58 protein-coding genes and 1 rRNA gene (1 of these 59 running past the window's edge) are annotated in these 54,765 nt (G+C 71.5%); 29 read left to right on the top strand and 30 right to left on the bottom strand.

The features are described from left to right. Positions 1 to 78 precede the first annotated feature (78 nt). Positions 79 to 195: ribosomal RNA gene (gene rrf, locus AFM16_RS18775) — 5S ribosomal RNA — on the top strand. A gap of 75 nt (positions 196 to 270) precedes the next feature. Continuing rightward, positions 271 to 816, top strand: coding sequence for a GNAT family N-acetyltransferase (locus AFM16_RS18770; RefSeq protein WP_107419115.1), 546 nt, complete (start codon positions 271 to 273; stop codon positions 814 to 816). Here AFM16_RS18770 and AFM16_RS18765 read toward each other — a convergent pair. The 6 genes from AFM16_RS18765 to AFM16_RS18740 all read right to left on the bottom strand — a co-directional run bounded on the left by AFM16_RS18765 (position 805) and on the right by AFM16_RS18740 (position 7,889). Continuing rightward, positions 805 to 2,259, bottom strand: coding sequence for a type IV secretory system conjugative DNA transfer family protein (locus AFM16_RS18765; RefSeq protein ID WP_078634012.1), 1,455 nt, complete (start codon positions 2,257 to 2,259; stop codon positions 805 to 807). The genes AFM16_RS18770 and AFM16_RS18765 overlap by 12 nt on opposite strands. A gap of 30 nt (positions 2,260 to 2,289) precedes the next feature. After that, positions 2,290 to 3,705: an ATP-binding protein gene (locus tag AFM16_RS18760; protein ID WP_030795379.1), complete on the bottom strand. Its 1,416-nt coding sequence runs from the start codon at positions 3,703 to 3,705 to the stop codon at positions 2,290 to 2,292. Between the two features lie 8 nt (positions 3,706 to 3,713). After that, positions 3,714 to 5,255, bottom strand: coding sequence for an SCO6880 family protein (locus tag AFM16_RS18755; RefSeq protein WP_107419114.1), 1,542 nt, complete (start codon positions 5,253 to 5,255; stop codon positions 3,714 to 3,716). Between the two features lie 14 nt (positions 5,256 to 5,269). Further along, complete coding sequence (locus AFM16_RS18750; RefSeq protein ID WP_030795373.1) at positions 5,270 to 6,610, bottom strand: membrane protein; 1,341 nt, start codon at positions 6,608 to 6,610, stop codon at positions 5,270 to 5,272. Beyond that, positions 6,600 to 7,418, bottom strand: a complete 819-nt coding sequence (locus AFM16_RS18745; RefSeq protein ID WP_078634011.1) for a DUF8175 domain-containg protein — start codon at positions 7,416 to 7,418, stop codon at positions 6,600 to 6,602. The genes AFM16_RS18750 and AFM16_RS18745 overlap by 11 nt, the downstream gene beginning before the upstream one ends. 162 nt (positions 7,419 to 7,580) lie before the next feature. After that, the gene (locus AFM16_RS18740; protein ID WP_030795368.1) at positions 7,581 to 7,889 is read right to left on the bottom strand and encodes a DUF8827 family protein; all 309 of its coding nucleotides are present in this window, start codon (positions 7,887 to 7,889) and stop codon (positions 7,581 to 7,583) included. Positions 7,890 to 8,221: 332 nt separating this feature from the next. On the opposite strand from AFM16_RS18740, the gene AFM16_RS18735 reads away from it, so the two are divergent. Further along, positions 8,222 to 9,031: a GNAT family N-acetyltransferase gene (locus AFM16_RS18735; RefSeq protein WP_245177732.1), complete on the top strand. Its 810-nt coding sequence runs from the start codon at positions 8,222 to 8,224 to the stop codon at positions 9,029 to 9,031. A gap of 7 nt (positions 9,032 to 9,038) precedes the next feature. Here AFM16_RS18735 and AFM16_RS18730 read toward each other — a convergent pair whose 3' ends face one another. After that, positions 9,039 to 9,281 carry a hypothetical protein gene (locus AFM16_RS18730; protein ID WP_030795363.1) on the bottom strand — a complete coding sequence of 81 codons (243 nt, stop codon included), beginning with the start codon at positions 9,279 to 9,281 and terminating at the stop codon, positions 9,039 to 9,041. A 104-nt stretch (positions 9,282 to 9,385) separates the two neighbouring features. On the opposite strand from AFM16_RS18730, the gene AFM16_RS18725 reads away from it, so the two are divergent. Together AFM16_RS18725 and AFM16_RS18720 are read left to right on the top strand one after the other, a co-directional pair. Continuing rightward, complete coding sequence (locus AFM16_RS18725) at positions 9,386 to 10,393, top strand: C40 family peptidase (protein ID WP_030795362.1); 1,008 nt, start codon at positions 9,386 to 9,388, stop codon at positions 10,391 to 10,393. Between the two features lie 167 nt (positions 10,394 to 10,560). Beyond that, entirely contained in the window at positions 10,561 to 11,268 is a 708-nt protein-coding gene (locus AFM16_RS18720) for a phosphatase PAP2 family protein (RefSeq protein ID WP_078634009.1), read from the top strand. A 24-nt stretch (positions 11,269 to 11,292) separates the two neighbouring features. Here the strand turns inward: AFM16_RS18720 and AFM16_RS18715 are convergent, their stop codons facing one another. Together AFM16_RS18715 and AFM16_RS18710 are read right to left on the bottom strand one after the other, a co-directional pair. Beyond that, positions 11,293 to 12,864, bottom strand: coding sequence for an FAD-binding oxidoreductase (locus tag AFM16_RS18715; RefSeq protein ID WP_078634008.1), 1,572 nt, complete (start codon positions 12,862 to 12,864; stop codon positions 11,293 to 11,295). Between the two features lie 183 nt (positions 12,865 to 13,047). Beyond that, positions 13,048 to 13,230 (bottom strand): hypothetical protein, encoded by a 183-nt coding sequence (locus AFM16_RS18710; protein ID WP_078634007.1) that lies wholly within the window; start codon positions 13,228 to 13,230, stop codon positions 13,048 to 13,050. Positions 13,231 to 13,346: 116 nt separating this feature from the next. Here AFM16_RS18710 and AFM16_RS18705 point away from each other — a divergent pair, with 116 nt between their 5' ends. Beyond that, positions 13,347 to 14,222, top strand: a complete 876-nt coding sequence (locus AFM16_RS18705) for an SCO4651 family lipoprotein (RefSeq protein WP_030795356.1) — start codon at positions 13,347 to 13,349, stop codon at positions 14,220 to 14,222. Between the two features lie 71 nt (positions 14,223 to 14,293). After that, complete coding sequence (locus AFM16_RS18700; protein WP_030795352.1) at positions 14,294 to 14,488, top strand: hypothetical protein; 195 nt, start codon at positions 14,294 to 14,296, stop codon at positions 14,486 to 14,488. Here the strand turns inward: AFM16_RS18700 and AFM16_RS18695 are convergent. Next, positions 14,474 to 14,806 carry a metal-sensitive transcriptional regulator gene (locus AFM16_RS18695; RefSeq protein ID WP_030795348.1) on the bottom strand — a complete coding sequence of 111 codons (333 nt, stop codon included), beginning with the start codon at positions 14,804 to 14,806 and terminating at the stop codon, positions 14,474 to 14,476. The two genes, AFM16_RS18700 and AFM16_RS18695, sit on opposite strands and share 15 nt — an antisense overlap. 215 nt (positions 14,807 to 15,021) lie before the next feature. Here AFM16_RS18695 and AFM16_RS18690 point away from each other — a divergent pair, with 215 nt between their 5' ends. Both AFM16_RS18690 and AFM16_RS18685 read left to right on the top strand, forming a co-directional pair. Further along, positions 15,022 to 15,642 carry a DUF47 domain-containing protein gene (locus AFM16_RS18690; protein ID WP_030795345.1) on the top strand — a complete coding sequence of 207 codons (621 nt, stop codon included), beginning with the start codon at positions 15,022 to 15,024 and terminating at the stop codon, positions 15,640 to 15,642. A 7-nt stretch (positions 15,643 to 15,649) separates the two neighbouring features. Beyond that, positions 15,650 to 16,648, top strand: a complete 999-nt coding sequence (locus tag AFM16_RS18685; protein ID WP_030795343.1) for an inorganic phosphate transporter — start codon at positions 15,650 to 15,652, stop codon at positions 16,646 to 16,648. Positions 16,649 to 16,886: 238 nt separating this feature from the next. On the opposite strand, the gene pstB is transcribed toward AFM16_RS18685, so the two are convergent. The 11 genes from pstB to AFM16_RS18630 form a co-directional block, all read right to left on the bottom strand. Then, entirely contained in the window at positions 16,887 to 17,663 is a 777-nt protein-coding gene (pstB, locus tag AFM16_RS18680; RefSeq protein ID WP_030795341.1) for a phosphate ABC transporter ATP-binding protein PstB, read from the bottom strand. A gap of 42 nt (positions 17,664 to 17,705) precedes the next feature. Further along, the gene (pstA, locus tag AFM16_RS18675) at positions 17,706 to 18,770 is read right to left on the bottom strand and encodes a phosphate ABC transporter permease PstA (protein WP_030795337.1); all 1,065 of its coding nucleotides are present in this window, start codon (positions 18,768 to 18,770) and stop codon (positions 17,706 to 17,708) included. After that, positions 18,767 to 19,786 carry a phosphate ABC transporter permease subunit PstC gene (gene pstC / locus AFM16_RS18670; protein ID WP_030795334.1) on the bottom strand — a complete coding sequence of 340 codons (1,020 nt, stop codon included), beginning with the start codon at positions 19,784 to 19,786 and terminating at the stop codon, positions 18,767 to 18,769. Before pstC ends, pstA begins: the two co-directional genes overlap by 4 nt. Positions 19,787 to 19,926: 140 nt before the next feature. Next, positions 19,927 to 21,060, bottom strand: a complete 1,134-nt coding sequence (pstS, locus tag AFM16_RS18665; protein WP_030795332.1) for a phosphate ABC transporter substrate-binding protein PstS — start codon at positions 21,058 to 21,060, stop codon at positions 19,927 to 19,929. A 370-nt stretch (positions 21,061 to 21,430) separates the two neighbouring features. After that, positions 21,431 to 21,889: an NUDIX hydrolase gene (locus AFM16_RS18660; protein WP_245177731.1), complete on the bottom strand. Its 459-nt coding sequence runs from the start codon at positions 21,887 to 21,889 to the stop codon at positions 21,431 to 21,433. A 20-nt stretch (positions 21,890 to 21,909) separates the two neighbouring features. Further along, positions 21,910 to 23,088, bottom strand: coding sequence for a CHAD domain-containing protein (locus AFM16_RS18655; protein WP_370628046.1), 1,179 nt, complete (start codon positions 23,086 to 23,088; stop codon positions 21,910 to 21,912). Continuing rightward, positions 23,069 to 25,297 carry an RNA degradosome polyphosphate kinase gene (locus tag AFM16_RS18650; RefSeq protein ID WP_078634004.1) on the bottom strand — a complete coding sequence of 743 codons (2,229 nt, stop codon included), beginning with the start codon at positions 25,295 to 25,297 and terminating at the stop codon, positions 23,069 to 23,071. The genes AFM16_RS18655 and AFM16_RS18650 overlap by 20 nt, the downstream gene beginning before the upstream one ends. Positions 25,298 to 25,547: 250 nt before the next feature. Further along, on the bottom strand, positions 25,548 to 26,561 hold the full coding sequence (locus AFM16_RS18645) for an ABC-2 membrane transporter-related protein (protein WP_245177730.1): 1,014 nt from the start codon (positions 26,559 to 26,561) through the stop codon (positions 25,548 to 25,550). Next, the gene (locus tag AFM16_RS18640; protein ID WP_078634003.1) at positions 26,558 to 27,631 is read right to left on the bottom strand and encodes an ABC-2 membrane transporter-related protein; all 1,074 of its coding nucleotides are present in this window, start codon (positions 27,629 to 27,631) and stop codon (positions 26,558 to 26,560) included. The genes AFM16_RS18645 and AFM16_RS18640 overlap by 4 nt, the downstream gene beginning before the upstream one ends. Positions 27,632 to 27,677: 46 nt before the next feature. After that, positions 27,678 to 28,607 (bottom strand): ABC transporter ATP-binding protein, encoded by a 930-nt coding sequence (locus AFM16_RS18635; RefSeq protein WP_037876555.1) that lies wholly within the window; start codon positions 28,605 to 28,607, stop codon positions 27,678 to 27,680. 2 nt (positions 28,608 to 28,609) lie between these two features. After that, positions 28,610 to 29,038 carry a GntR family transcriptional regulator gene (locus tag AFM16_RS18630; RefSeq protein ID WP_078634002.1) on the bottom strand — a complete coding sequence of 143 codons (429 nt, stop codon included), beginning with the start codon at positions 29,036 to 29,038 and terminating at the stop codon, positions 28,610 to 28,612. A gap of 197 nt (positions 29,039 to 29,235) precedes the next feature. On the opposite strand from AFM16_RS18630, the gene AFM16_RS18625 reads away from it, so the two are divergent. From AFM16_RS18625 to AFM16_RS18605, 5 genes are all read left to right on the top strand, one after another. Continuing rightward, positions 29,236 to 29,778: an RNA polymerase sigma factor gene (locus AFM16_RS18625; RefSeq protein ID WP_030795309.1), complete on the top strand. Its 543-nt coding sequence runs from the start codon at positions 29,236 to 29,238 to the stop codon at positions 29,776 to 29,778. A gap of 115 nt (positions 29,779 to 29,893) precedes the next feature. After that, positions 29,894 to 30,733: a cupin domain-containing protein gene (locus tag AFM16_RS18620; RefSeq protein WP_078634001.1), complete on the top strand. Its 840-nt coding sequence runs from the start codon at positions 29,894 to 29,896 to the stop codon at positions 30,731 to 30,733. 77 nt (positions 30,734 to 30,810) lie between these two features. Continuing rightward, positions 30,811 to 31,692, top strand: a complete 882-nt coding sequence (locus tag AFM16_RS18615; RefSeq protein ID WP_078634000.1) for an ABC transporter ATP-binding protein — start codon at positions 30,811 to 30,813, stop codon at positions 31,690 to 31,692. After that, complete coding sequence (locus tag AFM16_RS18610; RefSeq protein ID WP_078633999.1) at positions 31,689 to 33,245, top strand: ABC transporter permease; 1,557 nt, start codon at positions 31,689 to 31,691, stop codon at positions 33,243 to 33,245. The genes AFM16_RS18615 and AFM16_RS18610 overlap by 4 nt, the downstream gene beginning before the upstream one ends. An 11-nt stretch (positions 33,246 to 33,256) precedes the next feature. Further along, positions 33,257 to 33,907 carry an ABC transporter gene (locus AFM16_RS18605; RefSeq protein WP_107419113.1) on the top strand — a complete coding sequence of 217 codons (651 nt, stop codon included), beginning with the start codon at positions 33,257 to 33,259 and terminating at the stop codon, positions 33,905 to 33,907. Between the two features lie 7 nt (positions 33,908 to 33,914). Here AFM16_RS18605 and mshD read toward each other — a convergent pair whose 3' ends face one another. Next, a complete protein-coding gene (gene mshD, locus AFM16_RS18600) occupies positions 33,915 to 34,841 on the bottom strand; it encodes a mycothiol synthase (protein WP_078633997.1) in 927 nt (308 codons plus the stop codon). 285 nt (positions 34,842 to 35,126) lie between these two features. On the opposite strand from mshD, the gene AFM16_RS18595 reads away from it, so the two are divergent. Continuing rightward, a complete protein-coding gene (locus AFM16_RS18595) occupies positions 35,127 to 36,947 on the top strand; it encodes a bifunctional metallophosphatase/5'-nucleotidase (RefSeq protein WP_078633996.1) in 1,821 nt (606 codons plus the stop codon). Between the two features lie 63 nt (positions 36,948 to 37,010). Here the strand turns inward: AFM16_RS18595 and AFM16_RS18590 are convergent, their stop codons facing one another. The 6 genes from AFM16_RS18590 to AFM16_RS18565 form a co-directional block, all read right to left on the bottom strand. Next, positions 37,011 to 38,447 carry a HAMP domain-containing sensor histidine kinase gene (locus AFM16_RS18590; protein WP_078633995.1) on the bottom strand — a complete coding sequence of 479 codons (1,437 nt, stop codon included), beginning with the start codon at positions 38,445 to 38,447 and terminating at the stop codon, positions 37,011 to 37,013. Beyond that, on the bottom strand, positions 38,444 to 39,181 hold the full coding sequence (locus AFM16_RS18585; protein WP_078633994.1) for a response regulator transcription factor: 738 nt from the start codon (positions 39,179 to 39,181) through the stop codon (positions 38,444 to 38,446). The genes AFM16_RS18590 and AFM16_RS18585 overlap by 4 nt, the downstream gene beginning before the upstream one ends. 115 nt (positions 39,182 to 39,296) lie before the next feature. Beyond that, a complete protein-coding gene (locus AFM16_RS18580) occupies positions 39,297 to 39,527 on the bottom strand; it encodes a hypothetical protein (protein WP_078633993.1) in 231 nt (76 codons plus the stop codon). 56 nt (positions 39,528 to 39,583) lie between these two features. Next, a complete protein-coding gene (locus tag AFM16_RS18575; RefSeq protein WP_078633992.1) occupies positions 39,584 to 40,702 on the bottom strand; it encodes a S1C family serine protease in 1,119 nt (372 codons plus the stop codon). Between the two features lie 133 nt (positions 40,703 to 40,835). Further along, positions 40,836 to 41,858, bottom strand: coding sequence for a LacI family DNA-binding transcriptional regulator (locus AFM16_RS18570; protein WP_030795281.1), 1,023 nt, complete (start codon positions 41,856 to 41,858; stop codon positions 40,836 to 40,838). Between the two features lie 116 nt (positions 41,859 to 41,974). After that, complete coding sequence (locus tag AFM16_RS18565; protein WP_078633991.1) at positions 41,975 to 42,754, bottom strand: winged helix-turn-helix transcriptional regulator; 780 nt, start codon at positions 42,752 to 42,754, stop codon at positions 41,975 to 41,977. A gap of 183 nt (positions 42,755 to 42,937) precedes the next feature. Between AFM16_RS18565 and AFM16_RS18560 the strand changes: the two genes are divergently transcribed. The 8 genes from AFM16_RS18560 to AFM16_RS18525 all read left to right on the top strand — a co-directional run bounded on the left by AFM16_RS18560 (position 42,938) and on the right by AFM16_RS18525 (position 48,571). Then, positions 42,938 to 43,789: an alpha/beta hydrolase gene (locus AFM16_RS18560; protein WP_078633990.1), complete on the top strand. Its 852-nt coding sequence runs from the start codon at positions 42,938 to 42,940 to the stop codon at positions 43,787 to 43,789. A gap of 41 nt (positions 43,790 to 43,830) precedes the next feature. Continuing rightward, a complete protein-coding gene (locus AFM16_RS18555) occupies positions 43,831 to 44,085 on the top strand; it encodes a MoaD/ThiS family protein (protein WP_030795274.1) in 255 nt (84 codons plus the stop codon). A gap of 2 nt (positions 44,086 to 44,087) precedes the next feature. Continuing rightward, a complete protein-coding gene (locus tag AFM16_RS18550) occupies positions 44,088 to 45,257 on the top strand; it encodes a hypothetical protein (protein ID WP_078633989.1) in 1,170 nt (389 codons plus the stop codon). A gap of 129 nt (positions 45,258 to 45,386) precedes the next feature. Next, a complete protein-coding gene (locus tag AFM16_RS18545; protein ID WP_078633988.1) occupies positions 45,387 to 46,124 on the top strand; it encodes an LmeA family phospholipid-binding protein in 738 nt (245 codons plus the stop codon). A 418-nt stretch (positions 46,125 to 46,542) separates the two neighbouring features. Further along, the gene (locus AFM16_RS18540) at positions 46,543 to 47,388 is read left to right on the top strand and encodes a sulfurtransferase (protein WP_078633987.1); all 846 of its coding nucleotides are present in this window, start codon (positions 46,543 to 46,545) and stop codon (positions 47,386 to 47,388) included. A gap of 45 nt (positions 47,389 to 47,433) precedes the next feature. Next, positions 47,434 to 47,721, top strand: a complete 288-nt coding sequence (locus AFM16_RS18535; RefSeq protein ID WP_030795263.1) for a DUF1416 domain-containing protein — start codon at positions 47,434 to 47,436, stop codon at positions 47,719 to 47,721. 175 nt (positions 47,722 to 47,896) lie between these two features. Beyond that, positions 47,897 to 48,157: a DUF3099 domain-containing protein gene (locus tag AFM16_RS18530; protein ID WP_030795260.1), complete on the top strand. Its 261-nt coding sequence runs from the start codon at positions 47,897 to 47,899 to the stop codon at positions 48,155 to 48,157. Positions 48,158 to 48,166: 9 nt separating this feature from the next. Beyond that, entirely contained in the window at positions 48,167 to 48,571 is a 405-nt protein-coding gene (locus AFM16_RS18525; RefSeq protein WP_078633986.1) for a VOC family protein, read from the top strand. A 7-nt stretch (positions 48,572 to 48,578) separates the two neighbouring features. On the opposite strand, the gene AFM16_RS18520 is transcribed toward AFM16_RS18525, so the two are convergent. Next, positions 48,579 to 48,941 (bottom strand): DsrE family protein, encoded by a 363-nt coding sequence (locus AFM16_RS18520; protein ID WP_030795255.1) that lies wholly within the window; start codon positions 48,939 to 48,941, stop codon positions 48,579 to 48,581. A 212-nt stretch (positions 48,942 to 49,153) separates the two neighbouring features. On the opposite strand from AFM16_RS18520, the gene AFM16_RS18515 reads away from it, so the two are divergent. The 6 genes from AFM16_RS18515 (at position 49,154) to ygfZ (ending at position 54,403) form a co-directional block, all read left to right on the top strand. After that, a complete protein-coding gene (locus tag AFM16_RS18515; protein ID WP_078633985.1) occupies positions 49,154 to 49,834 on the top strand; it encodes a hypothetical protein in 681 nt (226 codons plus the stop codon). Continuing rightward, complete coding sequence (locus tag AFM16_RS18510) at positions 49,831 to 50,628, top strand: hypothetical protein (protein WP_245177729.1); 798 nt, start codon at positions 49,831 to 49,833, stop codon at positions 50,626 to 50,628. The genes AFM16_RS18515 and AFM16_RS18510 overlap by 4 nt, the downstream gene beginning before the upstream one ends. A 713-nt stretch (positions 50,629 to 51,341) precedes the next feature. Further along, positions 51,342 to 52,136: a hypothetical protein gene (locus tag AFM16_RS18500; protein WP_107419112.1), complete on the top strand. Its 795-nt coding sequence runs from the start codon at positions 51,342 to 51,344 to the stop codon at positions 52,134 to 52,136. Between the two features lie 214 nt (positions 52,137 to 52,350). Beyond that, complete coding sequence (locus AFM16_RS18495; protein ID WP_078633982.1) at positions 52,351 to 52,926, top strand: heme-binding beta-barrel domain-containing protein; 576 nt, start codon at positions 52,351 to 52,353, stop codon at positions 52,924 to 52,926. A gap of 16 nt (positions 52,927 to 52,942) precedes the next feature. After that, positions 52,943 to 53,386 carry a Fur family transcriptional regulator gene (locus AFM16_RS18490; RefSeq protein WP_078633981.1) on the top strand — a complete coding sequence of 148 codons (444 nt, stop codon included), beginning with the start codon at positions 52,943 to 52,945 and terminating at the stop codon, positions 53,384 to 53,386. Positions 53,387 to 53,437: 51 nt separating this feature from the next. Beyond that, a complete protein-coding gene (gene ygfZ, locus AFM16_RS18485) occupies positions 53,438 to 54,403 on the top strand; it encodes a CAF17-like 4Fe-4S cluster assembly/insertion protein YgfZ (protein WP_078633980.1) in 966 nt (321 codons plus the stop codon). Between the two features lie 28 nt (positions 54,404 to 54,431). Here ygfZ and dtd read toward each other — a convergent pair whose 3' ends face one another. After that, on the bottom strand, positions 54,432 to 54,765 hold the 3' portion of the coding sequence (dtd, locus tag AFM16_RS18480; RefSeq protein ID WP_078633979.1) for a D-aminoacyl-tRNA deacylase. The gene runs 92 nt beyond the window's last position; the window shows 334 of its 426 coding nt (coding positions 93-426); its start codon lies beyond the right edge, outside the window — the gene reads right to left on this strand; its stop codon occupies positions 54,432 to 54,434.

Here is a 54,765-nt window from a genome sequence, read left to right as displayed (position 1 = left end):
CCACTGTGTTGGTTCTGAAACCACGAACAGCCCCACGCCCGTGTCAGGGCGTGGTGCGGCTGGACAGTTTCATAGTGTTTCGGTGGTCATAGCGTGAGGGAAACGCCCGGTTACATTCCGAACCCGGAAGCTAAGCCTCACAGCGCCGATGGTACTGCAGGGGGGACCCTGTGGGAGAGTAGGACACCGCCGAACAATCATTGTGGGAAACCCCGCACCGTTTATGGTGCGGGGTTTTCTGCGTTTACCGGGGTTATTACTGTGAACCCCATGAGTGACTTCATTGTGCGGGGCATACAGGCCGGCGAGTGGGAGTCCGTGAAGGCGCTGCGGTTGCTGGCGCTCAAGGATCCGGCGGCGCCGCTCGCCTTTCTGGAGACGTACGAGGACGCCGTCGAGCGGCCGGACACCTTCTGGCAGGAGCGGGCCGTCGGGGCCGGTGAAGAGGCCCTCGGGGCGCGGCAGTTCATCGCCGTGGCCGGGGACGGCACCTGGGTGGGCACGGTCACTGTGCTCGTGGAGGAGGCCGGGACGGTCGACTGGGCCGGGTTCGACGTCGAGCGTCGGCAAGGGCATGTCGTCGGGGTGTATGTGCGGCCCGAGTGGCGTGGGGGCGCGGTGAGCCGGGGGTTGTTCGATGCCGCGTTGGAGTGGGCCTGGGGGCTGGGGCTCGAGCGGGTGCGGCTCATCGTGCATGAGGACAATGCGCCGGCGTTGGCGGCGTACCGGCGGATGGGGTTCGTGGCCAGTGGGGTGACCGTGGCGCTCGAGGAAGGGGCCGGGGAGTCCGAGTTGGAGTTGGTGCTAGAGCGGTAGGTCGTGGTGGGGCCAGCGGGACTTGGCCTGTTCGCGGGAGCGGAGGAGGGCGAGGGTGGGCAGGCCCTGGTCGGCTCCGGAGGCGAGGAGGTCCGGGAGCTGGGGGAGCGGGGCCACGGCCGCGATGTCGTCCAGGACCAGGGTCAGTGGTGGGTCGAGGCGACCGGAGGATGACCGTTCGGCCATGCGCCGGCCGCGCTCGACCACGCTGGAGACGAGGGCCGTGAGGAGCGGCATCGCGCCGGGATGCGTCCTGGGGTCCTCGATGGATTCGCCGACCACGTAAAGACTGCCCCCTTCGTCCACGAAGGAATCCAAGGCGAGGGCATCAGTTCGGTTTGGAGTACATGCCTCGCGGAGGTTGACGACGGAGAGGGCGGAGAGCGCCCGGGTCGTCAGTTCGTGGGCGATGTCCCGGCGTTCGGGGTGTGCGGTCAGCGCGGCTTCGAGTTCGCCGGCGGAGCCGGGGGCCGCCTTGGGGTGGGTGCGCAGGGTGCGGACCGCCTCCTGGACGCCGGTCCCCTGGCACCAGCGGTGGACGTGGCGGATGGTGCGGCCGTCGAGGGCGGCGGCGTGCAGGTAGCTGCGCAGCAGGGTTTCGGCGGTGTCGTTGACCGCCTGGTCGAGGCGTGCCGTCGGCTTCACGGGGGTCAGGAGTGCGGTGGCCCGGGCTGCCGCCGTCGGCTTGTCCTCGCAGCCCGTGGTCGGGGACCAGTGGAGGCGGGACGGGGTGTCGCAGAGGTGGGCGGGGTCGTAAAGGTGGACCGGGCCCAGTTTGGCGCGGGCGTCCTTGGTGTCCTGCCAGAGGGTGGGGTCGGAGGTGACGACCAGGGTGGCGCCCTCGGCGTCCTGGATGGCCTGGACGGCGGGGGATCTGCGGTCGGCGGGCGGGGCGAAGTGGACGGCGCCGGTGGGTCGTTCGACGGTGAGCGGAGCGGTGGGGGGTGCGGCGGTGAGCGGAGCGATGGGGGGTGCGGCGGGGGCCGGGATCGACGGGGTCGGCGCGGCGGGGAGGTATTCCGTCGCCGTAGGGGCGGGCTCCGGTGGCGGCGGGGTGTCGTAGGCGCCGGCTCTCTTGCGTGCGCGGACCGCCTTCCAGCGGGCCAGGGTGCCCATCGTGAAGATGGCCAGGACCAGGAGGATCATCAACTGGCCGATGAGCAGGCCCCAGAAGAGGCCGTAGCCGGACAGGGCCTGCGGTGCCGTGTCCGGCCAGGCGGCCGGGAGGTCGCGGGGCGCCGAGACGAGATGGCGCATGGCCAGCGGGGTGCGGGTGAAGCTGAGCCCCTCGGGCCAGGCGCCGTGCGCCAGGAGGGCGGCGAGGCCCGCCGCGGTCCAGGTCAGCAGGGTGATGCCGAGCAGGAACGCGATGATGCCGATCAGCAGGCCGTCGGGGACGCCGCCGCCCTGGCCGCCGTCGTGCCGGTTCTCACCCGGTCTCATCGCACCGCACTCCCTGTCTGCCCGCGCCGACTACGCCACCGTGGATTCCGAGTCGCCCAGGTGCTGTTCCATGAAGGCCGCCGCCCGCTCCTCCTGTTCGAGTTCCGCGGCGCGCAGGGCGTCGTCGGAGGCCAGGCGGTCGGCGGAGGACTCCGTCATCGCGCGGTCCGTGAAGACCAGGGGGCGTTCGGTCTCCGTGACCAGGTGTTTGACGACCTGGACATTGCCGTTGACGTCCCAGACGGCGATGCCGGGGGTCAGCGTGGGGATGATCTCCACCGCCCAGCGGGGCAGGCCGAGGACGCGGCCGGTGGCCCGTGCCTCGTCGGCCTTCTGGGCGTAGATCGTCCTGGTGGAGGCCATCTTCAGGATCGCCGCCGCCTCCTTCGCGGCCGCTCCGTCCACGACGTCCGAGAGATGGTGGACCACCGCGACGAAGGACAGGCCGAGGCGCCGGCCGAACTTCAGCAGGCGCTGGAAGAGCTGGGCGACGAAGGGGCTGTTGATGATGTGCCATGCCTCCTCGACCAGGAAGATGCGCTTCTTCCGGTCGGGGCGGATCCAGGTGTGCTCCAGCCAGACGCCGACGATCGCCATCAGGATGGGCATGGCGATGGAGTTGCGGTCGATGTGCGAGAGGTCGAAGACGATCAGGGGCGCGTCGAGGTCGATGCCGACCGTGGTCGGGCCGTCGAACATGCCGCGCAGGTCGCCGTCGACCAGGCGGTCCAGGACCAGGGCGACGTCCAGGCCCCAGGCGCGTACGTCGTCTATGGCGACGTTCATCGCCTCGGCCGACTCGGGCTCGGGGTGACGGAGCTGCTCGACGATGTCCATGAGGACCGGCTGGCGTTCGACGATCGTCTCGTTGACGTAGGCGTGCGCGACCTTGAGGGCGAAGCCGGAGCGTTCGTCCAGGCCGTGGCCCATCGCCACCTCGATGATCGTGCGCAGCAGCGCGAGCTGGCCCGTGGTGGTGATGGACGGGTCCAGGGGGTTGAGGCGGATGCCGTGGTTCAGGGCGGCCATCGGGTCCAGGCGGATGGGAGTTATTCCCAGCGCCTGCGCGATGAGGTTCCATTCGCCGACGCCGTCCTCGCCCTGGGCGTCCAGGACGACGACCTGGCGGTCGCGGAAGCGGAGCTGGCGCAGGACGTACGTCTTCTCCAGCGCCGACTTGCCGTTGCCGGACTCGCCGAGGACCAGCCAGTGCGGGGCCGGGAGCTGCTGGCCGTAGAGCTGGAAGGGGTCGTAGATGTAGCCCTTGCCGGAGTACACCTCGCGGCCGATGATGACGCCGGAGTCGCCGAGGCCGGGGGCGGCCGTGGGCAGGTAGACCGCCTGGGCCTGGCCGGTGGAGGTGCGGACGGGCAGCCGGGTCGTCTCGACCTTGCCGAAGAGGAAGGCCGTGAAGGCGTCGGTGAGGACGGACAGCGGGTCCCGCATGTGAAGCCCTACCTTCGGATGCCGGTGGCGAACGGGAGCGTGTTCACGAACGCGCGGTGGTGCTCACGGTCGCACCACTCCAGCTTCAGGTACGACTTGCCCGCGGACGCCCTTATCGTGCGCTTGTCGCGGGCGAGGGCCTCGGGGGTCCGGGAGGAGACGGTGATGTAGCCGACCAGGTTGACGCCGGCGGCGCCGGAGGCCAGGTCCTCGCCCCGCTGGTCGAGGCGGGAGTGGGCGGCGACGTCGCGGGGGTCGACGGTGCGGTTCATCTTGGCGGCGCGGCTGGCCTCGGCCTCGTCGTTGGTCTTCTCGGTGAGCATGCGTTCGATGGCGACCTCGGTGGGTTCGAGGTCCATCGTGACGGCGACGGTGCGGATGACGTCCGGGGTGTGGACGAGGAGCGGGGCCAGGAAGTTCACGCCGACGGGGGTCATGGGCCACTCCTTGACCCAGGCCGTGGCGTGGCACCAGGGGGCGCGGGTGGCCGACTCGCGGGTCTTGGCCTGGAGGAACGTGGGCTCCATGGCGTCCAGTTCGGCCGGCCAGGCGTTGCGCCGGGTCATCGCCTGGATGTGGTCGATGGGGTGGTCCGGGTCGTACATGGAGTGGATGAGCGAGGCGAGGCGGCCCTGGCCGAGGGGCTGGCGGACGCGGATGTCCGCCTCCTGGAGCCGGGAGCAGATGTCGGTCAGCTCGCGGGCCATGACGACGGCGAGGCCGGCGTCGCGGTCCAGCTTGCGGCCGGCCTGGGGGCGGGCGGCGCGGGCCATGGCGTGGGCCTCGGCGGCCAGTTCGCGGTTGTAGTGCATGCAGGCGACGAGGTAGGCGCGGTGCTGCTCGCTGCTCGTCGACACCATGGACTGGAGCTGGTCGTACGACGTCTGGAGCCAGGGCAGGGCCTTGTCGTCGCCGCGCTGGGCGACGTCCTTGGCGTGGGCGTCGGGGTCGGCGGGCAGGGTGCGGGCGAGCATCTGGAGGCGGGTGACGAATCCGTCGCCGTTGGCCACGTGCTTGAGGAGGGTGCCGAAGCGGTCGACGAGGGCTTCCTGGTCCTCGCTGTCGCGCAGGCCGACGCCGGGGCCCTCGATCTCGATGGCGGCGGTGACCGTACGGCGGTCCGCGTGCAGGAGTACGGCGATCTCGTCGGGGCCGAAGGGGGCGGCCAGCCAGCTGATGCGGCCGATGCCCGGGGGCGGGCCGACCTCGATCTCCTCGCCGCCGATGCGGGTGCCGGCCTCCATGACGCCGGAGCGGTAGGCGGTGCCGCGGCGCAGGCTGCGCTTGTAACTGCGGTTGATCTCGAACCACTTGTAGAACGTGCGGTGCTTGTACGGCACGTAGACCGCGGCGAGCGCGATCAGCGGGAAGCCGGTCAGCAGCACGATGCGCAGCGAGAGGACGGGGACGAGGAGTCCGCACATCATGCCGAGGAAGGCCCCGGCGATGATCAGGGCGATCTCGCCGGTCTCGCGGTTGCGGCCGACGATCGCGTTCGGCCGGGCGCGGCCGATCAGATAAGTGCGGCGGGGCGAGATCGCGTGGGACATGTGGGACTCGGTCGTCAACGCCCTTCACCTCCCGTGCGGTTGTTGCGGGTGTTGCCTGCGTGCGGGGTGTTGACCGTGCCGCTCGTGCGGGGTGCGGGTGCGGCGGAGGGGACAGATCCGCCGCCTCCGTTCGAGGTGCGCGAGCTGTGCGCGGCGACGCCTCCGGAGGCCGGGTTGGCGGGGCGGGGGCCACTGGAGGTGGTTCCGCCGCCGTTGTTGTCGGCGCGGGTGCTGTGGGTCTTGATGCCCTGGGCGACGAGGGTCGCGGGGGAGCTGATGACTGCGGCGGCCTTGCCTTCGGCGCCCTGCATGATGCGGTTGTTGCGGGAGCCGGCGATCTCGTCGCCGAAGCCGGGGACGAAGCGGTAGATCATCGCGCTGGCGAAGATGGCGAGCAGGATGATGGACAGGCCGGAGACGACGGCGGAGAACGCGTTGGGTCCGTCGTCGGCGGAGAGGGCGCCGGCCAGGCCGAGGACGATCACGATGACCGGTTTGACCAGGATGACGGCGATCATGATGCCGGCCCAGCGGCGGACGTGGCTCCACAGGTTCTTGTCGACCAGGCCGGCGTAGACGACGGTGCCGAGGAGGGCGCCGACGTAGAGGAGCGCGGCGCGGATGACCAGCTCCAGCCAGAGGACGCCGGCGGCGAGGATGCTGACCAGGGAGACGACGATCAGCATGATCGGGCCGCCGCCGATGTTCTCGCCCTTCTCCAGGGCGGCGGAGAAGGTGCCGAAGAAGGTGTCGGTCTGGTCGCCGGTGGTCTTCGCGAGGACCTCGGTGATGCCGTCGGTGGCGGAGACGACGGTGTAGAGGATCAGGGGGGTGAAGGCGGAGGCGAGGACGGTCAGCCAGAGGAAGCCGACGGCTTCGCCGATGGCGGTGGGCAGGGGGACGCCGCGGACCGCCCGCTTGGCGACGGCCAGCAGCCACAGCAGGAGGGTGAGGACGGTGGAGGCGGCGAAGACGACGGCGTACTGCTGGAGGAAGCGGGGGTTGGTGAAGTCGACGTTCGCCGTCTCCTTCACCGCCTCACTGAGCTTCTTGACGGTCCACGCGGCGGCCTCGGCACAGCCCTTCGCCAGGGAGGAGAGGGGGTCTAGGGTGTCGGAGACGGTGGGGTTCTGGGTGGTGCCGGGGCTGGTGTTGCCGCGCTCGCAGTACTTCTTGGCCTCGCCCGGGATCAGGCTGCAGTCCACGGTGTTGCTGGGGCTGGGCGTCGGCGAGCCCGACGGGCTCGGGTCGGGTGTCGGGGCCGCGTAGGCGCGGGTGGCCAGCAGCACGGCGGAGGTCTGGACGGCCGTAACGACTCCGGCGAGCCTGAGCAGGCGGTGCGGGTTACCGGGCATACGTGAACCCTCCGTACTCCTCGATGGCCTTGCTGATCTCGTCGGAGGTGGCGGCCTGGTCGTCGCCGGGGACCGGGGCGGGGCCGTTGCGCTGGGTGTCGGCGGCGATCTTCCAGTCGCCGTCGGCCCAGGTCAGGTCGAACGTCCAGGTCTTCCAGGACGAGGTGACCGGGTCGGTCGACGTGGTGCCGGACATGCCGATCAGACCGAGGTACCAGACGGCGACCTTGGCGGTCGTGTCCGAGTACGCCTCGACGGTGGTGCCCACGGGGACGACGCGGGAGACGAAGGTGTTGCCCTTGGGGGCGGCGCCCCCGGCGTCCAGGCCCATCTTGGCGAGGAAGTCGGCCGAGTACGCCTGGTCCATGGCGCCCTGGAGCTTCGCCGCCGCGCCGGTGGTGTAGACGGCGTCGACGAGGCTGTGTCTGCTGTCCTTCTTGAACATGCCGGTCGAGCCCAGCGCCACCGCGTAGTTGGCGGCCGCCGACTGGGCGCCCTGTTCGGTCCGGGCGAACCCGGACGGGATGCCGGCCCGCTTCGACTCCACCGGCTTCGTGCCGGTGGGGGCCGTGGACTTGGTTTCCGGCTTGTTCGCTTCCGTGGCCGTGCCGGAGGAACCGGAGTCGTCTCCGCCGCGGTTCGCGAAGGCGATGGCCGCGATGAGGAGGACGACGACGCCGACGACCGTGACCAGGCTGCGGGACGAGGAGCGGGCGGGGCGGCGGGCGCCGCCGTAGGGGTCGGTCTCGGGGAGGCGCAGACGGGTGCCCGTGTGCTCGCCGTAGTCGTGTTCGTCGCCGGGAGTCATGCCGCGAACGCCCCCTCGCTGCCGTACCGGAACGCGTAGGAGTACGACGGTAGCCGTGCTGGTTCCCGCGCGGGCGCGGTGTGGTGACTCGACATCAGGGAGACGCAACCTCAGCCGGTGGGCGCGACGGGTGGGTGGGAGTGCGGGGGCCGGGGAGCCGGGCTAGATGGCCATGCCGTACACGATCGTGAACAGGGTGCCGAGCGATCCGATGATGAAGACGCCCGTCAGGCCGGCGATGATGAGGCCCTTGCCCTGTTCCGCGCTGAAGGTGTCCCGGAGGGCCGTGGCGCCGATGCGCTGTTTGGCCGCGCCCCAGACGGCGATGCCCAGGCAGAGCAGGATGGCCACGGCCATCACCACCTGGATCATCGTCTTCGCCTCGTTGCCCAGGCTGCCGAAGGGGCCCCAGTCGGGAGCGATCCCGCCGATGATGGTGTTGATATCGCCTTTGTCGGCCGCGAACAGCATGTAAGTCACCGCCCCTGGTGGGTAGTTCCGCGTGTCCCCTGCGGTGTGCAGAGGTCAGGACTCATTGTCGCCGACAATGCCGCCGTCTCATGTCGACTTGGCGCCATTGATGAGCGGGATTCGTATGAATGTCTCGTACGGTCACTCTGTGTATCACGGCCGGTCACGCCGGGCAATGAGGCCGGAGCGGAACCTTGGTGTGGTTCCGTCGTTGACCCACTTCACGGCCCTGTTCCGCTTCTGACGGCTGGTCGGGTGAGGCCGGTCTTCCTGTTCTCCGATGGTCTCATGGTGGCGGTGGGCCCATGGCGAGTGAGGGGGCGTCAGAGACGATGAGGGGTGCCGAACAGCCCGTGCTGGGGCCGGTGGCGCAGGGACTGGAGCTGCGGCCCTGGCGGGCGGCGGACGCGGCGGCGCTGGTCGCGGCCGCGGGGGATCCCGCGATCCGGAAGTGGAACCTGCTGACCGTCGCCGACCTCACCGCCGCCGAGCTGCGGATCGCGCGCATGGGCGAGCGGTGGCGGGCCGGGACCGGCGCGGTCTGGGCCCTCGCGCCGGTGGACGGCGGGGACGTCGTCGGGCTGGCCGGCTGGAACGACGTCGATCTCGCGGGCGGGAGCGCGGAGATCGTGTACTGGCTGCTGCCGCCGGCCCGGGGGCGCGGCCTCGCCGTCCCGGCGGTGGAACGACTGACCCGCTGGGCCTTCGACGACCTCGGCCTGCACCGCCTGCGCCTGTGCCACTCCGTGGCGAACGAGCCGTCCTGCCGGGTGGCGGGAAAGGCGGGCTACGCGTACGAGGGCACGATGCGGGGCGCGCTGCTGCACGAGGACGGGTGGCACGACCAGCATCTGCATGCGGTGGTGCGGGGGGATGTGTGGGGGCGCGAGCATCGCGTCGCGGCCGTGGTCGAGGCCGCCCGGCCGGGCTGGGAAGCGTCCCGGGATCCGGACCGGCTCCAGCAGTGGCTGAAGGACCACGGCTGCCACGGGGCCGAGGCGGTGCTGGTCACCAGGGCCCTGCTGGGGTGTTCGCTCGCGGAGGCCGGGCGGGCCTTCTTCTCGGCGCCCTGTCGGCGGGCCGAGAGGGACTTCCAGGGGCGGTTTCTGGACGCCCTGGACGAGGGCGGCGGTGGTCCGTGACGCCCGGTCAGGTCAGGTCCACGCCTTCCACGAAGTGGTCGAACTCGCCTGCCTGGACGCCCAGGACGAAGGCGTCCCACTTGCGGCGGTTCGTCGTGACGATGTTCTCCGGGTTGTCGGTGACGCGGATGTGGACGGGGGCCTCGCCGTCGTCGCCCTCACCGAAGGCGACCTCGAACCAGGGGCCGGGGCCGGTCGCTCCCGGCGGGGCGGCGCGGATCCAGGTGAGGTCCTGGGGGACGTCGGACATCGGCGGGGTCCTCCTCGGCGTGAAAACGGCGCTCTGCGGTCTCCGTGCACGAACTTATACGCCTCTACACTGACCGGGGCGGACTCACGGGCGGCGAGGGGCGGTTGACGGTGCGTAAGGCGTGGATCGTGGGGACGGCCGCCGTCGGTGCCGGGGTCGCCTTCATGATGGTGCTCGTCATCGGCGTGTACCTGGTCGCCGGGAACGTCACGGGCGGGGTCGGCGGCGGCGTCAGGACGCTCGCCAAGGGTGCCGTGCCGGCCGCGTACCAGAACCTCGTGCAGAAGTGGGGCAATCTCTGCCCCGCCATCAACCCCGCGCTGCTCGCCGCCCAGCTCTACCAGGAGAGCGGCTTCAACCCCAGGGCGCAGAGCCCGGCGGCCGCGCAGGGGATAGCGCAGTTCATCCCCGGCACCTGGGCCACGCACGGCATCGACGGCGACGGCGACGGCGACCGTGACGTCTGGGACCCCGACGACGCGATCCCGTCGGCCGCGTCGTACGACTGCCAGCTCGCCTCGTACGTGAAGGACGTCCCCGGCGACGCCACACGGAACATGCTCGCCGCCTACAACGCGGGTGCCTACGCGGTCATCAAGTACGGGGGCGTGCCGCCGTACCGGGAGACCCAGAACTACGTGAAGACGATCACGACCCTGGAGGAGTCCTTCGCGGCCCCGGTGACCCGGGTCGACCCCTCCGAGCAGGCCGCGGGGGCTATCTACTTTGCGCAGAAGAAGCTTGGCACGCCCTATCTGTGGGGTGGGAACGGTACGGCTGATCAGGGTGGGCGGTTCGACTGTTCGGGGCTGACCAAGGCTGCCTACGAGAGCGTGGGGATCACCCTGCCCCGGGTGGCCAATGACCAGTACAACGCGGGACCGCACCCCTCCCGTGACGAACTGCTCCCCGGTGACCTGGTGTTCTTCTCGCCCGATCCCACCAACTCCCGTGCCATCGACCACGTGGGCATCTACGTCGGCGGCGGGTACATGATCGACGCTCCGTACACGGGCGCCGTCATCCGGTTCGACCCGATCGACACCCGCAAGTACTTCGGCGCCACCCGGGTGACCGAAGATGGCGCGAAAGCGCTCCCCACGACCGTCTGACGGGGACCGTCTTCGACCCCCCTGAGCTGCGGTGATGTATCTCTCTTCGATAACGTCTGCGTGATCATTCGATGGAGAGCGGAACGTATCGACGGGGGTCGTGCGTTCCTGTGGGGACAGGCGCACGCGAGCGCCGCGCACGATCATGACGAAGGGGCCGCAGCACCATGGCTGGACTCGCCGACTCCGGGTCGAACCCCGACGTCGACCTGCTCTACGACATCAACGGGCTCGCGAAGGACGCACCGCACTGGCTGGACCGGGTCGTGGAGTTCGTCGGCGAGTACGGCCTGTTGTTCGCCATGATCCTGATGATCATGTGGTGCTGGTGGACCGTGCGCCGGCGGCCCGGCGGGGTCGAGGAGGCCGCGTCCTCCGTCGCCGCGCTGGTGTGGGCCCCGCTCGCCGCCGCCGTCGCCGTGGTCGTCAATGTGCCGATACGCGGGTTCGTGGAGCGGCCCCGGCCCTTCCTCGACCATCAGGGCCTGGAGGTGCTGGTCTCCGGGAAGACCGACTACTCCTTCGTCAGCGACCACGCCACCATCACCATGGCCATGGCGGTCGCGCTGTTCGTCGCCAACCGGAAGTTCGGGCTCGTGGGCCTCGGGATAGCCCTGCTCGAAGGGTTCTGCCGGGTCTACATGGGCGTGCACTACCCGACGGACGTCATCGGCGGCTTCGCCCTCGGTACGGCGGTGGCCCTGCTGCTGTCGCCGTTCGCGTCGATGCTGCTCACGCCGCTGCTGAAGGCCGTGGACCGGTCGTCGCGGCTCGGCTGGGTGGTGCGCAGCAAGGAGGCCCGCGCCGGCGCCCGGGACGCGATGGTCCCGGGGGCGCGGCGGTCGGCGAGCAGGGAGCGGGACCTCGCGGCGTAGGCCGGAGGCTGCCGTGAGGGGGCCTCAGAGGGCCTGCGGGTAGCTGAAGAAGCCCTGCGGGTCGTACTGCCTCTTGAGCTGGGTCAGGCGCGGGAGGGCGTCGCCGTAGTACGCCTTGCGCCAGTTCGTCAGCGTCGGGTCGGCGTAGTTCTGGTAGGCGGCGCCCGAGGCGTACGGGCCCATCGCCTTGTGCGCCCTCGTCAGCCAGGACTGGGCCGCCGTCCCCGCCGAGCCGGCTCCCCAGGACGCGATGTACTGGGCGAGCATGCGCGAGCGGCGGTGGACGAACGCCGTGGCGGTGGGGGAGACCCGGTTGACGGCGCCGCCGAGCGCGGTGAGCGCGATGCTGCCCGCGCCGCCCTGCACCGCGGTGATCTGCTTGAGCAGGGTCTGGATGCCCGCCGCCGACAGGGAGCGGTCGAAGAAGTCCGAGCGGGCCGCGTACGTCTCGCGGCCCAGCTTGCCCTGCGGGGAGCGGCCCGGGGTCGAGCCCGGCAGATGGCACTGGGCGTCGGTGGCGAAGGACGAGCAGCCGGCGTAGACCTCCATCGCCTCCTCGTAGGAGCGGCGCCGCAGGGACACGCTCGACGCCGGGGCGCCCACCCGGTCCGCCAGCCGGTCCACGGCGTTCTTCAGCCCGCCGTGGGTGCCGATGCTGAACGCGGCGACCGAGACGGTGGGGGTGCGGCCGGGCGAGGCGGAGACATGGAGCGAGGACCAGATCTCGTCGGGCTGGGAGGGGCCCCACTCCTGCCACGCCTTCACCACCGCGGCCGCCTTCGCCCAGGGCCAGGTGAGATAGCCGGTGACCGCCTGGGGCGCGGGATGGGTCCTGAACTGCAGCTCGGTGACGACGCCGAAGTTGCCGTTGCCCGCGCCGCGCAGCGCCCAGAACAGGTCCTTGTTGTGGGTGGCGTCGGCGACGAGCTGCTTGCCGTCCGCCGTGACGATCGTGGCCCGGGTGAGGCTGTCGCAGGTCAGGCCGTAGGCGCGGGAGACCACGCCGTGGCCGCCGCCGAGCACCAGGCCCGAGACGCCGACCGTGGGGCAGGAGCCGGCCGGGATCGTCACGCCCTTGGCGGCGAGTGCCCGGTAGACGTCGATCAGCTTCGCGCCGGCGCCGACCACGGCCGAACTCCCGCTCGCCCGTACCTTGTCGAGCTTGGAGACGTCGACGATCAGGCGGCCGTCCCCGGAGGACCAACCGCCGTAGGAGTGGCCGCCGTTGCGGATCGCGACCTTCGTGCGGTGGGCGCGGGCGTACGCCAGGACCGTGCGGATGTCGTCGGTGTGGGCGACGTAGGCCACGGCGGCCGGCTTGAGGGTGTCGAAGCGGGTGTTGTAGAGCTTGCGGGCGGTGTTCCAGGAGGCGTCGCCGGGGCGGATCAGCGGGCCGTCCAAGTCGCGTGCGAGTGCGGACCAGTTGGCGGCCGCGGAGACGCCGGTGGTGATCAGTGTCGGGGACGCGGCCGCGGTGCCGGGGCGGGGAGCGGAGCCGTCCGTGGTGCCTCCCGTGTCGTCGCCGCCCGTGCAGGCGGCCGTGGTGAGCGCCGCGAGGGCGGCGGTGCCGCCCGCGATGAACGTACGCCGTTGCATGTCCTGCGCCTTCCGTCGGCCTGTCGGCTCGTCTGTCGGCCACCGGGGGCCTCGTCCTGCGAGACGGGGTCTCGGAAGGGCGGGTTCCGCCGGCGGCCGGGCGGTGACGGAACGGTGACGTCGGCCGGGGCGGGCGCGGGGTGCGGCGGAGTGGAGCGGGTGGGGTCGGAAGCGGTGGGGTGGTCAGCCGCGGAGGTGGTCCGCGGCGTCGGTTCTCGCCAGGCTGCGTGCCCTGCGGGCCGGTCCGCGCCAGCCGCAGGTGCACCGGGCCACACAGAAGCGGCCCTGTTCGACGGTCGTGGTGAGGTGTTCCCTGTCGTGCTCCCCGTCGGAGAGGGGAGGGGCCGAACCGTCCTGCTGTGTCACGACGACAACGTTACCGGCCCCGGGCGCGCGTGACGGGGGCACGTACCCGTCGTTATGCGGAACGACGGGGACTCCTGGGGGCCCCTGACGGACGGATCGGTCGAGGCAGGCGGGCGATGGCGCAGCGGTGGCACAGTCGAAGGGGTGCGGTGGTCGTCGTCGCGGGCCTGGTGGCCGGGGTCTGCACGGGGGCGGGCGGATGTTCCGCCGGGGGCTCCGACACCGAGGACGGCCGGGCGGGAGACCCGGTCCCGCTGCTGCACCGGGCCGCCGACACGTTGGTGCGGGCGGGCACGTCCAAGGCGCGCACCTCGATGGAGATGGCCACCGGCGGCACCCGGGTCACCATCCGCGGCCAGGGGGTCTACGACTACCGCCGGCAGCTCGGCGAGCTGAAGGTGCTGCTGCCGCAGGATCCGGCGGGCACCGTCGAGCACCGGCCGATCACCGAACTCCTCGCGCCGGGCGCGCTGTTCATGAAGAACCGGGGCGCGGGGGTGCCCGAGGACAAGTGGGTGCGGGTGGAGACGGCGGCGCTGTCCGACGGGAATCTGGTGACCGGCGGGGCCACCGACCCGTTCGCCGCGGCCGAGGTGCTGCGCGGGACGCGCACGGCGACGTACGTGGGGCGGACCGAGGTGGCCGGGACGCCGGTGCGGCACTACCGCGGGACGGCGGATCTGGCGCTGGCGGCCGAGGGGGCCTCCGCGGGGGGCCGGGGGCCGCTGCGGGCGGCGGCGAAAGGGTTCGCCACGGCGCGGGTGCCGTTCGACGTGTACCTCGACGACGAGGGGCGCATCCGCAAGGTCCGGCACCGGTTCAGCTTTGTCAACGGACGGCAGGAGAAGGCGGTGGCGGTGGCCTCCACGACCCTGCTCTACGACTTCGGGGCCCCCGTCGACGTACGGCTGCCGGCGTCCGGGGACATCTACGCCGGGCGGATCGCGGAGGACACCGGGGGCGCGGAGGCCGCCGCGGGGGGCAAGGACTAGCCCGTCCGTGCCATGCGCGCGATGTATACCGCTCCCTACTCTAGGAAGCCGGTGACGGCAGAGACGAGGTGATGCGCGTGGCTCCGGTCGGCGGTACGGCAGTTCAGGACCACGTGGCCCTCGCCGAGATCGAGCTGTGCGGGGAGCTGATCATCGCGGCCTCGGCGGCCGAGGAGCGGCTCAGCCTGGAGAGCATCGACCAGGTGCTGCGGGTCGGGGAGGAGCGGGCGGCCGCGGCGCGGCCCACCGGGTCAGGTGCGCAGTAGCCGGCCGATCGCCTTCGTGGCCTCCTCGACCTTCGCGTCGATCTCCTCGCCGCCCTTGACGGCCGCGTCGGCGACGCAGTGGCGCAGGTGCTCCTCCAGCAGTTGCAGCGCGAACGACTGCAGCGCTTTGGTGGAGGCGGACACCTGGGTGAGTATGTCGATGCAGTAGGTGTCCTCGTCGACCATGCGCTGGAGACCGCGGATCTGGCCCTCGATCCGGCGCAGGCGTTTGAGGTGCTCGTCCTTCTGCTTGTGGTAGCCGTGTGTGGCGTGCGTCTCGGCGGTCGGTGCGTCCTCGGTGACCTCTGTGGTCGTCATCGCGTCCTCCCGTTTCGGACATATACCCCTGCCGGGTATATCGTAACGAACTTTGCGGGTAGAGGGCCCGTGAGAACTCCGTGGCCGCCCCCGTGCTGATCACTGTGCCTGATGGGCGACACTGGGGGACGGCCCGATAGCCACGGTCGGATGGTGCGCCTAGCATCAACCTGGCCACCAGCTTGACCGAAACCGATCCATTCCGAGGACCTCACGTGCGCTTTCGTCTGACCCCCAGGGAGACGAGCTTCTACGACATGTTCGCCGCATCCGCGGACAACATCGTCACGGGCTCCAAGCTCCTGATGGAACTGCTCGGGGCGGACTCGTCCGGCCGGGCCGAGATCGCAGAGCGTATGCGGGCCGCGGAACACGCCGGTGACGACGCCACGCACGCGATCTTCCACCAGCTCAACTCCTCCTTCATCACGCCGTTCGACCGCGAGGACATCTACTCCCTGGCGTCCTCCCTCGACGACATCATGGACTTCATGGAGGAGGCCGTCGACCTGGTCGTCCTCTACAACGTCGAGGAGCTGCCCAAGGGCGTCGAGCAGCAGATCGAGGTGCTGGCGCGGGCGGCCGAGCTGACCGCCGAGGCGATGCCGAACCTGCGGACGATGCAGAACCTCACCGAGTACTGGATCGAGGTCAACCGGCTGGAGAACCAGGCGGACCAGATCCACCGCAAGCTGCTGGCGCACCTGTTCAACGGCAAGTACGACGCGATCGAGGTGCTGAAGCTCAAGCAGATCGTGGACGTGCTGGAAGAAGCGGCCGACGCGTTCGAGCACGTGGCGAACACGGTGGAGACCATCGCCGTCAAGGAGTCCTGAACCTTTCATGGACACCCTTGCACTGGTCGTGACCGTCGGGGTCGCGCTCTTTTTCACGTACACGAACGGTTTCCACGACTCGGCGAACGCCATCGCCACCTCGGTGTCGACGCGCGCGCTGACGCCGCGTGCCGCGCTGGCGATGGCCGCGGTGATGAACCTCGCCGGCGCGTTCATGGGGTCCGGGGTCGCCAAGACGGTCAGCGAGGGGCTGATCGAGACGCCCGAGGGCTCGAAGGGGATGGGGATCCTCTTCGCCGCGCTGGTCGGCGCGATCACCTGGAACCTCATCACCTGGTACTTCGGGCTGCCCTCGTCCTCGTCGCACGCGCTGTTCGGCGGGATGGTGGGGGCCGCGCTGGCGGGCGGTACGACGGTCTACTGGAGCGGCGTCCTGGAGAAGGTCGTCATCCCGATGTTCCTGTCGCCGCTGGTGGGTCTGATCGTCGGCTATCTGGTGATGACCGCGATCCTGTGGCTGTTCCGGCGGGCCAATCCGCACAAGGCGAAGCGTGGATTCCGGATCGCGCAGACCGTCTCCGCGGCGGGGATGGCGCTGGGGCACGGTCTTCAGGACGCGCAGAAGACGATGGGCATCGTGGTGATGGCGCTCGTCATCGCGGACGTCGAGGACTACGGCGATCCGATCCCGGTGTGGGTGAAGATCGTCTGTGCGGTGATGCTGTCCGCGGGTACGTACGCCGGGGGGTGGCGGATCATGCGGACGCTGGGGCGGAAGATCATCGAGCTGGATCCGCCGCAGGGGTTCGCTGCGGAGACGACGGGGGCGTCGATCATGTTCACGACGGCGTTTCTGTTCAAGGCGCCGATCTCCACGACGCATGTGATCACCTCGGCGATCATGGGTGTGGGGGCGACGAAGCGGATCAACGCGGTGCGGTGGGGTGTGGCGAAGAACATCGTGCTCGGGTGGTTCATCACGATGCCGGCGGCTGCGGTGGTCGCTGCGCTGTCGTTCTGGGTCGTGAACCTGGCGTTCTTGTAGCCGACGCCACGGGGCTCCGCCCCGGACCCCATGTTTCCCACCCACCCACCCGACTCGGTTGGATGAAGAGGCACCCGACTCGGTTGGGATGGGGAGGCGTCCGTCTCGGTTGGGATGGAGAGGCCCGTCTCGGTGGGACAAGAAGTGCCCGAGAACAACGCGTGTGGGCCCGCCCCCGGAATGGGGGCGGGCCCTTTTGCGCCTCGCGGTGGCACCGCCATGCAGCACCGCGAGGGGTCTAGCCGAAGCGGCCCGAGATGTAGTCCTCCGTGGCCTGGACGGACGGGTTGGAGAAGATGCGCTCCGTGTCGTCTATCTCGATCAGCTTGCCGGGACGGCCGACGGCCGCCAGGTTGAAGAAGGCGGTGCGGTCGGAGACCCGGGCCGCCTGCTGCATGTTGTGCGTCACGATGACGATCGTGAAGCGTTCCTTCAGCTCGCCGATCAGGTCCTCGATGGCGAGCGTGGAGATCGGGTCCAGGGCCGAGCAGGGCTCGTCCATGAGCAGCACCTTCGGCTCGACCGCGATGGCGCGCGCGATGCACAGCCGCTGCTGCTGGCCGCCCGACAGGCCGGAGCCCGGCTTGTTGAGGCGGTCCTTGACCTCGTTCCAGAGGTTCGCGCCCTTGAGGGACCGCTCGACGACCTCGGACAGCTCGCTCTTCTTGTAGCTGCCGTTGAGGCGCAGGCCCGCCGCCACGTTGTCGAAGATCGACATGGTGGGGAAGGGGTTCGGGCGCTGGAAGACCATGCCGATCTCGCGGCGGACCGACACCGGGTCCACCCCCGCGCCGTACAGGTCCTCGTCGTCGAGGAGCACCTTGCCCTCGACCCGGCCGCCGGACGTCACCTCGTGCATACGGTTCAGCGTGCGCAGGAACGTCGACTTGCCGCAGCCGGACGGCCCGATGAACGCCGTCACCGAACGCGGCTCCACCGTCATCGAGATGTCCTCGATCGCCTTGTGGGCGCCGTAGTACGCGGTCAGTCCGCTTACGTCGATTCGCTTGGCCATGGTTACTTCTTCACTTCCAGTCTCGGTCGCCGAGGGCCGCGGTCAGCGACCGGTCTTCGGGGCCTTCCAGCGGGCGATGCCGCGGGCCACCATGTTGAGGATCATCACGAAGGCGATCAGCGTGAGCGAGGCCGCCCAGGCCCGGTCGTAGGCCGCCGTCGAACCCGCGCTCTGCGAGTACTGCTGGTAGATGTAGAGCGGCAGCGACGCCTGCGCCCCTTCGAAGGGGTTGTTGTTGATGAAGGGGTTGCCGAAGACCAGCAGCAGGACGGGGGCGGTCTCACCCGCGATGCGGGCGACCGACAGCATCACACCGGTGATGATGCCGCCGATCGAGGTCGGGACCACCACCTTGAGGATGGTGCGCCACTTCGGGACACCGAGCGCCAGGCTCGCCTCGCGCAGTTCGTTCGGGACGAGCTTCAGCATCTCCTCGGTCGAGCGTACGACCACCGGCATCATCAGGATCGCCAGGGCGAGGGAGCCGGCGAAGCCGAAGGGCTGCATGTCGAACATCAGCATCAGGCTGAGGATGAACAGGCCCGCGACGATCGACGGGATGCCCGTCATGACGTCGACGAAGAAGGTGACCGCCTTCGCCAGCCCGCCGCGGCCGTACTCGACCAGGTAGATCGCCGTCAGGATGCCGATCGGGGCGCCGATCAGGGTGGCCAGGCCGACCTGCTCCAGGCTGCCGATGATGGCGTGGTAGATGCCGCCGCCCGGCTCGGAGTCGGCGACCACGCCCATGGAGTGGGTCAGGAAGTAGACGTCCAGGACCTTCACACCGCGGACGATCGTCGTCCACAGCAGGGAGACCAGCGGGACGACGGCCAGGACGAACGCGACCCAGACCAGCGAGGTCGCGATGCGGTCCTTGGCCTGGCGGCGGCCCTCCACCTTCGCGGCGATGCCGTAGGTGCCGACGACGAAGAGGAGACCGGCGATCAGGCCCCACTGGACCCGGCTGTGCAGTCCGGCGGCCAGGCCGATGCCGACGGCCACGGCGATGGCGCCGGCCGCGATCGCCCACGGCGACCACTTCGGGAGGCTCGCGCCGCGCAGGGTGCTGGGGCGCTTGTCGGAGACGGTTGCTGCGTGGCTCATGCGTTGGCCCCCGAGTACTCCTTGCGGCGGGCGATGATCATGCGTGCCGCGCCGTTGACCAGCAGGGTGATGACGAACAGGACCAGACCGGAGGCGATGAGCGCGTCACGGCCGAACTCCGTCGCCTCGTTGAACTTGCTGGCGATGTTCTGGGCGAAGGTGCCGCCGCCGGGGTTCAGCAGGCTGGCGTGGATGTCGAAGTCGGGGGAGAGGACGGTGGCCACGGCCATCGTTTCGCCGAGCGCGCGGCCGAGGCCGAGCATCGAGGCCGAGATCACACCGGAGCGGCCGAAGGGGATCACCGCCATGCGGACGACCTCCCAGCGGGTGGCGCCGAGCGCCAGGGCCGCCTCCTCGTGCATCTGCGGGACCTGCCGGAAGACCTCGCGGCTGACGTTGGTGATGATCGGCAGGATCATGATCGCCAGCAGGATGCCGACGGTGAGCATCGAGCGCGGGGCGCCCTCGTCCCAGGAGAAGACGCCGGTCCAGCCGAAGAAGTCGTTCAGCCAGCCGAACAGGCCGTCCAGGTACGGCACCAGCACCAGGGCGCCCCACAGGCCGTACACGATGGACGGGACCGCGGCGAGCAGGTCGACCACGTAGGCGACCGGGCCGCTCAGCCGGCGGGGGGCGTAGTGGGTGATGAACAGCGCGATGGCGACCGCGATCGGGACCGCGATGACCATGGCGATGACCGACGAGACGACCGTGCCGAAGGCCAGGACCGCGATGCCGAACTTCGGCGGGACCAGGCCGGTGTTCCACTCGAAGGTGGTCAGGAAGTTCGCGTCGTCCTCGCTGATGGCGAGGTAGGCGCGGTAGGTCAGGAAGACCGCGATCGCGGCCATGATCGCGAGCAGCAGGATGCCCGAGCCGCGAGAGAGGCCGAGGAAGATCCGGTCGCCGGGGCGGGTGGCGCCGCGGGCCGCGCGCTTCTGCTCGGCCGTCGGTGCCGGGGGGATGTTCGTGTCGGGCACGTCGTCCGCGCCCGTCCTCTTCGTTGATATGTCCATGGGGGTCTCCGGTCTGCGGAGCCGTTCGCGGGTGGAGCGGGCGGCTCGGGCGGGGCCGACGACGGACGGCCCCTGGCGGCGGTGCACCGGACGGGTGCGGTCCGGACCGGGTCGCCCCGGCGCCGGACCGCACCATCGGACTAGCTCAGGCCCTCGACGGTGGTGCGGACCTTGCTGATGATGGCGTCGGGGATCGGCGCGTAGTCGATGCCCGAGAGGATGCCCTGGCCCTGCTCGCTGGCGATGTAGCGCAGGAACGCCTTGGTGGCGGGGAGGGTCTCGGCCTTGTTGCCCTTGTCGCAGGCGATCTCGTACGTGACCAGGGTGATCGGGTAGGCGCCCTCGGCCTTGGTCGTGTAGTCGAGCTTCAGCGACAGGTCGTTGCCGGTGCCGACGACCTGGGCGGCGGCGACGGCCTTGGTCGCGCCGTCGGAGGACGCCTTGACCGGGGCGGCGGCGCCGGTGTCGATGGCGACGGTGCCGAGGCCGTCCTTGGCGTAGGACAGCTCCATGTAGCCGATCGCGCCGTTGGTCTGCTTGACGCCCTGGGCGACACCGGAGGAGCCGGCCGCGGACTGGCCGCCCTTGGCCTGCCACGCCTTGCCGCCCTCGTACTTCCAGTTGTCGGGGGTGGCGGCGATCAGGTACTTGGTGAAGTTGTCCGTGGTGCCGGACTCGTCCGAGCGGTGGTACGGCTGGATCTTGAGGTCGGGCAGCTTCGCGTCGGGGTTGAGCTTCGCGATGGCGGCGTCGTTCCAGTTGGTGATCTTGCCGTCGAAGATCTTGGCGATCGTCGGGGCGTCGAGCACCAGGTCGTCCACGCCGGAGACGTTGTAGGCGACCGCGATCGGGCCGGCCACCATCGGCAGGTCGATGCCCTGGCCGTCGGTGCAGACCTTCTTGGAGGCGGCGACCTCCTCCGGCTTCAGCGCGGAGTCGGAGCCGGCGAAGGCGACGGTGCCCTGGGTGAACGCGGTGACACCGGCGCCCGAGCCGGAGCCCTTGTAGTTGACCTGGACGCCGTTGCAGGCCTGGGTGAAGTTCTTGACCCAGGCGTCGATCGCGTTCTTCTGCGCGGAGGAGCCGTCGGCGAGGAGCTGGCCCTTGGCGTCGTCGCACTTGATGTCGCCGGCGGCGGCGGTCGCGGACGCGCTGGTGCCGCTGTCGCCGGCGGCGCCGGTGTCGTCGGAGCCGCACGCCGTGAGGGCCAGGGCGCCGGAGACGGCGAGAGCACCGAGGGTGAGGGCCCGCCGGTTCATGCGCTGAAGCTTCACTTGAGGGAGATCCTTCCGGGAGCCGCCGTCCTGAATCCGGCGGCGTGCGAAGTTCATGGGTGGCGGGCGGCGTCCGTCCGGGTCCTCCGTCTGGTCGCTGTCCTGCCGGTAAGGCCGAAATTAGGCAGAACAGGTGAAGGCGCCTATGGGCGTGAATGAACGGCGGGTGAACCCATGGGGAAGTGCCGGTGAGGTCACGGAACGCTTACGCGGAGGACACGGGGCGGTTCCGGGGCGGTGGGGGGAAGAGGGTGGCCGGCGGGGCGGATCCGAGGGGGGATCCGGCCTTGGGTCCGGCGCCAGGCCGGGCATGGGGCCCGGCACCGGGCCGGTGCCAGGTCCGGTGTCAGGCCCGGCGTCAGGTCCGGTGTCAGGCCCGGTGGAGCGCGGTCAGCAGGGCGTCGACCAGGTCGCGGTCCCTGGGCTGGGTGAGGCGGGTGCGGGCGGAGGACGGAGGGAGCCAGAGGAGGCGGTCCACCTCGTCGTTCGGGGTGAAGGTGCCGGAGACCGCCTCGGCCGCCCAGTAGCGGACCTGCTTGGGGCGGCCGTTCGCCTCGTACTCCAGGGTGGGCAGGCCGGTACCCGGTGCCGCTCCGTACCCGGTCTCCTCGGCCACCTCGCGCAGGGCACCGGCGAGCGGATCCTCGCCCCGCTTGAGCTTGCCCTTGGGGTGTGACCAGTCGTCGTACTTCGGTCGGTGGACCAGGCACACCTCCAGTTCACCGTCTACCGGCGAACGGCGCCACAGGACGCAGCCGGCCGCCTGCACGGGCGTCTCGGGGGTCTCGGGTGTCTCGGGGGTCTCGGGGGTCGGGTTCGGGGAACTCACCTGTGTCTCACCGCCTGGAGTCATGGGTTCCGCTTCGGCCAGGAGCGTTGGAAGGCGTAGCGCGCCGCCTCCACCTCGTGGCGCTGGTCCGCGTGCAGCACCCCGAGGGCGTAGGCCGTCGCGGGCGCGATCCGGGGGGTGCGGGCCGCCTGCGCGGCCGCGGACGCCGCCTCCGCCGCGTCGCGGTGCCGGTCCAGGGCCTGGCCGGCGGCGAGCAGCCGGACGTCGACCGGGGCGCCGGGGCCGCCGTCCAGCACCTCGCACGCGTAGCGGTGCAGGCGCAGCAGCAGCCGTACCTGGTGCCAGGGGGTGTCCTGCGGGTGCGGGGCCGGGTCCGGGGAGAGGCCGTGGACGAGGGCCTCCGCGTTGTAGGGGCTGCCCGCGGTGACCAGCGGGAGCGCGGCGACGGCGTCCGCGAGGCGCTCCTGCGCGGCGGCGGCCAGGGGGCGCAGGTCGGTCGTACCGGCCGCCGGGGTCAGCGGGACCTCGCTGGCGAGGACGGCGACCTGGTCCGCGACCGCGTGGAACCGGGAGGAGCCCAGGGCCTGGAGGGCGGTGGAGTGGGCGCGGGTGCGGGCCAGGGTGAGCTGACGGTCCAGGAGGGCGCCCGCCTTCGCCGCGCCGACGGTGAGGTTGCCACGCCCTGGAGCGGAGGAGGCGGGGGCTGCCGGTCCCGCCTGCGTCGGGACTCCCACCCGGGCCGGGACCGGGGCGGCCGCCGCCCCCGACAGCCGGTGCAGTGCCAGCAGCAGCCGTTCCAGACGGGCCCCGCACGCGTGCTCCAGGGCCAGCGTGCCCGACACCCACGCCAGTTCGGGCCGGATCCGCTCCGACCAGTCGGCGTCGAGCAGCGGACGGAAGGTGTGCAGGCTGGCGCTGATCCGGCGGGCGGTGCGGCGCAGGGCGCGCGCCGCGTCGACGGAGTCCTCGGTGCCGCCCGCCGCCCCGCCCCCGCCGGTCTCCCGGTGCAGCCGCAGGGCGCGCAGGAAGTCCGTGGCCTGGCCCCGGAGATAGCCCGCGAGAGCCTCTCCGGTGACGGCGCCCGCCGCGACGGCGTTCCCGGCGACGGCGTTCCCGGCGACGGTGTTACCGGCGACGTTATTCCCGGTGGGGACCGCCGCGGGGGCGGTGGCCCCCACCGGGGGGTCCGTCGGGCCATGGCCTCCCGGGTCCGTCAGGTCATGGTGTCGCTGTGCCACGCCGGCGCCTCCGGGCGTCTATGAGCATCTCCTGGACGTTGCGCAGGGGCTGGCCGTCCGCGTCCGTCGCGTGCCGGGTCCACTCGCCGTCGGGGCCGAGGTGCCAGGAGGCGGTGGCGTCGGACATACCGGTCTCCAGCAGCCGGTTCAGGGCCGCCCGGTGGGCCGGGTCGGTGACCCTGACCAGGGCCTCGATACGGCGGTCGAGGTTGCGGTGCATCATGTCGGCGCTGCCGAACCACACCTCGGGCTCGCCGCCGTTGCCGAAGGCGAAGATCCGGGAGTGCTCCAGGAAGCGGCCGAGGATCGAGCGGACCTGGATGTTCTCCGACAGGCCGGGCACGCCCGGGCGCACCGCGCAGATGCCGCGCACCCACACCTCCACCGGCACACCCGCCCGGGAGGCCCGGTAGAGGGAGTCGATGAGCGCCTCGTCGACGATGGAGTTCACCTTGATACGGACGTACGCGGGACGTCCGGCGCGGTGGTGCTGGATCTCCTTCTCGACGCGCGAGATCAGGCCGTCGCGCAGCGACTTGGGGGCGACCAGGAGCCGGCGGTAGGTCTCGCGGCGGGAGTAGCCGGAGAGCCGGTTGAACAGGTCGGAGAGGTCCGCGCCGACCTGCGGGTCGGCGGTGAGCAGCCCGAGGTCCTCGTAGAGCCGCGCGGTCTTCGGGTGGTAGTTGCCGGTGCCCACGTGGCAGTACCGCCGGAGCGTCTCGCCCTCCTGACGGACCACCAGGGACAGCTTGCAGTGCGTCTTCAGACCGACGAGGCCGTAGACGACATGGCAGCCGGCCTCCTCCAGCTTGCGCGCCCACTTGATGTTGGCGTGCTCGTCGAACCGGGCCTTGATCTCGACCAGGACGAGGACCTGCTTGCCGGCCTCGGCGGCCTCGATGAGCGCGTCGACTATCGGGGAGTCGCCCGAGGTCCGGTACAGGGTCTGCTTGATGGCGAGGACGTCCGGGTCGGCGGCCGCCTGCTCCAGGAACGCCTGGACGGAGGTGGAGAAGCTGTCGTACGGGTGGTGCAGCAGCACGTCGCGGTTGCGCAGCGCGCCGAAGATGTCGGGGGCGGAGGCGGACTCCACCTCGGCGAGGTCGCGGTGCGTGCCGGCGATGAACTTCTTGTACTTCAGCTCCGGACGGTCGAGACCGTGGATGCGGAACAGACCGGTGAGGTCGAGCGGGCCGGGCAGCGGGTAGACCTCGGCCTCGGAGATCTTCAGCTCGCGCACCAGCAGGTCGAGCACCTCGCGGTCGATGGACTCCTCGACCTCCAGCCGCACCGGCGGGCCGAAGCGGCGCCGCATCAGTTCCTTCTCCAGGGCCTGGAGGAGGTTCTCGGCGTCGTCCTCCTCGACCTCCAGGTCCTCGTTGCGGGTGAGCCGGAAGGCGTGGTGCTCCAGGACCTCCATGCCCGGGAACAGCTCCTCCAGATGCGCGCCGATCACGTCCTCGATGGGGACGTAGCGGCCCGGGGAGCTCTCCAGGAAGCGGGACAGCAGCGGCGGCACCTTGACGCGCGCGAAGTGCTTGTGGCCGCTGACCGGGTTGCGGACGACGACCGCGAGGTTCAGCGAGAGACCCGAGATGTACGGGAAGGGGTGCGCGGGGTCGACGGCCAGCGGCGTCAGGACCGGGAAGATCTGGTGCCGGAACAGCGTGAAGAGGCGGGCCTGCTCCTTCTCGGTCAGCTCCTGCCAGCGGACCAGGTGGATGCCCTCCTCGGCGAGCGCGGGGGCGATGTCCTCGTGGTAGGTCGCGGCGTGCCGGGCCATCAGCTCGCGGGAGCGGGCCCAGATCATCTCCAGCACCTCGCGCGGCTGGAGGCCGGACGCCGAGCGGGTGGCGACCCCGGTGGCGATCCGGCGCTTGAGACCGGCCACCCGGACCATGAAGAACTCGTCCAGGTTGCTCGCGAAGATGGCGAGGAAGTTCGCGCGTTCGAGCAGCGGTGTGTTGGGGTCCTCGGCCAGCTCCAGGACCCGTTCGTTGAACGCGAGCCAGCTTCGCTCCCGGTCCAGGAAACGGCCCTGGGGCAGCAGGGGGCCGTCCGTGGCGTCCTCGTAGGAGTCGAGGTCCGCGTCGATGTCGGGTTCCAGATCGGAGACCGCGGCCGCCACGGTGTGCGGGCGGTGCGCGGCTATGGAGCCCACGGAGGGCTGCGTGGGCTGGACCTCGGCCTGGGCGTGTGACTGGCTCATGTACCCATTCTTCCGCGCCCGGAGCGGGACGGGCGCGTCGGAACGTGCGGAAGGGAGCACGGAGGCGTTCCCCTCGGGGCGATTCCCCTCTGGGGGCGGCGATGCCTCGGGCACGACGGGGTTCATTGATCGAGCGTCGCAAGGTCGTCTGAACCGGTGGTTACGGAGACATGGCGTATGGGATATCCGCGGGTGTCCCTACCCCCGTGGAGGGACACCCGCGCGTGTGGGGGCGGCGGGCCCGCCGGTTTCAGCCGCCGCTCGTCGCCGTGCGGCGGCGCAGGAGCAGGAACGCGGCGGTCGTGGCCAGCGCGGCGACGGCGAGGACGATCCCGCTCTCCACGAGCTGGAGCGGCCAGTAGTGGGACTCGGGGTGGAACCGCACGTAGTGGCTGGTGACGCCCAGGTCGTCCCAGCAGCGCTCCAGGGAGACGTCCGGCCGGTCGCACACCGAGGCGTCGAGGCCGGTGGCCGGCCGGCCACCGGCCAGGGTGCCGCTCTCCACCTCCCAGGAGTTCTCGGGGAACGAGGGGATCTCCGTCGCGGCCGTGACGGTCACCGTGGGCCACAGGGAGTCGCGGTACGACGTCAGGAGCGTGGTGAGCCCCAGCATCGCGGCGACGGAGACCCCGAGGGCGGGCAGGGAGCGGCGCAGCATCAGCCCGGCGAGGGTGCCGACGGCGAGGGCGCACAGAGCGTGGGCGACCGCGACCGGGCCGCGCGCCGCGTACGCCTCCAGGGACCACCAGTCGGCGTAGATCGGCGGCCGGTCGACGGCCCAGGCCCAGCGGAACACCAGGACCAGGACGGTGACGCCGAGCGTGACGGCGAGCGCGGGCACGGCCAGCTTGGCGGTGAGCCAGCGGGTGGGCGTGACGCCCTGGGTCCAGGCCAGCCGCGCGGTGCCGCTGTCCAGCTCGCGGCCGATCAGCGCACCGCCCGCGAAGGCGGCCACGGCGACGGACACCCCGCCGGTCGACATGCCTATCCAGGTGATCGGCCCGTCGTAGCCGACCCAGCCGACGGCGATGTCGCACAGGTCGTGGCCGGCGCGTTCGCAGGACGCCTGCTCGGCGCGCACCGCGCGCTCGGTCAGCTCGGTGATCCACACCGCGCCGCCCGTCAGGGCGGCCACGAGCAGACCCCACAGGACGAGCGCCGCGCGGTGCACGCGCAGCACGGTGCGTACCGTGCCCCAGCCGGCGAGGCTCATCGTCCGGCTCGTGGCGGCGGTCCGCTCCGCCGCGGGGAGGGTGGCGGTCATACGGCGCTCTCCCGGGCGGTGGCGCGCGACGCGGCCGTCGTGGCCGTCGTACGCCTGATCAGCGCGAACGACGCGATCGTGAGCGCGGCGGCGACGGCCAGGACGAGCGCGGTCGTGAGGAGCTGGAGCGGCCAGTAGTGGGACTCGGGGTGGAAGGTGTTGTAGAAGCCGGTGGCGTCGAGCTTGTCGTACAGCGTCCTGCACTCGGGGACCACCGTGGGGCCGCAGCCGGGGTCGGCGATGTGCGCGCCGGTGGAGGTGACCAGGCCGGAGTCGATGCCGAGGCCCGAGCTGCGGTAGCCGTCCTCCAGCGGGGAGACGCGTGTGACGCCGGGCCACAGGTGCGGCATGGCCAGGACGGCGAGGAACCGTACGGCGGCGACGGTGCCGAGGGCGAGCAGCAGCGCGGGCAGGGTGCGGCGCAGCAGCAGGCCCGCGAGCGCGCCGGCGGCCAGGCCGGCCAGGGCGAAGGCGACGGTGGTGAGGCCGTTGGCGTGCAGGGTCGGGTCGTCGTACCAGGTCTTGGCGGTGTCGATCCGGCCGTCGCCCGCCGACCAGGCCAGCCGGTGCAGCGTGACGAGCACTCCGGTGCCGGCGGTGACAAGGAGGGCGGGCACGGCGAGCTTGGTGGCCAGCCAGCGGGTCGGGGACAGGCCCTGCGTCCAGGCGAGCTGCGCGGTGCCGTGCTCCAGCTCGCGGCCGAAGAGGGCGGCACCCGACCATGCTCCGACCAGGAAGGGGAGCGCGGACAGGGGCAGGGTCACGTAGTTGTACACGGACTTGTACGTGACGATCGCGTCCTGGTCGTAGGAGCAGGGGCCGTTCCCGGCACAGGCGTTGTACTGCCGCCAGGCGTCGGCCGCCGCGTCGGTGAGCGGGCCCCACAGCCACAGCAGGCCGAGGGCGAGGACGGCGACGAGAGCGGCCCAGACGTACAGGGCGGGGCCGTGCAGGCGCAGCAGCCAGCGGGGGTGCGGGGGCCGGGCGGCGGTGACCGCGGGGGCCGTGGCGGGCGCGGAGGGCCCGGCGGGCCCGGCGGGTGTCTCGCGGGTCGGCGTGTGGGCGGTCATGCGGCGGTCTCCTGGGCGGGGACGAGGGTGGTCATGTCGGGGCTGGTCATGCCAGGGCCTTCGCGCCGGCCGGGTGGTCCTCGGGCTCCGCCGGGGTGAGGGGGGCCGCCTGCGGGTTGCGCAGATAGGCGAGGACGAGTTCCTCCAGGGAGGGCGTCGCGGTGCGCCAGTCCGCGGGGAGCGGGCCCGCCGGGCGGACCAGGGCGCTGAGCTGACGGCCGGTGGTCCGCGACTCGACGACGGTGTGCGGGGCGAGGGCGGAGTCGGCCGGGGCAGCGGCGCTCGTCTCGGCGGACGCGTGCACGCGCGTGTGGGCGGCGAGCAGGTCGTCGATCTCACCGGCGAGGCGGACCCGGCCGCCGCCGACGAGCAGCAGGTGGTCGCAGGAGTCCTCCAGTTCGGCGACCACGTGGGACGACATCACGATCGTCGTGCCGTACTGCGCCGCCCGCGCCATCAGCGTGCCCATCAGCTCGTGCCGGGCCAGCGGGTCGAGGTCGGCCATCGGCTCGTCCAGCAGGAGCAGTTCGGGCTGCTTGCCGAGGGCCAGGGCGAGCGCGACGCGGGTGCGCTGGCCGCCGGAGAGGGTGCGGATCCGGGCCTTGGGGTCGAGGTCGCCCGCGGCGACGATCCGTTCGGCGGTCGCGGGGTCCCAGCGGCCCGGGTTCAGGTCGGCGCCGACGCGCAGGGTCTCGGCGACGGTGAGCTGCGGGTAGAGCGGCTTGTCCTGGGCGACGTAACCGACACGCGCGCGTGCGGACGCCGGGTCCGTGCCGAGGACGGTGACCGTGCCCTCGGTGGGGGCCAGCAGACCGGCGGCGAGGGAGAGCAGCGTGGACTTGCCCGCGCCGTTGGGGCCGACGACGGCGCAGACGCGACCCGTGGGGAGCCGGAACGCGCAGTCCCGCAGCGCCCAGCCGGCCCGCCGCCCGAAGCGCTTGCCGAGCCCGGACGCGGCCAGGGCGGTGTCGGTCACGGTCATGAGGGGTCTCCCTGAGAGGTCTGGCCGGGGCTCGGGACGGGGCCCGGGGTGGTGGTGAAGTGTTCGTCGAGTACGGCGGTGAAGAGCGCGGCCACGTCCTCGCGGTCCAGGCCGGCCTCGCGGGCCCGGACCGCCCAGGCGCCCAGTTCGCTGCGCAGGGGCGAGTCGGCCGGGGCGGTGCTCAGCCCGCGCCGTACGAAGGTGCCGAGGCCGCGCCGGGCCTCCACCAGCCCGTCGCGCTCCAGCTCGCGGTACGCCTTCAGCACGGTGTTGGGGTTGATGGCGGTGGCCTCGACGACCTCGCGGGCCGTGGGCAGCTTGTCGCCGGGCCGCAGCACACCCAGGCGCAGGGCCTGCTTGGTCTGCTGGACGATCTGGACGTAGGTGGCCACGCCGCTGTGCCGGTCGATGCGGTATTCGACCATCGGGCACCACCCTTTCACTAATTGAGTAGTGAAAGGGTGGTGGAAGGGGGCGTGAAAGTCAAGATCGGCCGTGACCGCCGCCCGGGCCGCCGCGACCGCCTCCCGGTCCGGGACGCCGGGACGGGGGCCCGCCGGGATCGAAAAAATTCGGTGGGCGGATCGTGAACCGATCGGCGCGGTCGTTCCGATGAGGGGATGTGAGCGAAACGAGAAGCGACGGGGAGCTGCTGCGGGCCATCGCGGCGGACGCGGACCGTCACGCCTTCGAGGAGCTGTACCGGCGGTACGCCCCGTGGCTGACCGCGCGCATGCGCGGCCGCTGCGCCGACGCCGGGATAGTCGACGACGTCGTGCAGGAGACGTTCCTCGCGGTGTGGCGGGGCAGCGCGCGCTACCGCGAGGAGGGCGACGTGGCCGGCTGGCTGTGGCGGATCGGCGCGCGGCGGCTGGTCGACGCCCTGCGGGGCGACGGCGCCCGCGGCCGGCTGCGCCAGGTCCTCGCCCGTCTGCGGCACCGCGACGAGGTCTCGGCGGAGGAGCGCGTGCTCGCGGGGGTGGAGCACGGGGACCTCGCCGGCGCCCTCACCCGGCTCTCGCCGGAGCTGCGGGCCGTGCTCCAGGCGACCGTCATCGACGGGCTCAGCACCCGGGAGGCGGCCGTCCTGCTCGGCATCCCGCCCGGCACGGTCAAGACACGGGCCCTGCGCGCCCGCAAGCAGCTTCGGGAGGCGCTGGCATGAGGCGGTACGCGAGACCGGGCGGCCGGAGCGAGGGCGCCCCGGGGCGCCGGGAGGACGGAACGACCCCGCGTGGGGGCGCGGGCGCCGAGCGGTCGAAGCCGAAGGAGGCACTGGCATGACGTGGCACGTGGCCGAAGAGGACCTGCGCGCCTACGCGCACGGCGCGTTGACGCCGCCCCTGCTGTGGTCCGCCGACACCCATCTCGCCCAGTGCGCGTGCTGCCGGGCCCGGCTCGCGGAGAGCGCCGACCCGGTCGCGCTGGACACCGGCTGGGAGCGGCTGGACGCCGAGCTGGACGCGCCCCGGCCGAGCCTGTCCGAGCGGCTGCTGGTGCGGTTCGGCGTGTCCGACCACACCGCCCGGCTGCTGACGGCTACTCCGGTGCTGCGCCGCTCCTGGCTGCTGGCGGTGCTGCTCCTGCTGGTCAGCACCGTGCTCGCGGTCCGGGTGGTGGACCAGCCCGCGCTGTTCCTCGCGCTGGCCCCGCTGCTCCCGCTGGTCGGCGTCGCCCTGTCCTACGGCCGTGCCCTGGACCCGACGTTCGAGATGGCGGTGGTCGCCCCGCTGCACGGCTTCCGGCTGCTGATGATCCGCACGGTCGCGGTGCTCGGCACCGGTCTCGTGCTGAACGGCCTGGCGACGCTCGCCCTGCCGGGGTACGGCCTGCTGGCCCTGTCCTGGCTGCTGCCCGCCCTCGCCCTCACGGCCACGGGCCTCGCGCTGAGCGCCCGGCTGGGCCCGGTCCTGGCCCCGGCGCTGGTCGGCGGCGCCTGGCTGACGCTGCTGGGCGTGGCGCACGAACGCTCGCCCGACGAGACGCTCGTCCCCTTCACCGCGGCCGGACAGTCGAGCGCCGCGTTCGTCGCCGTCCTCGCCGCCCTGCTGCTCTACCTGGGCAGGGACCGCTTCGACTCCCGCCCGCTCGGCGGCTTCCAGGGCGGAGGCGCGGGATGACACCACCCCTCTCCGACAGCCCCACCCCTCTCCGACAGCCCGTCCCTCGACCGGACTCGACTCCCAGGAGCCCTCGTATGACCTCCGCGTCCCCCGCCGCCCCGGCGACCCTGACGGCCACCGGTCTCTCCCTGCGCTACGGAGGCACCCGCGCCCTCGACGGGGTCTCGCTGCGGCTGTCCCGGGGCGTGACCGGACTGCTGGGCCCCAACGGCGCCGGGAAGACGACCCTGTTGCGGGTGCTGGCCACGGCCGTGCCTCCGGACGGCGGCAGTTTCACCGTCTTCGGCCATGACCCGCGCACGTCCGCCGGCCGGCTGGAGCTGCGCCGCACGCTCGGCTATCTGCCCCAGACCCCCGGATTCCACCAGGACTTCACGGCCTTCGAGTTCGTCGAGTACGTGGCGATCCTCAAGGAGCTGACCGACCGCACCGCCCGGTACGGCGAGGTGCGGCGGGTGCTGGACGCGGTGAACCTCTCGGACGTGCGCGGCCGACGCCTCAAGCATCTGTCCGGCGGGATGCGGCAGCGCGTCGCCCTGGCCGCCGCGCTCGTCGGCGACCCCGGCTTCCTCGTGCTGGACGAACCGACCGTCGGCCTCGACCCCGAACAGCGCATGCGGTTCCGCGAGTTGATCGCCCAGGCCGGCGAGGGGCGCACGGTCCTGCTGTCCACCCACCAGACGGAGGACGTGGCGATGCTCTGCCACCGTGTCGTGGTCCTGGCCGGCGGCCGGGTCCGCTTCGAGGGCACCCCCGCCGAGCTGACCGCCCGCGCGGCCGGCCGGGTGTGGAGCAGCGCGGAGCGCGACCCGGGCGCCCTGGCCGGCTGGCGCACCGGCGTCGGCACCTTCCGCAACATCGGCGCACCGCCGTCCGGCGCGGACTTCCTCGAACCCACCCTGGAGGACGGCTATCTGCTCGCCCTCGAAGGCGAGTCCGCGGAGGTGACGGCATGAGCAGCACCACGACCACCCCGCACACCGCCCCGCCGCCCACCCCGGCCGGTGCCGCGCGTGATCCGCGCCGGACGGGAGCCGTCCTCGCCCTCGCCCGCTTCGAGGCCCGGGAACTGCTCCTCCAGGCAGCCGTACCGCTGGTCTTCGCGCTCTACGCCCTGATCGTCATCACCCGGCTGGTGCCCACGGACGGGATGGACGCCTATCCGGTGCTGAACACCGTCGACCGCCGCACCCAGACGCTCCCGCTGTTGGTCGCCCTGTCCGTCTTCATCTGCACCAACGCGGCGGCGCTGCGCTCGCGCAAGGGCGGTACGGTCCAGCAGTTCGGCGTCCTGCCGATGGAGCCCTGGCGCCGGTCCCTGGCCCATGTGCTCTCCGCGGTCCCCTTCGCGGCGCTCACCGCGCTCTTCGTCGTCGCCGAGTACGTCTGGGAGGCCCTCAAGCCCGGCGCGATCGGTCACGGCTCCGTCGGCGAACTGGCGGTCGGCCCGCTCGCGGTGCTGCTGGCCGGGGCCCTCGGCGTGCTGCTGGCCCGGGTGCTGCCCACGAGGCTCGGGCCCGTACTGTTCTCGATCGGCGCGTACCTGGCCTTCATGCTCGCCTCGGTGATCGCGGACGGCGGTGGCTGGTCGGGCTGGCTCTCCCCGGTCGTCCTCAGCCCGGACACGAGCGGCGCCCCGATCCCCTCCGACCTGATCGGACGCCCGGCCGGCTGGCACGCGCTGTACATGGCGGGCCTGTGCGCCCTGCTGACCTGCGCGGTGCTGCTGCTCGCCGGGGGCGGCCGCACCCGGGCCGTCAGGGCGGCGACCGTTCTCGCCCTCGTGGTCACCGCGGCCGGTGCGATCGGCCAGCTCCCGCGCGGCACGGCGGCCCTGGACGCGGCCCGGAAGGCGGCCTCCGAGAAGCCCGAGAAGGCCCAGTCGTGCACCATGTACGGCAGGTCGCGGTACTGCTCCTTCCCCGAGTGGGAGGTCGTGCGGTCCGAATGGGCCGGGGTGGTCGACCGGCTCCAGTCCGCCGCTGGCGGTTCGGCCGCGCGGGCCGGGCTCACGATCCGGCAGCGGGTCTACGCCACCGACGGTGAGTCGGGCGGCGGCGCCCTGTGGCCCTCCTCCACCCCCGGCCAGGTGACGGTCGGCACCCGCTGGGGCGGCAACCGCGTCCCCGAGTTCGCGGTCGGCGCCGCCTCGGTCCTGGTCACCGGCAGGGAGGACATGACCCTCGACGAGGGGTGCGACGGCCGCGCGGTCGTGGTCATGTGGCTGGTCCTGGGCACCGAGCGGGACCCGCTGGACACCTTCCAGCATGTGCGGCTGGACGACAGCGTCAGCGGCTCGGGCCTCGTCCTTGCCCCGACGAACGGACTGAGCATGACGGCCCACCAGACCGAGGTCGTCCGGGACATGCTGAGGGAGCCCCGCGCCGAGATGACGGCTCGGGTCAAGGCCCACTGGGAGGAACTGACGGCCAGGCGGACGACGACGGCCCAGGTCGCGAAGGTGCTGGGCGTCGAGGTGCCGAAGGGGGTGGAGACGTGCGAGGAGTAGAGAGCAAGCTTGTGGAAGTCGCTCTGCTCCGGCCCCTGCTGCCGGCCGTGTGGCGGACCGTGCCCTGGAGGGTGCTCGCGGCGGCCGGGGCGGCGGGACTGCTGCTCGCGGGCAGCACGCGGATCCCGGACGGCGAACCGGGCGCCGGGCTGGGCCTGTTCGTCCTGCGGATGACCGCGCTGGTCGGAGCGTTCGGGCTGGCCTTCGTGCTCGACGACCCGGCCCGCAACACCAGCACCGGGACCCCGGTCGGCCGTGCGGTCCGCACGGTCCTGCGGCTGGCCTTCGTCGCCCCGCTCGCCGCGCTCTGGTGGACGGCGGTCCTTCTCCTGCTGCCCGCCGCGACCCGCCCCCCGACGGCGCCGGTCACGCTCCAGGCGGCGGGTACGGCCGTCGCCGCGCTCGCGCTCGCCACGGTCGCCGTCCGCTTCACCGACCGGGCGGAGGTGGGCCGGAGCACGGCGGCCTGGCTGACCGCCGTCGCGCTGCTGGTGACGGTCGTGCCCGACCGCTGGGGCCTGCTGGCCGCACCGGACGACCCCTGGTGGCAGGCGGCCCAGATCAGATGGGCGGTGGTCCTGTGCGCGGCCCTCGTGGCCTGCGCCCTGTGGACCCCGGAGCCCCTCGTCCGCCGTCGCCCGATACCCGTCCGGACCGGCTGAACCGCCGTCACGTCTCCGTGCGGTACATCAGGTCCGTCTCGTGGGTGACGAAACCCAGGCGCTCGTAGACCGAGACCGCGGCCTTGTTGTCGGCGTCGACGTAGAGCATCGCGGTCGGCAGGCCCTGGGCCGCGAGATGGCGCAGGCCGATCGTGGTGAGGGACTTGCCGAGGCCGCCGCCCTGGGCGCCGGGGGCGACGCCGAGGACGTAGACCTCGCCGAGCTGTTCCTCGGCGTGGACCTTGGTCCAGTGGAAGCCGACGAGCTGGTCGCCGCGCAGGGCGAGGAAGAAGCCGGCGGGGTCGAACCACGGCTCGGCCTTGCGGTCGTCGAGGTCGCGCTGGGAGAGGGAGCCCTGTTCGGGGTGGTGGGCGAAGGCGGCGGAGTTGACGGCGAGCCAGGCGGCGTCGTCCCGGCCGGGCACGAAGGCGCGGACGGTGACTCCGTCGGGCAGCACCGGGTCGGGCAGGTCGAGGTCGGTCAACGGCCGCCGCATCTGGCGCAGTTCGCGGAACAGGGTGAGCCCGAGGACCTGGGCGAGATGCCGGGCGGCGGAGTGCCCGCCGTGGGCCCACACCCGCAGCCGCTTGCCGGAGACGGCGAGCAGCGCGGAGCCGAGGGCCCGGCCGTGGCCGTGACCCCGGTGCGCGGGGTGGACGACGAGTTCGGCGGCGGGCGCCTCGACCGGGTCGGCGTCCTCCAGTTGGGCGTAGCCGACGAGTTCGCCGCCGACGGTCAGCAGCAGATGGGAGACGCCGTCGCGGGGACCGCCGCGCAGTTGCAGACGGCCCTGCTCGGACACCGCCTGCCGGCCGTCGGTCCGGGCGGCCTCCGCGAGCAGTTCGAGGACGGCCTCGGTCTGTTCGGGAGAGAGCGAGGAGTAGGTCTCGATGGATCGGGAGCCGTGGGCCGGTGCGATGTCGTCGCTGCTCATGGGACGAGGGTAAAGGGCGGGCGACGCAAAGTGGCGGCATGCGGAAGGAGCAGCGCAAACGCAAGGCGGAGGGCAAGGGAAGGGCAAAGGGAAACCAGGATGTAACCAAGAACCCCCTGTCGCGCTACGCGCGTTGACTCTAGGCTGCGCCGGGCGGGTCCGATACCTCACCCGCCTCACGGGGACCGCGACGCCGGCCCGGGCGACGCGGACACCGCACAGCCGGACGCCACACCGGACACAAAGACACCGGACACCGAAGACCCGGACATCACAGGGGAGCGCATGCCAGCCACTGCCCAGCCGCATCCGAGCGGCAGACGTCGTACGTACCGTCTTGTCGCGGCCGCCGCGGTTCTCGCCACCGCCGGTGCGATGGCGGCCGCTCTCCCGGCGGACGCCCATGAGTCCAAGCACTCCAAGGACCACAAGCACGGCAAGCATCTGCCGAGCCGTTACCAGGACGTGCAGCTCCTGTCGTTCAACGATCTGCACGGCAACCTGGAGCCGCCGTCCGGTTCCTCCGGCCGGGTCACCGAGGTCCAGGCGGACGGCACCACGAAGACGATCGACGCGGGCGGTGTGGAGTACCTCGCGACGCATCTGCGCGAGGCGCGCAAGGGCAAGGCGTACTCGATCACCGCGGCCGGCGGTGACATGGTCGGCGCCTCCCCGCTGATCTCGGGCCTCTTCCACGACGAGCCCACCATCGAGGCGCTCAACAAGCTGGACCTGGACGTCACGTCCGTCGGCAACCACGAGTTCGACGAGGGCGCCAAGGAACTGTCCCGGCTCCAGCGCGGCGGCTGCCACCCGACCGACGGCTGCTACACGGACAAGAAGTTCAAGGGCGCCGACTTCCCCTACCTGGCGGCCAACGTCCAGAACGAGAAGACCGGCAAGCCGATCCTCAGCCCGTACTGGGTGTGGAAGAAGAACGGCGTCAAGATCGGCTTCATCGGTGTGACGCTGGAGGACACCCCGGGCGTCGTCTCCGCCGAGGGCGTCAAGGGCCTGAAGTTCAAGGACGAGGTCGAGACGATCAACAAGTACGCCAAGGTGCTGGAGCGCCAGGGCGTGAAGTCGATCGTGGCGCTGATCCACGAGGGCGGGCTGCCCGCGTCGTCGTCGTACAACTACGACTGCGACTCGCCGGGCGCCGGTGACGGCATCTCCGGTCCGATCGTGGACATCGCGAAGAACATCACGCCGAAGGTCGACGCGCTGGTCACCGGTCACACGCACGCGGCGTACGCGTGCACGATCGCCGACCCGTCGGGCAAGCCGCGCACGGTCACCTCGGCCGCGTCGTTCGGCCGGCTCTACACGGACACCACGCTGACCTACGACCGTCTCACGGGCGACATCGCGCGTACGGCGGTGAAGTCGGCGAACCACGTGGTCACCCGGACCGTCGCCAAGGCGCCCGACATGACCCAGCTCATCAGCAAGTGGAACACGCTGGCCGCCCCGATCGGCAACCGCGCCATCGGCTACATCTCCGGTGACGTCCCCAACACGGGCACCGAGTCCCCGATGGGCGACCTGATCGCGGACGCCCAGCTCTGGTACGGCAAGACGCTCGACGCCACGACGGACGTCGCGCTGATGAACCCGGGCGGTGTCCGGGCCGGTCTCACCTACGCGGCCAAGGGCACCGAGGGCGACGGCGTGGTGACCTACGCCGAGGGCTTCACCGTGCAGCCGTTCTCCAACACGGTGAACCTCCAGGACTTCACCGGCGCCCAGCTCGTCCAGGTGCTCAAGGAGCAGGTGAGCGGCTCGAACGCGACCGCGCCGAAGATCCTCCAGCCGTCGGCGAACCTGACGTACACCCTCGACCTGACGAAGTCCGGCGCCGACCGGGTCGTCACGGACTCCATCCGGCTGAACGGCGTCGCCGTCGACCCGGCCGCCACCTACCGCGTCGCGACCAACAGCTTCCTCGCGGGCGGCGGTGACGGCTTCACCACGCTGGGCCTGGGCACCAACGACCTCGTCGGCAGCGACGACCTGACCGCCCTGGAGCAGTACCTGCTGGCCAGCTCCTCGGCATCCGCCCCGATCGCCCCGCCGGTCGCCAACCGGATCACGATCGTGCAGTAGCCGACAGCGCTCCACGGAATCGAAGGAGGCGGCCGCGTCATCGACGCGGCCGCCTCTTTTCGTTCACGGCTGCGGGGTCTCCGGCGGCGGGACCGGTGCGCCCGGCAGCCGTACGGTCGCCACCGTGCCGCCGCCCGGGGCGCGGGCCAGGGTGACCTCGCCGCCCGCCTGCTGGACCGTGCGGGCCACGATCGACAGGCCGAGGCCGGAGCCCGGCAGGGCGCGGGCGCTGGGGGAGCGCCAGAAGCGGTCGAAGACGTACGGGAGTTCGTCCTCGGGGATGCCGGGGCCGTGGTCGCGGACGGTCAGGACACCGCCGTCGAGCCGTACGTCGATGGTGCCGCCCTCGGGGCTGAACTTCACCGCGTTGTCGAGGATGTTGACCACCGCGCGCTCCAGCGCGGCCGGTTCCGCCCGGGTGAACCAGGGCTGGACGTCGGCGTCGATGGTCAGTTCCGGGCCGCGCAGCCGGGCGCGGCGCAGCGCCGACTCGACGGTGTCCTCCAGGGAGACCACCTGGACGCGTTCGCCGCGCTGGCCCTCCGAGCGGGACAGTTCCTGGAGGTCGCCGATCAGCGCCGCCAGCTCCGTCATCTGCGCCTTCACCGACGCGAGCAGGGCCTTGCGGTCGGCCTCCGGGATCGGGCGGCCGGTCTCCTCGCTGCGGGTGAGCAGTTCGATGTTGGTGCGCAGCGAGGTGAGCGGGGTGCGCAGTTCGTGCCCGGCGTCGGCGATGAGCTGCTGCTGAAGCTCGCGGGAGCTGGCGAGGGAGGCGGTCATCGAGTTGAAGGAGCGGGAGAGCCGGGCGATCTCGTCGTCCGAGTCCTCCTCGACGGGGATGCGGATGCCGAGGTCCTCGGTGCGGGCGACGTGTTCGACGGCCTCGGTCAGCTTGTCCACGGGCCGCAGCCCGGCCCGCGCCACGGCGAGCCCGGCGGCCCCGGCCCCGAGCACGCCGATCCCGGAGACGAGGAGCAGGATGAGGGCGAGGTCGTTGAGCGTGGACTGGGTCGCCTTCAAGGGGGCGGCGATCATGACGGCCGCCTGCGGCAGGCCGGGGGCGTTGGCGGTGAGGGGGAGGGTGAGCACCCGGACGGACTCGCCGTCCGCCGTGGTGCCGTTGCGGAACAGCCCGTCGTCGCCGTTCTTCGCGACGTCCCGGTCCGCGCGGGTGACCTTGACCAGGCCGTTGGAGAAGCCCATGACACAGGCCGTGCCGTCCTCCAGGACCACCTGACGGTAGTTGTCGCGGATCGGGTACACGTTGTCCGGCGGGGTCTGGGTGCAGTGGGCGACCGCCTGGTTCGCCTGGTCCTGGAGCTGGCCCATCGCCGCGGACTTCCGCAGATCGTCCTCGACCTGACCGTAGAGCTGCTTCTGCACGATGAACCAGCACGTCACCGAAACCGCCGCCACCGCGAACGCCACCGCGGCAGCGACCAGCATCGACAGCCGGGCCCTGATCGGCAGCACCCGGAACCGGCGGACGAGCCTGTTCACTCGGCGCCGCCCTGGCGCAGGACGTACCCCACGCCCCGCACGGTGTGCACGAGGCGCGGTTCGCCGCCCGCCTCGGTCTTGCGCCGCAGGTACATCACGTACACGTCCAGGGAGTTCGAGGACGGCTCGAAGTCGAAGCCCCAGACGGCCTTGAGGATCTGTTCACGGGTGAGGACCTGGCGCGGGTGGGCCATGAACATCTCCAGCAGGGTGAACTCCGTGCGGGTCAGTTCCACCGGGCGGCCGCCGCGGGTCACCTCCCGGGTCGCCAGGTCCATCCGCAGGTCGCCGAAGGTGAGCGCCTCGTCGTCGTCCGCGGGCGCCGCCCCGGCCGCCGCCGCGTAGGAGCTGCGGCGCAGCAGGGCACGGACGCGGGCGAACAGCTCGTCCAGTTCGAAGGGCTTGACGAGGTAGTCGTCGGCCCCCGCGTCGAGGCCGGTGACCCGGTCACCGACGGTGTCACGGGCCGTCAGCATCAGGATGGGCGTGGTGTCACCGGCCCCGCGGATGCGGCGCGCGGCGGTGAGGCCGTCCATGCGGGGCATCTGGATGTCCAGGACGACCAGGTCGGGGCGGTAGGCCGTCGCCTTCTCCAGGGCGTCGGCCCCGTCGACCGCGACCTCCGTGTCGTAGCCCTCGAAGGCGAGGCTGCGCTGGAGGGCTTCGCGCACCGCCGGTTCGTCGTCGACGATCAGGATGCGCTGGGGGTCACGGTCGCCTTCGGCGGGGCTCATGGGTGTGGGTTCCTCGGGTGCGGTGGGGACGGGAGGCCGGGATCGGATGACCGTCCTCAGCCTCGCACGGTTCCCGGCCGGCGAGGGCGGAGGAGCTGGGTGGAAGGGGGCGGGTTCAGCCGCGCAGGGCCGTGAGGCGGTTGAGCGGGACCTTGCGGCGGTGCGGGCGGGCCGTGCCGGTGCGCAGGCCCATCAGCTCGGGGACCGCGACCTCGGACGGCCGGTCGGACGACCGGACCGCGGTCACCGGAGGGTGCAGCGCGGCCGCCACGTCGAGGGCCAGCCCGAGGTCGGAGGCGCCGGCGCCGGTCACGGGGTGCGAAACCTGCGAAACCTGCTGGGTCATGACGTACTCCCTACTGGCTCGTTCCACTGGCTGGTTCGGCACTGGGCAGCCGGGTCCTAGCTGTCCGAGCCGCCCGCCCGCAGCGTGGCCAGGTCGGCCTTGACGGTGTTGATCGGGATGGCGAAGCCGAGGCCGACGCTGCCGGCGTCCGAGGAGGACTCCGCGGCGGCCGAGTACATCGCGGAGTTGATGCCGATGATGTTGCCGTTGGCGTCGATGAGCGCGCCGCCGGAGTTGCCGGGGTTGAGGGACGCGTCGGTCTGGATCGCCTTGTACGTCGTGGTCGAGGAGCCGGTGTCGCCGTTGAACTCCCGGCCGCCGAACTCGAACGGCCACCCGCCGCCGCCCTGCTGCTGTTGCTGCTGCTGGCTCTCGTCGGTGGACACGGTCACGTCCCGGTCGAGCGCGGAGACGATTCCGCTGGTCACGGTGCCGGTGAGGCCCTCGGGGGAGCCGATCGCGACGACGGTGTCGCCGACCTGGACGCCGTCGGAGTCGCCCAGGGTCGCCGCCTTCAGACCGGAGGCGTTCTCCAGCTTGATCAGGGCGAGGTCCTTCTTGCTGTCCGTGCCGACGACCTTCGCGGTGTAGGACGTGCCGTCGCTGGTCGTCACCTTGATCGAGGAGGCGCCTGCGATGACGTGGTTGTTGGTGACGATCTCACCGTCGCTGCTGATGATCACACCGGAGCCGGTGGACGCCCCGCCGCTGAGCGTGGCGGAGACCTCGACGACGCTCGGGCTGACCGCGGCGGCGATGGTCGCCACGTCACCGGTCTTGCCGGTCGGCACCACGCTGGTCGTGGTGGAGGAGGCGACCGTGTCGTTCTTGCCGGTCAGCTCCTGGATGCCGTAGGCCGTACCGCCGCCGATGGCCGCGGCGACGATCGCCACGGCGGCGAGCAGGGCGAAGGGGCCCTTGGCCTTGGCCCGCTTCCTCGGTTCGGGTGCGGGCTGCGGTTCCGGCGCGGGCTGCGCGAACGCTTCAGGGGTCTCCGGGCCATCGGGGGTCCGGGGGAGGAGAGCGGTTCCGCCGTCGTAGACATCCGTCGGCCGGTATGCCGGCGGGGGCGGCCACTCGGGGTTCACAGGGCTCACCGGGTTCCCCTGGTAGGGGTTCGCGGGGTACGGGTTCGGGGTCTCGTACTCGCCGTCGCGGCGGATGCTCTCGGTCATGGAAGAAGCGTGACCCGCGACCATGAGAGCTTCCTGAGTCCTCCCTGAGAAGCCCGGCAGAACCTCGTATGCCCGATATAAAGGCGCACCAGGCAGCCGACGAGGCCCTCTCAGACAAGCCTCAGACAAAGCCTCACACGCAGCCGCACGACCGCCGCGTCACCAAGCGTGACGGGAACACCTTGAGCCGCTCGCGGCGCGAGCCCGCGACCCGCACCCCGTCGTCCAGGACCAGGTCCACGGCCGCGCGGGCCATCGCGGAGCGGTCCGATGCGATCGTTGTCAGTTGCGGGTCGGCGAGGCCCGCTTCCTTGATGTCGTCGAAGCCGATGACCGCCAGCTCGCCCGGTACGTCGATGCGCAGCTCGCGCGCCGCGCGCAGCACGCCGAGGGCCTGGTCGTCGGTGGAGCAGAAGATCGCGGGGGGCCGCCGCGGCCCGGCGAGGATCTCCAGGGCGATCGTGTAGGCGTCGTAGCGGTTGTACGGCGCCTCGAAGAGCCGGCCCTCGGTGCTCAGGCCCGCCTCGGCCATCGTGCGCCGCCAGCCCTCGACGTGGTCGGAGACCGGGTCGCCGACCGAGGGCGTCTCGGCGGTGCCGCCCATGCAGGCGACGTACGGGTAGCCGTGCTCCAGGAGGTGGCGGACGGCCAGCTCGGCGCCGCCCAGGTCGTCGGTGACGACGGCGACGTCGTCGATGGCCTCGGGCCGCTCGTGCAGCAGCACGACCCGGGCGTCCCATGCCTCGATCTCGGCGGCCGCCAGGTCGTTCAGCGCGTGGCTGACGAGGATGAGGCCCGAGACGCGCATCCCGAGGAACGCCCGCAGATAGTGGACCTCGCGCTCCGCGACGTAGTCGGTGTTGCCGACGAGAACCATTTTTCCGCGCTCGGAGGCGGCCTGTTCGACCGCGTGCGCCATCTCGCCGAAGAAGGGCTGACGGGCGTCGGGGATGATCAGACCTATGAGATCCGTGCGCCGGGACGCCATCGCCTGGGCGACCCGGTCCGGCCGGTACCCCAGCTCCTTGATCGCGGCGAGAACACGCTCGCGCGTGGCCGGGGCGACCGGCCGGGGTCCGTTGTTGATGACGTAACTGACCACGGCGGTGGATGTCCCCGCCAGCCGAGCTACGTCATCGCGAGTCACCTTGGCCACGCGCGGAGTCTACGCGGATGGACCCGCTCTGGGCAGGGCGTACTGGAGCTTCCTTTGCGGAAGCGACGCCTTTCCCGAGCGGGTTCTCACGCCCCGCCACCGGGTACCGGCGGGTACTACGCCTCCGCCGTGACCTCTTCGGCACCCACCGGGGTCGCGTTGTCCAGATCCGCCGGGTTTGCCCGGTCGGCCTTGGCCTTCGCGTCGTCCGCGCCCCGGTCCGCCTTCTCGGGCGTAACGAATCGATAACCGACGTTCCGGACGGTGCCGATCAGCGACTCGTGCTCCGGGCCGAGCTTGGCGCGCAGCCGTCGTACGTGCACGTCGACCGTGCGGGTGCCGCCGAAGTAGTCGTAGCCCCAGACCTCCTGGAGGAGCTGGGCGCGGGTGAAGACCCGGCCCGGGTGCTGGGCCAGATATTTCAGCAGCTCGAACTCCTTGAAGGTCAGGTCGAGGACCCGGCCCTTCAGCTTCGCGGAGTAGGTCGCCTCGTCGACCGACAGATCGCCGTTGCGGATCTCCATCGGGGAGTCGTCGTTGACGATCTGCTGCCGGCCCATGGCCAGCCGCAGCCGGGCCTCGACCTCCGCCGGACCGGCGGTGTCGAGCAGGACGTCGTCGATGCCCCAGTCGGCGGTGACGGCCGCGAGGCCGCCCTCGGTCACGACCAGGACGAGCGGACAGCCCGGTCCCGTCGAGCGCAGCAACTGACACAGGCTGCGCACCTGCGGAAGATCACGGCGGCCGTCGATCAGGATGACGTCCGCGCCGGGGGTGTCGACGAGAGCGGGGCCTTCCGCCGGAGCCACGCGCACGTTGTGCAGCAGCAGGCCGAGGGCCGGAAGCACCTCCGTCGACGGCTGGAGGGCATTGGTCAGGAGCAGCAGAGAACTCATATGTCTGGTTCCTCCTCGGTCCCTGCGAGGACGTTTGCGGCACTGCGGCACTGCGCTGCGTTCCCGGGGGGCCGTACACCGGCGGTCACCTGGAGTTTCCCGCTTCGTATACAACGCTTCCGAAAGCACAAAAGGACCCGGGGGCAACGCTGCCCGAGTCCTCTGCCCAGCAGAATAGCCCACATGAGTACGGGTCCGGCAGGTCATACGGCGCGTTCGGCCGACAGTCCACACTCCGAGACGCCCAGAGACCCGCGATTGCGGACGTTTCTGCACACCGCCGACGGTGTGACGATCGATTCCGTATACGACCCGGGTGCGGCCGTATACGACATGCGCACGCCACCCGGCGGACGTCCGGTGTTCGTCGTGGCCCACGGCTTCACGGGCGACGTCGACCGCCCGCACGTCCGCCGGGCGGCGGAGGCGTTCGCCCGGTACGGCGCGGTCGTCACCTTCTCCTTCCGCGGCCACGGGCGCTCCGGCGGCCGCTCCACGGTCGGCGACCGCGAGGTCCTCGACCTCGACGCGGCGGTGGCCCTGGCGCGCCGGACGCGCCCGGACGCTCCGGTGGTCACCGTGGGCTTCTCCATGGGCGGCTCGGTGGTGCTGCGGCACGCGGCGCTGCGGCCCGGCACGGTCGACGCCGTCGTCTCGGTGAGCGCGCCCGCCCGCTGGTACTACCGGGGCACCGCGCCGATGCGCCGGCTGCACTGGATGGTCACCCGCCCCGCGGGCCGGGTGGTCGGCCGCTACGGATTCCGCACCCGCATCCACCACCGCGCCTGGGACCCGGTGCCGCTCTCCCCGGTCGAGGCGGTGCCCGGGATCGCGCCCGTGCCGCTGCTGATCGTCCACGGCGACCGGGACGGCTACTTCCCCCTCGACCACCCCCGCACGCTCGCCGCGGCCGCCGGTGACCACGGCGAACTCTGGCTGGAGCACGGCATGGGACACGCCGAGCACGCGGCCGACGACGCCCTGCTGGCCAGGATCGGGGAGTGGGCGGGCCGGGCGGTCCCGCGGGCGGGCTAGCCTGAACCCTGTTGACCACCGAAATCGACTGTAGGGACGAGATGGCAAAGGTCACGGTGCGCTACTGGGCGGCCGCCAAGGCCGCGGCCGGTGTCGCCGAGGAGCCGCACGACGCGGTCACCCTCGCCGAGGCACTGGACGCCGCGCGGGAGCGACACCCCGGTGAACTCACGCGTGTCCTGCGGCGATGCTCGTTCCTGGTCGACGGTGACCCCGTGGGCACCCGCGCACATGAGACGGTACGGCTGGCCGACGGCGGCACGGTCGAGGTGCTCCCGCCGTTCGCAGGAGGGTGACGATGACCGACCAGCCGTATCAGCCGTACCAGGGCCGACAGGGCCAGCAGGGCTTTGAGGGCCGCCAGGGCTATCAGGGGTACGACGAGGGGTACGACCCGCACGCCGGGCAGCAGGGGTACGACGAGCGGCAGGCGCAGCTCCAGTACACCCAGCAGTGGCAGGGGCAGACCTGGGAGACCGGGGTCCAGCCGCCCGTCGCCGCGCAGGACCCCGCCGAGACCGCGTACCTGCCGCCGCAGACCGGTCAGGCGCCCGCACCCGCGTACGCCTCCGGCCCGCCCCCGCAGCACCACGGGCACCACGAGCCCCAGGGACACCACGGGCACCACGGCCCGCAGAGCCAGTCCGCTCCCGCCGGGGCGCCCGCGGACGACTCGGGCTACGGACCCGCCACCCTCGCCGGGAACGCCCGGATCACCGACGCCCAGCGGGCCCGTCTCGAGGGCCGCTCGCCGATCATCGAACCGGGCATGCAGCCCGCCGCGCTCACCGCGGTCCTCGGCCTGCTGCTCTCCGGAGCGGCGGCCGTCGGCTCGTACGCGCTGCTCGTGCCGCTCGTCGTGCTCCAGGCGGTCACCGCGGCCGGCTGGTTCCGGCTGAACGGCATGTGGCCGGCCCGGCAGGGCATCGCGCTCGCCTTCCTCGGCGCGCTGGTCTCGGACGCGGCGCTGCTCGTGGCCGGACGGGACCACGCGCCCGCCGCGATCCTCGGCACGCTCGGCGTCTGGGTGCTGCTCTGTCTGGTCCTCCAGCTCCGCTCGCACGCCGACCCCGACGAGCGCATGTACGGCCTGATGGCGACCGTCGCCTCCTCGGCGCTCGCCGTCCTCGCCACCGGACACCTGGGCGCCGACCCGGACGCGGTGACGGTCGGCGCGGCCGCGGTCGCGGTGGCGATCCTGGCCAGGGCGCTGCCGCTGCCCACCCCGGCCTCCGTGGTCGTGGCCCTGCTCGCCGGCGCGGGCGCGGGCATCGCGGTCGGCGGGATGACCGGCGTCGGCTCGTCGGGCGCGCTGCTCGGCGCGGGCGCGGCGGTGTGCGCGCTGATCGGCCACCGGGTCGCGAGCTACGACTACCCCTCCCGGTTCGTCCACTTCACGGCGGGCGTGGCCCTGCCGCTGGCGGCGGCCGCCCCGGCGGTGTACCTGCTGGGCCGGGCACTGGTCTGACGACTGCTTGCGGGACACCCCCGTGTCACAGGTGATCGACAATTGCGCGGAAGCTCTTCCGGAGAGGGTTACCGTGGGTGGCCAAAGTGAAAATGACTGTTCAGGCCATCCGGGTGGGGGATCTACCGCATGCGTGCGCTTCGAATACTGCTGATCGTCGTCGTGGTGCTGGGCGGCCTGTTCGTGATCGCGGACCGGGTCGCGCTCCACTTCGCCGAGGGTGAGGCCGCGGACAAGCTGAGGGCGACGGAGAACCTGGCCGCCACCCCGGACGTGTCCATCAAGGGCTTCCCCTTCCTCACCCAGGTCGCCGGCGGCTCGCTGGACGACGTCGAGGTCGGCATCAAGGACTACCGGGCGACCACCGGCTCGGACGGTCAGACCATCCGGATCGACGATCTCAAGGCCGACATGAAGGGCGTCGAGTTCTCCGGCGACTACAGCTCCGCCACGGCCACCAGCGCCACCGGCACCGCGAGCATCGCCTACGAGGAGCTGCTGAAGACGGCCAAGTCCGAGCAGACCCAGGTCGCGCCGGGCGTCACCGCGCGGGTGATCGGTCTGTCCGACGGCGGCAACGGCAAGATCAAGGTCACCGTCGAGGCGACCGTCCTCGGCACCAAGCTGCCCCAGCCGCTCTCCGTGCTGAGCACGGTCGCCGTCGAGGGCGACACCGTGCGGGTGCACGCCGACTCGCTGCCCAGCTTCGGCGGGGTCCAGGCCGCCGAGAACGAGGTCCGCTCGATCACCGACTTCGAGCAGAAGATCGACGACCTGCCGGGCGGGATCCGGCTGGACAAGGTCGAGGCGGCCAAGTCCGGTGTGCTGATCTCGGTGAAGGGTTCGAACGTCCGGCTCGCCGGGTAGGGCTGTTCCAGGAATGGACGGTGGGTGTCCGGCAGGCGAGACGCCACCGTCCGCACCGTAACGGTGATGGCGGACACACGCGCCCGGAAGCCGTGGCAGGACGGCCCGGGCGCGTTCTTCATCCCACTATCCGGACGATCGCATCTCACTATGCGGCTGGCTGGTGACATGCCCGATCTGCGTCCCTACGATCGAGGCCATGAAGCGACAGGCGGATCTCACGAAGCGGCGGGCAGTAGACCTGTGCCGCGTTGCCGCCATGCTCTGTCGCCCCTGCTGAAGCGGTAGTGGCCGGTCCCGGCCCACCGTGTCTCCCAGCCGCCCAGCTCAGGGCACCCGTGCGCCACTCCGCTCCGGAGCCGCGCGCACCCCTTCTCTTTGCACACCCCCGCCGCACCTGCCCCGGAGGAGAACGAGCATGAGCCGCAGCGACGTCCTGGTCGACGCCGACTGGCTTCAGGACCACCTGGACGACGACAACATCGCCGTCGTGGAGGTGGACGAAGACACGTCCGCCTACGAGAAGAACCACATCAAGAACGCCATCCGGATCGACTGGACGAAGGACCTCCAGGACCCGGTCCGCCGTGACTTCATCGACCAGGAGGGCTTCGAGAAGCTCCTGTCGGCGAAGGGCATCGCCAACGACACGCTGGTGATCCTCTACGGCGGCAACAACAACTGGTTCGCGTCGTACGCCTACTGGTATTTCAAGCTCTACGGCCACGACAACGTCAAGCTCCTCGACGGCGGCCGCAAGAAGTGGGAGCTGGACGCCCGCGAGCTGGTCGACGGCACCGACGTCCCCGAGCGCCCGGCCACCGAGTACAAGGCCAAGCCGCAGGACACCTCGATCCGCGCCTTCCGCGACGACGTCGTGGCGGCCATCGGCTCGCAGAACCTGGTCGACGTCCGGTCGCCCGACGAGTTCAGCGGCAAGCTGCTCGCGCCGGCCCACCTGCCGCAGGAGCAGTCGCAGCGTCCGGGCCACGTCCCGTCCGCCCGCAACATCCCGTGGTCCAAGAACGCCAACGACGACGGCACCTTCAAGTCGGACGAGCAGCTCAAGGAGCTGTACGCCGAGGAGCAGGTCGACCTGGCGAAGGACACCATCGCCTACTGCCGGATCGGCGAGCGCTCGGCCCTGACCTGGTTCGTGCTGCACGAGCTGCTCGGTGTCGAGAACGTCAAGAACTACGACGGCTCCTGGACCGAGTACGGCTCCCTCGTCGGCGTGCCGATCGAGCTCGGCGCCAACAAGTAATCCCACCGACCCGACCTTCTGGTCAGACCCCCTCTGGAGAAAGACATGTGTGGAGCGAAGGCCGGCGGCCCGGACGCCTCGACGATCAAGCCCGGTGAGACCACGATCCAGGGTCATGTGACCCGGGACGGCGAGCCGGTGGTGGGCTACGTCCGCCTCCTGGACTCGACCGGCGAGTTCACCGCGGAGGTCCCCACCTCCGCCACCGGACAGTTCCGCTTCTACGCGGCCGAGGGAACCTGGACCGTCCGCGCCCTCGTGCCCGGCGGCACCGCCGACCGCACGGTCGTCGCCCAGCAGGGCGGGCTCGCGGAGGTCGCGATCGCGGTCTGAGCGTCTTGGGCGGTCTGTGACGGACGCCTTACGGACGCCTGACGGATGCCTTACGGCGACCGAGGACGGCTGACGGCCTGAGGGCCGTATCCCATGGGTCGGACAACCCGGGATACGGCCCTCAGCCATGCTCCGGAGCCTCGCCGGACCCCGGCCACCGACCTACGCTGGACGTATGTACGCGCGCCGGCGGCACATCTACTTCGCGATGATGGGCACCTGCATCGGCCTCTTCGTCCTGGCCTGGGGTGTCGTACGCCTGTGGTCGGTCCCGGTCGCCGTCGGCATGTGCGTGGTCGCCATGGTCATCCCGCCGCTCGCCGCGATGGTCGCCAACCGCCGCGGCCCCGACGACCGCTGGTGGGACGACCCCTCCGGCGACCCCACCTCCGACGAGTGGTGGGACGAACTGGACGGCAAGAAGCGGCACCAGTAGGAAGGGGGCATGTCCCCCGCGAGACTGTCCACCGTGGTGCTCGACGCGCGTGACGCGCACGAGCTGGCCGGGTTCTACGTCCGTCTGCTCGGCTACGAGGTGCGGGCCGAGGAACCCGACTGGGTCCTCATCGGGCCCCCGCCCGGCCGGCCGGGCACCGCCCTCGCCTTCGAGACGGAGGCCGCCTACACCGAGCCCGTCTGGCCGACCCGCCGGGCCGGTGACCAGCAGATGATGCTGCACCTCGACATCGAGGTCGACGACCTGTCCGCCGAGACGGCCCGCGCGGTGGCCGCGGGCGCGCGCCTCGCCGACCACCAGCCCCAGGACGACGTACGGGTCCTGCTCGACCCGTCGGGCCACCCCTTCTGCCTCTGGGTGGACGGCGACGACGGCGACGACGGTGACACCTAGGGCCGTCTCAGTAGACGAGCGCCTGTGTCTCGTCGCCGAGTGCCTCCTGTACGAACACCTGGGCGCCGGCGATCCGGACGCCCTCGATCACGTCCTTCTCGGTGATGTCCCTGCGGGCCGCGCACTGGGTGCACAGGGTGAGCCGGCCGCCCGCGAGGATCGAGTCGAGCAGGTCCGGCAGGGGGGCGGCGTGCGGGAGTTCGAACTCGGCGGCCCGGCCCGGCAGCGCGAACCACGCCGACTCCCCGGTCAGCCACAGGGAGACCTCCACCCCGCTGGCCACGGCCACGGCCGCGACCGTGAACGCCTGTGAGCACCGCTCGGGGGCATCGGCCCCCGCCGTCACCTTGATCACGAGCTTCTTCGCCATGGCCGAATCGTAATCAACTCCTTTACAACTCCGTGCGTAGGCCATCGGTCTCCTGTGAAGCGCGATCCGGAAGGCGCGCTTCACGTTCTGAGGGGGATGGGATGGAAGATCCCGCAAGAAGCGGGGACGAGGCGGTCGGGACGGTCGAGACGGCTGACCCGCTTGTGGCTGTGCCCGCGCCGCGGCGCCGCAGGCGGGGACGGACGACGCTGATGATCGTCGGCGCCGCCGTGCTCGGTGTCGTCGCCGGTACCTGCGCCGGCTATCTGGTCCAGGCCGACCGCGAGCCCACCGCGCTGCCGCCGCTCTCCCAGCCCGTGGTGAAGCAGGCCAAGGGCGAGGCCGAACCGCTGTCGGCGGCCCAGGACCGCAAGGTCAAGATGGACGGCGACCTGCGCAAGCTGCTGCTGTCGCGTCCCAAGGGTGCGCGGGAGAACGAGTACGCGCCGACCACCGACGGCTGGGTGGACCTGGCCGAGTACGCGTCCCGGTACGAGGGCGGTCCCGGCGACACGTTCGATGGCCTCGTCGACGACGAGTTCCGGCGGGCGGCGTGGACCTCGTGGCAGGTGGGCGAGACGTACGAGGTCCACATCACCCTCGTGCAGTTCCGGCAGGAGAACGTGGTGGCGGCGTCCGAGTGGGCCGAGAACGGCCACTACTGGACCGGTCGCGAGAAGGACACCCGCAGTTGGGCCCTGCCGGGGACCGGTGACGGGATGGTCTACGTGCACGACACCCCTGACCGGAAACCCGGGTACCTGCCGCTCTACTCGGCCAGGGCCCATGCCTGGCGGGGCGATGTCTACGTGGACGTCGAGATCTACGACAGCAAGCCGATTCCCAAGGCGAAGATCATGGACCTGGCCGTGCGGCAGATGGGGAAGCTGTGAGCGAGAACCCCGAGAACGTGGTGATGGAGCCCGTCGCGGACAAGCCGGCGCGCAAGTTCCGGCCCGGCCGGATCGCGGCCGTCGCTGTCGCGCTGGTGGCGGCGGGTGCGGTGGTCGGCGGCGTCGGGTTTACGGTCGTCACCGTGCGGGACGCCGACCGCGACCCCGGCCGGCCGACGTGGAAGTTCCCGGCTGCGAGCAAGGACAAGCCGGAGGTGAAGTCCGGTTCGGCGAAGGGGCTGAGCGCGCTGCTGGTGCCGTACGGCGCCGACGAGTACACGCCCGGGCCCGACGTCGGTGAGTTCGGCGCGGACACCGAGCTGAGCGGGGCTCAGGCCACCGCGCTGCGCAAGGAGTCGTACGACGACCTGCCCCGGTCCACCCGGAAGAAGCTGGACAAGCTAGTCGAGAAGCAGCGGATCCAGGGAATGGCGATGCGGAGCTATGTCCTCCGGCACGCGAGCTTCTCCGATGGCTCGATCACGGCCTCCGTCACGCTGACCCGGCTGGACAACCGCACCGCCGTACGGGACATGGCCACGTCCTTCAACGAGTTCTTGGCCGCGATGGACTTCCGCAAGGGCCCGAAGGTCAAGGGCCACAAGGACGTCCGGTGCTTCCTTTCGCCGAAGGGCGACGCCGGCGATCTGGCCGCCGCATTCTGCTCGGCCTACGTCGGGGACGTCCTGGTCAGCGTCACGGCCGACGGCCCCGACCCCCTCGACGCCAAGCTGGTCACCAACTTCTTCACCACCCAACTCGACCGCATCGACAACCCGGGACAGTCCGTATGACAGCCCAACAAGACCCCCTGTCCCCGCCGCCCGCCGAGCCCTCGACCACGGCCCCCGAACCGATCCCGGTTCCGTCCTCGACCGCCGTGCCGGCCCCGATTCCGGATGCAGCGCCCGACTCGACGCCGGACGCGGCCATCACGCAGGCCGCGGCTTCGGACTCGACCCCCGGTCCCACTTCGGACGCGGCCGCCGACCAGGCTTCGGCCCCGGACGCTGTGTCGGCCCCGGCCCCGGCGCCTGCCCCAGCTTCCGGCGCGGCTTCCGCTCCGATTTCGGGTGTGGCGACCGGCCCAGCGTCGGACGCGACGCCGACCGTCGCCGCGATCCCCGGCCAGGCTGCGGACTCGACCTCCGGGGCCTCGGATGCGACACCCGACTCGGCGTCGGACACGGCCGGCAGCTTCGATTCGGGCTCGGCCAACGAGCCGGACACGATGTCGGCCGTGGCCTCGACCCCCGGTCCGGCTTCGGACTCGGTAACCGGCCCGGCCTCGGACTCGGTCCCCGATTCGGCCCCGCCCGCGGACGCCGTATCGACCACCGAGCCCGTTGCCGAACCGACCCCCTCCCAGACCGCACCGGCGGTGGAGGCCCCACCCGTGGCATCGCCCGCCCCGGCTGACCCGGCCCCGCCCACCCCCGCCACCCCAGAGGGCCTCCCCACCCCAGCACCCCTCCCCACCGCAGCCGCTCTCCTCGCCGCCGGGGATGTGCAAACCGCGCCCGGCACGGACGCCGTAGCCCCCGAAACCACCCCCGCCCCTCCCAAGGACCGGCGTGTCCTGCGGGCCGTGGCCCGGTGGGTTGCGACCGTCGGGGTGTTCGCCCTGGCCGGGGTCGGGACCGCGTACGGGGTCGTCGGGATGGAGCGGACCGATGTGCCGGGGCTGGCCACCGAGTCCGACGGGCGTTGGGCGTACCCGGAGATCTCGCGGCCGTCGGCTCCGACAGGGGGGAGCACCGACAGTCACCTCGCCGACGTGCGGCGGCTCCTGCTGCCCGCGCCCGCCGGGGCGACCGAGGACAAGGCGCTCCGCGGTGCCGACGGATGGCTCGCCACGAAGGACTTCCTGGCGATCTACAGCGAGGCCGACGACCGCGAGGAGGCCGCCCAGGTGCTCACCGACAACGGGCTGCGCCACATCGCGGCCCGCGGCTGGACCACCGAGGACGGCACCCGCACCGGCATCTACCTGCTCCAGTTCGACACGGCCCCGACGGCCACGGGCGTCTGCTCGGAGTTCAACGACGGCATCTCACCCGCGTACGACACCCGCGGCGCGGACTCGTGGGACTTCGACGACGGCTTCCCGACCGACGCCGACGTCGAGGGCATCGATCGTCATGTCTACGACGAGGTCAAGCCGTACGGGGCCGAACACCTCCGGCAGGCGTACCTGTGCGCCGGGGACGTCGTCGCGGTGATCGTCCAGGCACGCAAGGGCTCCGCCGCCGCCGTGCCCTTCCAGCAGACCGTGGTCCTCCAGAGCCAGCTTCTGAGCTGACCTCGAAAGGAGCGCCGGGCCCCGGCCGCGTAAGCTGGGGCCCGGCCCTGTTGTACGTATCCCGAAGCACGCTCATCCGAGGAGCACCCCGTGGAGATCTTCTTCGAAGCCCTGCTGGTCCTGGTCTGCGTCGGCGTTCTCGCCTTCGCCGGTCTGACCGTGAAGAAGCTGTACCAGGGCCAGCGCTGACCCCTACGTCCAGGAACTGCCACCCATGATCGAGATCCCGTCAGACCTCCACAAGGACCTCGTCCCCCTCGCCTTCCTGCTGGGCACCTGGGCGGGCGCGGGCGTGCACGACTTCCCCGGCTCGGAGAAGTGCAACTTCGGTCAGGAGGTCTCCTTCACCCACGACGGCCGGGACTTCCTCGAGTACCACTCCCACACCTGGGTCCTGGACGACGACGGCAACAAGGTGCGGCCGCTGGAGTCCGAGTCCGGCTTCTGGCGGATCGACGACGCCCGCAAGGTCGAGGTCACGATGACCCGCGACGACGGCGTCATCGAGATCTGGTACGGCGAGATGGCCGACAAGAAGCCGCAGATCGACCTGGTCACGGACGCCGTCGCCCGCACCGCCGCCTCCCGGCCGTACACCGGCGGCAAGCGGCTGTACGGCTACGTCAAGAGCGACCTCATGTGGGTCGGCGAGAAGCAGACCCCCGAGGTCGAGCTGCGCCCCTACATGTCGGCGCACCTGAAGAAGGTCGTCACCCCCGAGGACGTCGAGCGCTGGGCGAAGGCCCTCCCCGACGACATGCCGGACGACGGCATCGCCTTCTTCAAGTAGTCCTAGACTCGTCGGTGTGGTGAACACCGACTGGAAGAGCGACCTCAGGCAGCGCGGCTATCGACTGACGCCGCAGCGCCAGCTTGTCCTCGAAGCCGTGGACACCCTGGAGCACGCGACCCCCGACGCCATCCTCGTGGAAGTGAGGAAGACCGCGTCGGGGGTCAACATTTCCACCGTGTACCGGACCCTGGAGTTGCTGGAGGAGCTGGGCCTCGTCAGCCACGCCCATCTCGGCCACGGCGCCCCGACGTACCACCTCGCCGACCGGCACCACCACATCCATCTGGTGTGCCGCGACTGCGAGAACGTCATCGAGGCCGATGTGGACGTGGCGGCGGCCTTCACCGCCCAGCTCCGCGGCGCCTTCGGCTTCGAGACGGACATGAAGCACTTCGCGATCTTCGGCCGCTGCGAGGACTGCGCCCGCAAGGCGTCCGATAAGGCGCAGCAGGCGTAGAAGGCCCAGAAGGCTCTGAAGGGTTCAACTACCGAGTCGTAGGCTAGGCATATGAAGAGCCCACTGCTGTCCCTGCCCGGCGCCGTGCCCGCCGAGGGTGTGGACGAAGGCGTCGCCGCCCACTACGGCGACCTGTTCCGCGAGCAGCGCGCCCTCGCCGACGGCACCGGTTTCGTGGACCTCTCGCACCGCGGGGTCGTCACGGTCACCGGCGAGGACCGGCTGAGCTGGCTGCACCTGCTGCTCACCCAGCACGTCAGCGACCTTCCGGCCGGCCAGGCCACCGAGGCGCTGGTCCTCTCCGCGCACGGCCACATCGAGCACGCGCTGTACCTGGTCGACGACGGCACGACCGTCTGGGCGCACGTCGAACCGGGCACCCAGGAGTCGCTGCTGGCCTACCTGGAGTCGATGAAGTTCTTCTACCGGGTCGAGGTCGCCGACCGCACCGCCGACACCGCGGTCGTGCACCTGCCCGCCGGTTCGATCGCCGAGGTCCCCGAGGGCGTCGCCGTGCGCGAGACGCCGTACGGCCGTGATCTCTTCCTGCCGCGCGCGGACCTGGAGGCGTACGCCGCGAAGGCGGGCCCGCCGGCCGGGATCCTCGCCCACGAGGCGCTGCGCGTCGAGCACCACCGCCCCCGGCTCGGCTTCGAGACCGACCACCGCACCATCCCGCACGAGCTGGGCTGGATCGGCACCGCGGTCCACCTCCAGAAGGGCTGCTACCGCGGTCAGGAGACTGTCGCCCGGGTGCAGAACCTGGGCAAGCCGCCGCGCCGGCTGGTCTTCCTCCACCTGGACGGCAGCGAGGTCCATCTGCCGACCGCCGGCACCGAGCTGCGCGTCGCCGACGACAACCCCGACGGCCGCAAGATCGGCTTCATCACGACGTCCGTACGCCACCACGAGCTGGGCCCGGTGGCCCTGGCCCTGGTCAAGCGGAACGTCCCGGTGGACGCCCCGCTGCTGGCGGGCACCACGGCCGCCGCCCAGGAAGTCGTCGTCGAACCCTAGGTCTTCGGATCGTGAGACCTGCGGGTCCCTAGACCTCGATCAGGACCGTGAACGGGCCGTCGTTCGTCAGGGACACCCGCATCGCCGCCCCGAACCGGCCCGTCGCCACCGTGGCGCCCAGCGCGCGCAGTTGGGCGACCACCTCGTCGACGAGGGGTTCGGCGACGGGGCCGGGGGCGGCCGCGTTCCAGGTGGGGCGGCGGCCCTTGCGGGCGTCGCCGTACAGGGTGAACTGGCTGATGACGAGCAGCGGGGCGTCGATGTCGCTGCACGAGCGCTCCTCGTGCAGGATGCGCACCGACCAGAGTTTGCGGGCGAGTTGGGCGGCCTTCTCCTTGGTGTCCTCATGGGTCACCCCGACC

This window comes from Streptomyces antibioticus (assembly GCF_002019855.1).
GTDB lineage: Bacteria > Actinomycetota > Actinomycetes > Streptomycetales > Streptomycetaceae > Streptomyces > Streptomyces antibioticus_B.
The sequence above is the reverse complement of the archived record's forward strand: the minus strand, read 5'-3'. Positions and strand labels throughout refer to the sequence as shown.

Coding starts and splice junctions, on each gene's coding strand:
- AFM16_RS18650 (WP_078634004.1), bottom strand. CDS start 25,297: ATGAGCCAGTCACACGCCCAGGCCGAGGTCCAGCCCACGCAGCCCTCC.
- AFM16_RS18580 (WP_078633993.1), bottom strand. CDS start 39,527: ATGACCCAGCAGGTTTCGCAGGTTTCGCACCCCGTGACCGGCGCCGGC.
- AFM16_RS18595 (WP_078633996.1), top strand. CDS start 35,127: ATGCCAGCCACTGCCCAGCCGCATCCGAGCGGCAGACGTCGTACGTAC.
- AFM16_RS18610 (WP_078633999.1), top strand. CDS start 31,689: ATGAGCAGCACCACGACCACCCCGCACACCGCCCCGCCGCCCACCCCG.
- AFM16_RS18530 (WP_030795260.1), top strand. CDS start 47,897: ATGTACGCGCGCCGGCGGCACATCTACTTCGCGATGATGGGCACCTGC.
- ygfZ (WP_078633980.1), top strand. CDS start 53,438: ATGAAGAGCCCACTGCTGTCCCTGCCCGGCGCCGTGCCCGCCGAGGGT.
- AFM16_RS18695 (WP_030795348.1), bottom strand. CDS start 14,806: ATGACGACCACAGAGGTCACCGAGGACGCACCGACCGCCGAGACGCAC.
- pstB (WP_030795341.1), bottom strand. CDS start 17,663: ATGGCCAAGCGAATCGACGTAAGCGGACTGACCGCGTACTACGGCGCC.
- AFM16_RS18700 (WP_030795352.1), top strand. CDS start 14,294: ATGCGCGTGGCTCCGGTCGGCGGTACGGCAGTTCAGGACCACGTGGCC.
- AFM16_RS18715 (WP_078634008.1), bottom strand. CDS start 12,864: ATGCAACGGCGTACGTTCATCGCGGGCGGCACCGCCGCCCTCGCGGCG.
- pstC (WP_030795334.1), bottom strand. CDS start 19,786: ATGGACATATCAACGAAGAGGACGGGCGCGGACGACGTGCCCGACACG.
- AFM16_RS18770 (WP_107419115.1), top strand. CDS start 271: ATGAGTGACTTCATTGTGCGGGGCATACAGGCCGGCGAGTGGGAGTCC.
- AFM16_RS18555 (WP_030795274.1), top strand. CDS start 43,831: ATGGCAAAGGTCACGGTGCGCTACTGGGCGGCCGCCAAGGCCGCGGCC.
- AFM16_RS18630 (WP_078634002.1), bottom strand. CDS start 29,038: ATGGTCGAATACCGCATCGACCGGCACAGCGGCGTGGCCACCTACGTC.
- AFM16_RS18765 (WP_078634012.1), bottom strand. CDS start 2,259: ATGAGACCGGGTGAGAACCGGCACGACGGCGGCCAGGGCGGCGGCGTC.
- AFM16_RS18735 (WP_245177732.1), top strand. CDS start 8,222: ATGAGGGGTGCCGAACAGCCCGTGCTGGGGCCGGTGGCGCAGGGACTG.
- AFM16_RS18730 (WP_030795363.1), bottom strand. CDS start 9,281: ATGTCCGACGTCCCCCAGGACCTCACCTGGATCCGCGCCGCCCCGCCG.
- AFM16_RS18760 (WP_030795379.1), bottom strand. CDS start 3,705: ATGCGGGACCCGCTGTCCGTCCTCACCGACGCCTTCACGGCCTTCCTC.
- AFM16_RS18745 (WP_078634011.1), bottom strand. CDS start 7,418: ATGACTCCCGGCGACGAACACGACTACGGCGAGCACACGGGCACCCGT.
- AFM16_RS18620 (WP_078634001.1), top strand. CDS start 29,894: ATGACGTGGCACGTGGCCGAAGAGGACCTGCGCGCCTACGCGCACGGC.
- AFM16_RS18525 (WP_078633986.1), top strand. CDS start 48,167: ATGTCCCCCGCGAGACTGTCCACCGTGGTGCTCGACGCGCGTGACGCG.
- AFM16_RS18585 (WP_078633994.1), bottom strand. CDS start 39,181: ATGAGCCCCGCCGAAGGCGACCGTGACCCCCAGCGCATCCTGATCGTC.
- AFM16_RS18560 (WP_078633990.1), top strand. CDS start 42,938: ATGAGTACGGGTCCGGCAGGTCATACGGCGCGTTCGGCCGACAGTCCA.
- AFM16_RS18495 (WP_078633982.1), top strand. CDS start 52,351: ATGATCGAGATCCCGTCAGACCTCCACAAGGACCTCGTCCCCCTCGCC.
- AFM16_RS18740 (WP_030795368.1), bottom strand. CDS start 7,889: ATGCTGTTCGCGGCCGACAAAGGCGATATCAACACCATCATCGGCGGG.
- AFM16_RS18540 (WP_078633987.1), top strand. CDS start 46,543: ATGAGCCGCAGCGACGTCCTGGTCGACGCCGACTGGCTTCAGGACCAC.
- AFM16_RS18545 (WP_078633988.1), top strand. CDS start 45,387: ATGCGTGCGCTTCGAATACTGCTGATCGTCGTCGTGGTGCTGGGCGGC.
- AFM16_RS18755 (WP_107419114.1), bottom strand. CDS start 5,255: ATGTCCCACGCGATCTCGCCCCGCCGCACTTATCTGATCGGCCGCGCC.
- AFM16_RS18535 (WP_030795263.1), top strand. CDS start 47,434: ATGTGTGGAGCGAAGGCCGGCGGCCCGGACGCCTCGACGATCAAGCCC.
- AFM16_RS18515 (WP_078633985.1), top strand. CDS start 49,154: ATGATCGTCGGCGCCGCCGTGCTCGGTGTCGTCGCCGGTACCTGCGCC.
- AFM16_RS18705 (WP_030795356.1), top strand. CDS start 13,347: ATGGCGCAGCGGTGGCACAGTCGAAGGGGTGCGGTGGTCGTCGTCGCG.
- pstA (WP_030795337.1), bottom strand. CDS start 18,770: ATGAGCCACGCAGCAACCGTCTCCGACAAGCGCCCCAGCACCCTGCGC.
- AFM16_RS18685 (WP_030795343.1), top strand. CDS start 15,650: ATGGACACCCTTGCACTGGTCGTGACCGTCGGGGTCGCGCTCTTTTTC.
- AFM16_RS18720 (WP_078634009.1), top strand. CDS start 10,561: ATGGCTGGACTCGCCGACTCCGGGTCGAACCCCGACGTCGACCTGCTC.
- AFM16_RS18750 (WP_030795373.1), bottom strand. CDS start 6,610: ATGCCCGGTAACCCGCACCGCCTGCTCAGGCTCGCCGGAGTCGTTACG.
- AFM16_RS18550 (WP_078633989.1), top strand. CDS start 44,088: ATGACCGACCAGCCGTATCAGCCGTACCAGGGCCGACAGGGCCAGCAG.
- mshD (WP_078633997.1), bottom strand. CDS start 34,841: ATGAGCAGCGACGACATCGCACCGGCCCACGGCTCCCGATCCATCGAG.
- AFM16_RS18615 (WP_078634000.1), top strand. CDS start 30,811: ATGACCTCCGCGTCCCCCGCCGCCCCGGCGACCCTGACGGCCACCGGT.
- AFM16_RS18520 (WP_030795255.1), bottom strand. CDS start 48,941: ATGGCGAAGAAGCTCGTGATCAAGGTGACGGCGGGGGCCGATGCCCCC.
- AFM16_RS18645 (WP_245177730.1), bottom strand. CDS start 26,561: ATGACCGCCACCCTCCCCGCGGCGGAGCGGACCGCCGCCACGAGCCGG.
- AFM16_RS18640 (WP_078634003.1), bottom strand. CDS start 27,631: ATGACCGCCCACACGCCGACCCGCGAGACACCCGCCGGGCCCGCCGGG.
- AFM16_RS18575 (WP_078633992.1), bottom strand. CDS start 40,702: ATGACCGAGAGCATCCGCCGCGACGGCGAGTACGAGACCCCGAACCCG.
- AFM16_RS18565 (WP_078633991.1), bottom strand. CDS start 42,754: ATGAGTTCTCTGCTGCTCCTGACCAATGCCCTCCAGCCGTCGACGGAG.